We start from the raw sequence: 57,671 nt of genomic DNA on the forward strand, positions 1-57,671 counted from the left end.
CGAGATCAAGAGCTGGTCCGGGCGGCTGACCTCCAGCGGCTCGAACTGGCTGCTGCACGGCCCGAACGGCACGCGCACGTTCGACAACCCCCTGCACCTGGCCGACGCCAAGGCCAAGAAGCTCAAGTCGTTGTTGCAGGTCGCGGCGAGCCGCCGCCGAGGTCACCCGGTACGGATCCCGTTCGTGCAGGCGGCGGTGTTCCTGTCCAAGCCAGGGCTGACGATCGACCTGTCCGACCACCACCTGCACGGCATCTACGGTCCCGAACCGGCCGACGACCGTCAGTCGACCGGTGATCAGCGGCAGCGGAGGCTGGACCCGATCACGTCGTTGCTGCTCCGCCGTCCCGACGACGAGCGGCAGCGGGTCACCCGGGAGACCTCGGTGGCCCTACCCGATCTGCTGGCCGATGTCGGCATCGCCCGCAGCCGCCGGCACTATCAGGTCGGCGCCTGGGAGTTGGAGACCCGGCCGTTCGACGTGGGGCCGACCTGGCAGGACCACCGGGCCCGGCACCGGGATCTGGAACGCGAACGCCGCCGGGTGCGGATCTATCTGGTCGAGCGCAACGCGGCGCAGACCGAGCGGGCGAGCATCGAACGGGCCGCCCGGCGGGAGATGGAGGTGCTGCACGGGATCAGCCACCCCGGCATCGTTCAGGTCGACTCGATGGAGCAGCACGAGGCAGGCCCGGCGCTGATCTACCGACACGATCCCCGGACTGTTCGCCTCGACCACTACATGGCCCAGTACGGCGAACAACTCGACCCCCTGACCCGCCTCGCCCTGATCCGCCAGCTCGCGGAGACGGTGGCGTACGCCCACCGCCGCAAGCTGCACCACCGTGCCCTCTCGGCCCGCAGTGTGCTGGTCGCCCCGGGGCCGCGTCGGCGCGGCGGCGGCGAGCAGGAGGCGTGGCTGACCCCTCGCCTGCAGATCAGTGACTGGCAGACCGCCACCCGTGGCATCGAGAGCAGCGGCAGTGGCGACCTGGTCACGCCCTCCTCGCACGCTGCCGACCACATCGAGCGTTCGGCCGAGGCGTACCTCGCGCCGGAGTTGACCGCCCCGAAACCCGACCCGGTCGCGATGGACGTGTTCGGCCTCGGCGCGTTGACGTACCTGATCCTGACCGGGCAGCCCCCGGCGGCGCAGCGTCCGGAACTGTTGACCCGGCTGGCCCGCGACAACGGCCTGCGGGCCTCGGCGATCGCCGAGACGATCAGCACCTTCGCGGACGAGATGATCCAGGCGGCGACGGCACCGGTGCCCACCCAGCGGCTCACCACCGTCGCCGAGTTCATCGAGATGCTGCAGGAGGTGGAGGACGAGCTGACCGCTCCGCCTCCGGCCGCCACGCACTCGCCGGAGCCGGAACCGCCGCAGGTTGATCCGCTGGAGGCGCGCGGCGGTGACCGGGTCGGCGAATGGAAGATCGTCCGCAGCCTCGGCACCGGCTCGACCTGCCGGGCGTTCCTCGCCTTCAACGAGCGCACCCGCCGTAACGAGGTCCTCAAGGTCGCCCTCTCCGACGAGAAGGCCGCCCGGTTGGCCCACGAGGCCCGGGTCCTCGGCCCGCTGACCGACTCGCGGGTGATCCGGCTGGCCCGGCCGGAGCCGCTGCAGGTCGGCACCCGCACCCTCGTGGTGCTGGAGCACGCCGGCGACCGCACCCTGGCCCGGAAGCTGCGCGACGACGGTCGGCTCACCGTCGACGAGTTGGAGACCTACAGCGACTATCTGTTCGGCGCCCTGGACTACCTGGAGGGCGAGGGCGTCTACCACCGCGACATCAAACCGGACAACATCGCCATCCGGGTCCGACCGAACCGCACCCGTCAACTGGTGCTCTTCGACTTCTCCCTGGCCGGCGTCTCGGTCAAGGAACTCGCCGCCGGCACCCCGCGCTACCTCGACCCGTTCCTCGGCACCGCCGCCCGGCAGGTCTACGACAAGCATGCCGAGTGGTACGCCCTGGGCGTCACGCTGCACGAGATGGCTTCCGGTGAGCTGCCGCTGTGGGGCGACGGCGGCACCGAACCGCAGCTCACCGAGGGCCCGCCGGTGCTGGCCGCGGAGGCGTTCGACGCGGCGATCCGCGACGAGCTGGTGGAGTTCTTCCACCGGGCCCTGCACCGCGACCACCGTCGCCGGTTCGCCTCCCTGAAGGAGATGCGCGACGCCTGGCAGCAGGTGTTCCGCCGCTCCGACGCGAGCGCCCCGGTCGGTAGCGAGCATCCGGAGATCGAGACCGAGGAGCCGGACGAGAAGGCCGCCGAGAAGGCTCGGGAGGAGGCCGCCGGCAAGGCCACCCGCGCCACTGCGCTGGAGGCCGCCGGGCTCACCCCACGGGCGGTGTCCGCCGCGCACCGGGTGGAGGCCACCACCGTCGGCGAACTGCTCGCTGTCGGTAACAACACGTTCGCCACGCTGCCCGGTCTCGGTGCCCGCACGCGCCGGGAGTTGCAGCGCCGGGTCAAACAGTGGCGCACCCGGCTGGGGGAGCGGGAAACCATTCCCACCTCGGCCGCCGCCCGCAAGGCCGCCACCGCCGAGGTCGCCACCGAGACCACCGCCGCCGGCGGCGACACCGATCTGGTACGCGTCGGCCTCGACGCCATCGCCGCCCTGCTCGTACCGGCCAAGAACGGTCGCAACACCGCCGAAGTGGAAGCCACTCGGCTGCTGCTGAACCTGCCCGACGCCACCGGCGCGCTACCCGCCCTGCAACTGTGGCCGCAGCAGCCCCAGGTCGCCGCCGCCGTCGGCGTCACCCCCGGGCGGATCGCCCAGATCCTCGGCAAGCAGCGCAAACGCTGGCACGACATGCCGGTGGTGGGCAGCGTGCGTACCCAGATCATCGAGCTGTTGCGCGACGGCGGGCGGGTGATGGGGGTCGCCGAGCTGGCCGCGGCACTGCTGATCAGCCGCGGCTCGGTGCGCACCGGGGATGACCTGCGGCTCGCGGTGGCGGTCGCCGCCGTGCGGGCGGCCGTCGAGATCGACGCCATCGAGCAGGAGCCGCGCCTGCTGCTGCGGCGACATGCTCGCGGCGACATCGACGGCAAACCGAATCCACGCGGCGATCGGCTGCTGGTCGCCCTTGAGGCGGGCGAGGACGACGGTCCGGACGCCCCAGCCGCGCCGGCCCTGCTCGACTACGCCGACGCGCTCGGCAAGGCCGCCGACGAACTCGCCGCCAGCGAGGTGCTGCCCAGCGCGGCGACCGTGCTGCGTACCCTCGCGTCCGTCGTCCCGCCTGGCGGCGTGGCGGACACGATCGACGACCGGCGACGCGTGGTGCTCGCCGCCGTGGCCTCGGACCAGGCTGCCGCGACCGCCCGGCTGGAGCTGTACCCGCGCAACCTCGACCCGGTACGCGCGCTGCGACTCGCCCAGGCCGGCGTGGTGCCCCCGGCGACCACCCCCGAGGGGCGACGGGGCCTGACCCCGGAGCACGTAATCCAGCGGGTGACCGCCCGTTTCCCCGAGCTGACGGCACCCCTGCCGTCGCACCCGAAACTGGATCAGCTGCTGGCCGAGGCCGGTTTCGAGCTGCGCTGGGATCGGGACCGGTACCTCCCGCCACCGCCACGCGCCGGGTCATCCTCGATGTCGATCGTCCAGCGTCGCCCCTCGGCCACGAACGCGCCGAGCCGCTGGGAGGCCGAGTCCCCGGAACTGGCCGCGGCGGTGCGGGCCGAGGAACGGCTGACCGGTGCCAGGTCCGCCGGAGGCTTCCGCGCGTTGACCGTACGCCTCAACCGGTACGCACTGGCCCGCGCGGAACTGGCCCGACGCTTCGACGCCCGACCGGTCAACGTGGCCGCGGTGTTCCTGCGTGAGCTACGCGGCCTGGTCGACGCCCGACCGAAGCCCACCTGGGAGACGGTGCTGGGCGCGGACATCGCCGAGCCCGGCTCCCGGGCCGCCATCAAGCTCGGCGAGTACGTCGACCAGGCGTGGCAACTGGCGATGCCGTCGCTGCGGGCGCAGCTGCGCGTCGACGCCGGCCCGGTGCTGCTGCACGACGCGGCGGTGCTGGCCCGCTACCGGGCGATGGAACGTCTCCACGAGATGGCCGAAGCCGCCCGGGCCGGAGAGGGCGACGTCTGGCTCCTCTGCCCGATGGAGGACCCGGGAGTCCTGCCCAAACTGGACGGAGCCGTGGTGCGCGTCGGCGACAACGAATGGATCGCCCTCCCCGACGCCTGGGCCACCAACGCCCACCGCAGCGCCGCCCTAACCTGACCCCCCTCCCTCCCCTCTCTCCCACGTCCCCGGATCGTGGCAGTGTGGCTGCGCGACACGCCGACACCTGAACAGCCCCACTGCCACGTTCAGGGAGGCGTACCAGATGTGGACGGGCTTTGGGGGTTGTGCACAGTGGTTTTGTTGTCCACAGGGGGCGGGATCTGTGGCTGCGGGTGGGTGGGGCAGGGTGGCACGGTCGGCGGCGTGGATACGGTGTTGGCGGAGCTGGTGAGGCGAGGGAACGGGCTGGTGACCCGGTCGATCGTCGAGCAGGTCGTGCCGGACTGGATCCTGCAGCGGGCGTGCACCAACGGCGAACTCGTACGGGTGCTGCCCGAGGTGTTCGCGGCGGCACATCTGTTGAATGACGAGAGCGTTCCGCCGCTCAGCCGGATCGGCCCGGCCCTCGGCCGCCGTGCGGTAGCTGCCTGGGTACGCGGGCGCGGCGCGCTGAGTCACCTCACCGCCCTCGATGTGTGGGGACTGCGCCAACAGCTGTCCGGGGACCTGCTGTACGTGAGCGCACCGGCTGACAGCGGCCTGCGAGACTGGCCCGGAGTGCGGGTCCTTCGGCGTCGACATTTCACCCTCGCTCCACCATCGATGGTGGTACGACAGGGGATGCCGGTGACCACCATCGAGCGAGCCCTTGTCGACTCCTGGCCGATGCTTGCGCTGGACGAGCAGCGGACGCCGATGATCAGGGCGGTCAACGATCGGCTGACCACCTCCGGCCGCCTGCAAGCTGTGCTCGACGGCACGGCAAGGGTGGCCGGCCGGGTAGCGCTGCGTACGCTGCTGACCCGCCTTGCCGACGGCTGCCGCAGCCCGCTGGAGATATGGGGACACGAGCGCGTCTTCACCGGTCCCGGAATGCCGACGTTCCAGCGGCAGGTGCAGATCCGACTCGGCCTGCGCAACGTCTACCTGGATTTGTACGCCGAGCCGGAACGGGTCAACATCGAACTCGACGGGGCCACCACCCACGGCGACCCCCGGCAGCGTGAAGTCGACCTCCGTCGCGACGCCCGACTGGCAGCCCTCGGCATCCTGGTCGTCCGCTTCGCCCATCGTCGGCTCGTGCGCGAGCCGGAGACCGTACGCCGGGAAACCCTCGCCATCCTCGCCACCCGTCGACCCAGGTAGGCGCCCCCACGGGCCCGACGACGTACGCCACACCTGGCTCTACCCGCGCGTCACGGCTACCGTCTCGCCATGGTGGATTCCGCGCGGGAGCGCGTCGCGGCCTTCTGGGACGCTCATATCGAGGCATGGCTCGGCGGTGACGATCACCTGCCACTGCAGCTTGAGGAGTGGTTCGACCCCTATGTGGGCGTCGGCCCCGGTGAGGTGACCCGAGACGGCTTTCCCGAGCCGTACCATGGCGATCTTCTTGGTCTGGAGCACACGCCGCGGATGGTGGTGCTCGGCCTGAATCCTGGCGAGTTCCGTCCCCGCTTCCAGGCGCGGGATGGCATCTTCGCCGAGGAGCTCAAGCGGAGCGGCTCTTACAGCAGATGGGCGACCACCTGCCCCTACAACCGGGAGCCGTGGACGCTGCCCCACGAGATGGGTCGCAACCGCTACTACCTCGCCCGCCTGGAGTTCACCCGGCGATGGCTCCAGGACCCGGACGCCGACCACCGCGACCTTCTGATCTTCGAGTGCTATCCGTGGCACTCGAAGGCCGTCACCGCCCCGTTGAAGCCACCACAGGCGGGCATCGAGGAGTTCGTGTGGCAGCCGATCGCGGAGTTGCCGGTGCAGGACGTGTTCGCCTTCGGCCGACCATGGGATCACCTCGCCCAAGCGCTCGGGCTTCCCGAGTTGGGCAGGCTGGGCTCCGGTGGCAAGGGCTACGGGTCGGCCGTGCCCAGCCGGGCGGTGCGCCTGTATTCGCTGCCGTCCGGCCAACGGCTCGTGGTCGAGTTGCACGCCGGTGCGGCCGGGCCGCCGAGTGCGACGGAAACCGCCCTCCTGCGCTCGGCACTCAATTCGGATTTGCCGATGCGGTCGGCGGACACTCCTGCCTGATCGGTTGTTCTCCTCGGTAGCCCCGGCCGGTCACGATGTCCCTCCGATTCCTGTTTGTGGGACCGGTACTGAACGGGAAGGAGCGCGGGTGCGAATCGCCGGACGGGTGTCGTTGGACGAGGTAATGGGCGAGCTGCGGGCCGCGCGGAGCGTGTTCCATTCGGAGGCGGACTTCCAGCACGCCTTCGCCTGGGCGGTTCACCGGCTCGACGCAGCCATCGCGGTCCGATTGGAGGTACGACAGGACAAGGCCGAATACCTGGACCTTCTCTGCCGTAGCCCGGATGGCAGCACCGCGATCGAGTTCAAGTACTTCACGGCCCACTGGGTCGGTGTCGACCCCGTCACCGACGAAGAGTTCCACCTGCGTGGCCACGCCGCCACCGACCTGGCTCGGCGCAACTTCGTCTTCGACATCGCGAGGCTGGAGCGTTTCGGTAGCCCCGACACCACGCCCACCAACGGCCTCGCGCTCCTCCTCACCAACGACCGCAGGCTGTGGGACCCGTCGCCTCATCAGCGGATGACCAGGGACCAGGAGTTCCGGATCTACGACGGCAGGCGGCTTACCGGCACTCTTCGCTGGGGACGCGACGGCAGTCACTACGTGCGGAACCAACGCGACCTGACCGGTGACTATCTGCTCAGTTGGCGGGACTACGTGGACCTGCCCGGGGGCAACGGGCGGTTCCGGTGGCTGGCGGTGCCCGTCAAAGACCTCGACGCACTGTCGGTTTCCGCGCCTGTTGTGACGGGCTGAGCCCGATGGTCACGGACAAGGCGTCGCGCCTCGTCAGTGATCCGGCTACGACCGCTCACCGGATTGAGAAGCTCCGCCGCTACCTGACGGCGAACGTCCTCGCGCCATCAGGTGCCTGTGTATGTCGGAGTCTCGACCAGTGTCGGCGTAGCGCCCTTCGCCATCCGGCAGGCGCGCCACGGCCGAACGCCGCCTTCGCCGCAGGTCAGCTTTCCCACGTCGGTCATCACTATGACCTGCGAATCGGCGACCGCCCGCTGCGGATTCTGGTTATCGCGATGGAGACGGGACGCCCCCGGGAGAGCGTGAACCTGGACGAGCGACGCGCCGAGGTGATGGCTTCTGCCGCCCTCGCCTTCCCGTCCCGGAACCCGCACATGCGAGGTGTTGCCAGCGCGCTGCGGCTTGCGGTCGGCCGCAATCCCGGTCCGGATCGTGATGGCGAACTGTTGCGGCTACCCACCCCGCCCCGGTCCGTGCACCTGTTCGACGCATTCGCCATGGCCAACCTGCGGCTCTGCTCGGCCACCGTGGCCGGCAGCACCAAGTCGCTGGGAAACTCGACCATGAGTCGCAACTGCCTGCCACACCTGTCAGCGACCGTGCGGATCCTGGAGCCGACGTTGTGCATCGTGCAGGGAGCCGAGGTCTGCTCGTCCCTCACCGAAGTGATGAGAAATCGGCATCGGCTCGGATCCCACCTCGAACGGGCACGAATCGCTGGAGTGGACACGCTCGTTGCCGCGTTCACCCACCCATCGGCGATGCGCCTCATTCATCACTGGGGGCGGCTCACGTCAGCGCCCTACCTGCACGGGACGGTCGTGCCGACTCTCCGTGCGGCCTACCAGATCCACCGTGTCGGCTGACCTGGCGGGGCGCCGCCGGTTCCGAGGTGCGGCAGAGGCCGGCGAGTTGGACGTAGATTTCGCGTTTGGTGGTGGCGTTGCCGCGCCGGCTGAGCACGTAGCCGGTCAGCCAGATCCAGCCGTCGTACGCATGGCGGTCGCTGACCGAGACGACGCGCAGGGTCAGCGCCCGGTCCCCGGCGAACTGCACCGAAGCGCGCCCGTCGATCCGGAGCAGGTCGCCGGGGGAGGGACGCACAGTCACCAGTGACCGTCGTTTGCTGGTCGGCATTCGCGGGCGTGCATGGTCTGCCAGTCGCGCAGTGCCCGCTTGAGCCGCTCGTTCTCCTCAGCGAGGCTGCGGATCTGCCGGTGCAGGTCGGCCAGGTCATCGGCGACCCGGGCCTGGAACTGGCGTACCTGATCGGGGTCGACCCCACGGCGACGCGGGTCGAAGCTGCGGGTACGTACCTCGTGTGGGGTCATCCGGGCCGGCAGCCCGGTCCCGTAGAGCTGGCCGGATCGATACACCTGGGCCACGTCGGTCCTCTCCTGGGCGAGCGGGAGCGCGAAAGGTCGGTGCGGTGGGTCTGGAAGGGCGGGCCGTGCGTGGCCGGCGTCCGCACGGCCCGCCCGCTCGGCCGCCGCAGCCCAGTTCGGCGGTACGACGACAGAGCAGCCTGTCTGGGTCGGGACGGGCACGCGCACCCGCCCCGACCAGGGGGATGAGCCGTACTCGTTGCCACGCGAGGAGCGGCTCGGCATCAACATAACTAGGGAACACAGGGAAGCCAAAGCACATTGTGCAGCCATTTGAGTTGTGATCGAATTCGGGTTGCCACGCGAGGAGTGACATGCCCGAATCAGCCGAGTATCTCCGCATCGCGGATGACGTGATCGCCGACGTCAGGTCGGGGCGGCTCAAGCCCGGTGACCGACTGCCGTCGATCGCGCAGACCCGCTCCGACTACAACGTCAGCTACGGCACGGTGCAGTTGGCCTATGTTCGTCTCGAAGCACTCCGGGTCATCCGGCGGCAGCAGGGCAAGGGTGTCTTCGTGACCGATCCGAATACCTGGATGCGGGAGCCGTAGGTAGCGGGTTGGCGACGGATATGGGCCTTACGGGTGCCGTCGTCCGATAGGCGGGGCGACTAGAGTCGTCGCGTGGTTGACCGGAAGCTGCTCTTGTCGGACCTGCAGAAGCAGGTCAAGAACCTTGAGAAGGACCTGCGGGAGCAGGCTGAGACGGTCGAGGAGGTGCGCGCCAAGCTGCGCGGCGAGTACGACCACGCCTTCAAGGTCGGGCGTACCGCCGCCACCTGGACAGCCTGGCGCGACGAGCGGGTGACGCAGGTCGCCGTCGCCTGGGTGCTCGGCACCGTCTTCGTCCGCTTCTGCGAGGACAACGGCCTGCTGCCCGACCCCTACCTCGCCGGGCCGGGGGACCGCCTGGTGCTGGCCGAGGAAGCCGAGGCGCAGTTCTTCCGCGACCACCCCGACCGGACCCTGCGCGACTGGCTTCACCAGGGCTACGACGCCATCGCCAGCACCCAGGCAGGCAAGTCACTCTTCGACAAGCGGCACAACCCGCTCTACCAGATCCCGATCTCCCACGACGAGGCGAAGAACCTGATCGCCTTCTGGCGGCGACGTGGTGAGACCGGCGCCCTCGTGCACGACTTCACCGACCCGGAGTGGGACACCCGCTTCCTCGGTGACCTCTACCAGGACCTCTCCGAAGCGGCCCGCAAGACCTACGCGCTGTTGCAGACTCCGGAGTTCGTCGAGGAGTTCATCCTCGACCTGACGCTCACCCCGGCGATCGAAGAGTTCGGCCACGACGTGGTCAAAATGATCGACCCCACCTGCGGCTCCGGCCACTTCGTCCTCGGCGCGTTCCACCGCCTGCTGAAGGAGTGGGAACGCCACGCCCCCAACCGCGACCCCCACGAGCGGGTACGCCTAGCCCTCGACGCCGTCCACGGCGTAGACATCAACCCCTTCGCCGTAGCCATCGCCCGCTTCCGCCTCCTGGTAGCCGCCCTCCAGGCCAGCGACGTCAAAACCCTCGCCGACTCGGCTGGCTACACCTTCCCCATGCACCTCGCGGTCGGTGACTCTCTCATAAAGGCACGTCAACTGTTGCTTTTTGACGACCTTGAGTTGGCTGAGCTTGAGTACAGCACTGAGGACTTGCAAGATCATCCGGGAATCGTTGCTGATGGTCGGTACCACGTCGTCGTGGGCAACCCGCCCTACATCACCGTCAAGGACAAGGCGTTAAACGAGCGCTACCGCGAGATTTACAGCACCTGTTCTGGCACCTATGCACTGTCGGTGCCGTTCGCGCAGCGGTTTTTTCAACTCGCGAAGGCGGCTGACGACGCCGGCGGAGGTGCGGGGTACGTCGGACAGATCACGGCCAACTCCTTCGCGAAGCGGGAGTTCGGGAAGAAGCTGATCGAGACCTTTTTCGCGCATGAAGTCGACCTGACGCACGTGCTCGATACTTCTGGTGCCTATATCCCGGGTCATGGAACGCCAACGGTGATCCTGGTGGGCCGTCAACGCAGCCGAAACCGCGCCACTTCCGTGCGCGCCGTTCTGGGCATCCGTGGTGAGCCTAGTGCGCCGACGGATCCGAACCTGGGCCATGTATGGCGAGCGATTGTCGACCAGGTTGATCAGCCAGGGTCGGAAAGCGAGTGGGTGAGCGTTGATGACCTTGACCGGACTCGTCTAGAAGGTCATCCGTGGAGCATGGGAGGCGGTGGAGCCTCTGCCTTGACGGAAGCGATCCAGAGTGCCACTGGCGATGTGTTGAGCCGGGAGATTGAGGTCCCTGTCGGGCGAGCGATCCGGGCAGGAGCGGATGAAGCTTTCATGCGCCCGCTCAACAGGAATCTACGCACTGTGGCTGACCGCTCGGCGCTACGGCCGCTGATGGTCGGCGAAGCGCTACGTGACTGGGATGCCAGCCCGGAAGACGCCATCTGGTATCCCTACGAGCCGTCGCTCGGCAAGGTCGGCCTCGCCACCGAACTGTGGCAATGGCGGCATCTTCTTGAGGAGCGTCGGACCTTCCAGGGCAACATGGCGGATGCTGGGCTCCGATGGTGGGAGTACATGCAGCACACCTCCTCCGCATATCGGACGCCGTTGTCGATTGCGTTTGCGTTTGTAGCTACGCATAACCACTTCGTGTTGGATCGGGGTGGGAAGGTCTTCAAGCAGTCGGCTCCGGTGATCAAGTTGGGGGAGGGGGCGTCGGAGGACGATCATCTGCGGCTGCTCGGGGTGCTCAACAGCTCGACCGCCTGCTTCTGGCTCAAGCAGGTCAGCCACAACAAGGGCAATGCCACAGCATCGAGCGGGATGCCAGACCAGCCTTGGTCATGGAACTGGGAATTCACCGGCACCAAGCTGCAGGAGTTTCCGCTGCCGGCGGCGTACCCACTCGATCTGAGCAGGGAGATCGACGGCTTGGCGCAGCGGCTTGCCGCCTTGCGCCCGACGGCGGTGGCGGCTTCTAGCTTGCCCACCCTTGAACGCCTGGCTCGCGCGCGAGATGAGTGGCATTCGGTGCGGGCGCGGATGGTTGCCTTGCAGGAGGAGTTGGACTGGCAGGTCTACTCGCTCTATGGACTGCTCGACGAGCAGCTAACCGCTCCGGCCGGGTTGGTGCCAGAGTTGAGGCCGGGGGAGCGGGCCTTCGAAATTGTGCTCGCACGCGAGTTGGCTGCCGGTGATGCAAAGACAAAGTGGTTCAGCCACCACGGGCATGTGCCGATCACTGAGCTGCCGGCGCACTGGTCGGACGAGTACAAGGCGATCGTGCAGCGGCGGATCGCGGTCATTGAGGGTAACCGCAACATCGGGCTGATCGAGCGGCCGGAGTGCAAGCGGCGGTGGGCCACCGAGGGCTGGGACAAGATGCAGGCCAAGGCGCTGCGGGACTGGCTGTTGGACCGGTGTGAGGCGCGGGAGCTGTGGTACCACCACGTCGACGGGCTGGAGCAGCCGCGTCCGCTGACCACCGCCCAGCTCGCCGACGAGCTGCGCCGCGATGAGGATGTGCTCGCCGTCGCCGGGATCTACGCGCCCGGTCAGGATCTCGGCAAGGTGATCGCCGACCTGGTGGCCGACGAGCATGTGCCGCACCTGGCCGCGCTGCGCTACAAGGACTCCGGCCTGAGCAAGCGCGCCGACTGGGAGCAGGTGTGGGACCTGCAACGGGCAGAGGACGCGCTGCCCGACGAGGCGGCGAAGCGGGAGTTCCGCAAGCAGATCCCGGTGCCGCCGAAGTACACCTCGGCGGACTTCGCCAAGGCCAGCTACTGGAAGCACCGGGGCAAACTCGACGTACCCAAGGAACGGTTCGTGTCGTACCCGGGTGCCAGCCGCGACGGTGACCCGTCGCTGCTGGTCGGCTGGGCCGGCTGGGATCACCGCGAGCAGGCCCAGGCCCTGGCCACCCTGATCGTCGCCCGCGAGCAGGAAGACGGCTGGGCCGCCGACCGACTGTTGCCGCTGGTCGCGGGGCTACGCGAGATCCTCCCCTGGGTACGCCAGTGGCACGGCGAATTCGACCCGGAGTGGGGTGCCTCGCCGGCCGACATCTACGCCGGCTTCCTCGCCGAAACCACCAACCGCCTCCACCTCACCGACGAGGCCCTGACATCGTGGCGCCCCCCGAAGGCAACCCGTGGCAGAAAGGCGAAGGTTTGATCCCTCACCAAAAAGGCGCGGAAGGTCAGGCGCTTCCGCCCTACGAGGTGAGCAAGACCTACGAACCTCAGGGCGGCATGCAGCTGCACCGGCTTGCACTGATCCTGGACTTCACCTGTGCGCGCTGTAAGAGAGCCAAGAAGGCCAAGCTGGTTGCGGTCATCGACGGCGACTGGTCGAAGCTGACCTGCAACGGCTGCTACGGCCTGCTCGTTTCTCGGCGGCCATCCGCCATGCCGGTCCCTGCTACACAGCCGCAGGAAGCCAACCCTTTGCCGTTGACCACTGAAACAGCGGGCAAGGACGCGCAGGGCATGAGGCTCGGGACCGACGCGGGGCAGGCCGAGGAGCTTGCTGGCGAACTCCGCCAGGACCTCCATTCCATGGCCCGGCTACTACGCAGGCGGGCCGCAGGCAAAGCTCTGACGCGACCACAGCGGATGGCGCTCGACAAGTTGGCGTCATCGCCGGTGAGGGCGGGCGCTCTTCGCTATGCCGAGGTGCTGGTCGAGGGTGAGATACAAATCGCCGACCTGAGCGCTGAGCGGGGCGACAAGGCCGCATTGCAGGCCATCAAAGCCTCGCTCAGCGGCTCGAGTCGGGATCTTCTGAAGCGGTATCGGAATGTCCACGTGCAACCGACAGCGCAGGTGACCTCGACTGGCCGAAGCCGTGATCATCTCGATGCCCTAGTGTTGCGTCAGGTGGCTGGCGAGGATTTTGGCACCGCGCTCGCCGGGGTGACCGCTCTCCGAGGCCTTCGTGCCGATGTCGTCGACTCACCGAAGAAAGATCTGTGGGGCTGGCTCGAAGCCAACCAGCTGGACGGCATCCAACAAACCAGGGTGCCCACCGAAGTTCGGCGACTGCGCGAGCTTGACGGCAAGGCGTTCCTTGATCTGGTCATCACAGATGCCCGAGCAGGACAGCTCCGCGAGATGTTCACCCACAAGGCTCTCGTAGAGCGTTGGGCGGCACGGGCCCAGGTTGCCGAGGCGACGTTGCGAGGCCTGTGCCAAGCTGCCCATACAAGACTGGTCGGGGCCCCGGGAAGCAGTCTCAAGAATGATGAACTCGACCGCTACTGGGAATGCGTTCGCGCCTATGCCCACGTCTGCGCGCAGGGCCGGATAGCTGAGATCGGTGTCATGCAGTTGCGGGACCATATCGCCCGGCTCCGCCGCCGACCGTCCTATCGACAGCTACGAGGCGAGTGTCTCAACCGGGCGGCAGCAGACCTCGCGAAGGCGAACCCAACGCTGGCGGAGGAGGTGCTTAGCGCCTGCACGAAACACCGCGCGATCTGTAACCTGGCGCGGACCGGGCAGTCCTGTGAAGACTGCGTGCCAATTGTCGCAGCGGACGTGAACTGGCCTCGCCCTCCGGGTGCAACTGACGACGCCGCCGATGGCAGAGACGAGGTCTTTGTCTGCCCAGGCGTCCTTGACGAGACGCCTGCGGCTGTCGCGCATCTTGTGGCGGTAGCCGCTGCCGATTTCGAAGCGGCCTCCGGGGTTGTTGGTTACGCCTGGTTGACGGAGGAAGGCGAGCTGCGCACCGGTACGGATAGGGCTACGGGCGTGCACGACAGCAACGTTCATGCCATCTGCCGTGCCTCGCTCGATCTGCTCACCGGCGCCTCGAACGTACAGGTCACCTCCAGGGACGGGCGGGCCGTTGAACAGGTTCGCCACATCCTGCGTCTGGGACACGTACCGGAATCGCTGAATTTTTCGTGCGCAGCCCACACACGTCTGTTGCTGGCGCAAGTCGTCGAACATGGACGGCAACTAACGGTATCTCATGATCCGTGCGCCGAAATACACAGAGGGGCGCAAGCTGCCGCGCGTCTCGCCAGCCTCGCCTCCATGGCTGCTCAGGGACGAGAGTCGAGTGCTGTGGTGCAAGCGGTGGCCGACCGCGTCTCACAGGAGTTCGGCCAAGCTATGGGCGGTCGCCTGACAGCACCAGATGAAGAGGACGACCACGCCTGGTGGCTGGTGGAGCGGTCAAACGAAACCGACCTCGCTTGGCGGACCGCCCTTTACCGGATGCACATCGAGGGTGGTTGGTGTGTGTTGCCGGACGGCCAACTGCCGCTCAGTTATGACCAGCGACGTCTGCGACTGCGTCTCGAGCATCGCGGGCAGGGACCAGCGGTCGTTCAACCCGTTACTCTGCGTCACCGTGGTGGACAGTGGGAGATTGCCGGCATTCAGTGGCCAGCAAACCTCCTGCCAGGGACGATCCTCACCTTCACTTGGCGGTACGACGCATCGCACCTCAACGCCCGTACCGGACGGCTACCCAACCCCGAGCGGGTTGGCGGGCTCGAGTATCAGCATCGTTACGATCCGCAGGTCGTCACCAGGGAAACAGCGCCCGGTAGCGAGCAGGACCGAGAGGTACCGGATCTCTCTGATGCGAGTTGGGTGCTACGGACGCTCCGCAAGCTCGGTTACCTCAGTGCGGAGGGCGAAGCCATTCTCGCCGAGGACGCGTTGGTGCGGAACTGCCTGGAGGTTGGCCTGCCCCGGCATCGGGCCGACCGGATCGGTGCGGCAGTGGAGCAGCTTCTTCGTTCTGGCCGTCTTCATCGGGTGCAAGGCAGCATCGACTATGACGGTCGCCCTTGGTTCCCACCGAGACCAGGTCATGTTCGTACGCCGCTGCTGCGTTATGTGCCGCAAGTGCAAGCCTTGCCGAAACAGCGGGAAACCTCGGATGAGTGGCGGCGGCATCGCCGCGGTCACTGGGTGAGCGGATTCGTCCGGCGTCTGCCGCCCGGCGCGCAGGCTTCCGCCGAGCAGATAGAGGCCCACCGAGATGCCGTCCGCGCTCACGAGCTGGTAGCCCGGGATCTCCCAGAAGGCTTTACCTATGTCAGGCGTCACCGCCGCGCACGCCGCTGACCCACATTCAATCGGAGGTGTAGGTTGTCCGATCCGACGGAATCCAGTTCCGCTGCCCCTTGGTGGACTGCAGACGACGTGGCCGAAGTGGCCGAGGCTCTGGAGTCTCGACGCTCTCGGCTCTGGGGGACCGTCTCACCGACGGACCTGGCTTCCTGGATCTTCGCCGAACCGATCCCGGCACCACTTCACCCGCTGCCGGTCGAGAGTGACGACAAATGGGCGAACGGCTTGAAGGGGTCGGGAGAGATGGCCTGGGCGCTGGCCGGCTGGGTCGCCCGGATGGTAGTGCCGGCGCCAGCCACTACGGCAGAACGACACTGGCACCTGTCGCTTCTCGAGGACACCACGCCTGCCGTGCTGCGGTTGACGGTCGGGGTGCTGGAGATCATCGGCCTGTACGAGTCCGGTGAGGCCGTGTGGTTACGGCTACACGCCGGGCCTGTTGGTCTGGCCATCGAAGCAGGGGCGGTCAGCGAGAAGGAGTGGGAAGAACGCGGCATCGAGATCTTGGAGGACAGGACGAAGACCCTCGCCGAGGAGAAGCTTCTTTTGCGCTGCCCCGACCTGGCGACTGCGTTCTGGTTGTTGCGACAGCAGCCGGTCATCGCGGGGATGCGGTTGTTGAGTAGCTGGGTAGCTGCTGGGCCTTACTCCTTCGAGAGCAGCTACCGCCCTGAAGTAGTGGGACGTGCGTGGCTTGCATCTGCGTCGCTCGGTGGCGGCGTGGCCCGACGCGACTTGGGTGACCCGAACGCCAGAGGGGCATAAAGATGCGCCGTTCAGTTGAGCTGCGCTCTGTGAACTGACCGCCTGGGTCTTCGTTGCGGCAGCCTGCCGTTGCCTTGTTCGACTGCGATGCGGCACTCGCGCCGGCCACTTCGGACTGTTCTCTGGATGGTCCGCAGTGGCGAGGCCTCGTACCGTTGCCGCTCTATCATCACGAGGAGGCTGGGATGCCAAGGCTCAAGGGTGTCTTTTGTGTCGAGGGCGAGTGGCAGCGTGACCTGAGAAATCGCTGGTCAGTGCTGCCGACTCTGGAAATGCTGCAGCGATTGGACAGCCTGAAGTACATCCATAAAAGCGCTGTCACCCGGGATCAGCTGAAGCACTACCTCGATCAGTGGTCCATGCACAGGTACGCGTCATACGAGGTGGGCTTCTTCGCGCTACACGGAGCCCCCAGCGAACTGTGGCTGTCCGACTCGCAATCGACAAGTCTTGGGGAGGTCGCGGGCTGGGTGGCGGGCCGCTGGAAGGGCAAGCGCATCTACATAGGCGCGTGCTCGGTGCTGCGCGGATCTGACAGGCAACTGAGCGATTTCCTCAAGCGGACGGGCGCGTCGATGGTGTGTGGGTTCACCAGGCAGGTCGACTGGATCGAATCGGCAGCGTTCGAGATGATCATCCTGGAGCGGCTCGTCAACGGCCGGAGAGTCGACAGCGTAGAACAATTGGCTGCCTCGACGCGCTGGGCGCCGTTGGCTCAGCACCTTGGGTTCCGAGTGGTTTACTCCGCCGGCCACAGCTTCAAGATCCCCTCGATGCGATCCGAAGGGTCGGCGCTGACAGTCTGAGGTGGCGCGTCATGCGTCGACCGTGCGCATAGGCGAGCCGAGTCGATTCGGTGACGGGTTCCTGACTCTGTGGTCAGCGTGTGAGATCTCCTGACAGGGTAAGGTCACTCAGGGCATCGTTTCGATTGCGTGCTGTTGTCTAGTGGCGCATGGACCCCGGAGGTGCTGGGCATGGCAACGGCCAAGCGGTGGGCGGTTCTGATTGGCGTCAACGAAAGCAGCCCCAGCGCTGGTCTGCCAGCTCTGCAGTTCGCGGAGAACGACGCCAGGGAAATGGACGCAATCCTGCTGGACGAGCACATCGGCACGTTCGAAGACGGCGATGTGCACTGTTACGCCGGTGTGGCGGCTACGTGGCCAGCAATCAAGACGACGCTGCGGGAGATCGCCATCCAGGCGAGCCCGTCCGACGTGTTGCTGGTGTACTTCGCGGGCCACTCCTTCGTGCCAGAATGGAGCACACCATCTGACGCGTACCTGGTCACTGCGGATTTCGACCCGGAAGTGCTGGTCCGCGAGCCCGACCAGGGCCTACGGATGTCGTTTCTGCGGCACGACGTCTTCGAGGTGTTCGCCGGCACCTCCCTACTCGTGTTGGACTGCTGCCAGGCAGGCGACCACATCGATGTCGACCAGCGGCATACCGAGGTCATGCGCACCTACTACACGCGGGTCGACCGGCACAGTGCGCTACTCTCCTGCCAGAGCGGGGTGGCCGCCCGGGAGAGCACCGAGCACCAGCACGGGATGCTGACCCACCACATTCTGCGGGCGCTTCGCGGGGCGGCCCAGGATGAGCGGGGACAGGTTTCCTTTGCCAAGATGGCTGACTTTGTTGCTCAACAGGACATCGAGCCACCGCCGGTGCGGTTCATTCGGGCCTGGGGATCGGCTGGCGCGCTTACCCGGCCGCCGGTGTCGCGCCATGACAGAGGGCTGAACAAACCGGCGACCGCCGGTAGCACCTGGCTCTGTCGTAACCCGCTGGAGGATCAGCTCAACTCGATCCTTCAGTTTCTGGCCCGGATGTTTCCCCCGGAGCCATGGCAGATCGAAAGTGGCAAGCGTCTGGAGATCATCACAGCAGCTCTTGCTGCTGAGTCCGCTGCGATGGTCACCTTCACCCGCAATGGCTACGGCAACGGCAAGGGCAAGGGCAAGGTCAGCTGGACGGAGCGATTCGACGAGGATTATTTGCGCCCGCTGCTGGAGCTCGCCGCCATGGAGGCAATACGACACCGTACAGGTGTCCCGGGATATGGGGTTTCGAGTGGCGGCCACCGACTGTTCTGCGTGCCCGTATCAGTCGTAGGGGACGCCACCCTCGCGCTGGCCGTGGTCGACCCGCCGCTGAGTCAGCTCGACATGGGTGAACCGTTAGCCGTCATGCTGCGCGCCATCTGTGAAACTGACCCACTCGGTGACCCGGTGCTGGCGGAGATGCTCGCGCTGACGGCGCTGCGTAGCACCTTCGGGCGGTTGCCCCTGGCTCTCTACGAGCGGGCGTTCCGCCTCTACGAAGAACTGATCAACTCGATAGTCATGGTTTTTCAGCCTGTGGTGGAACTGGATCGGCGGCCCTCCGGCGTCAGTGTGCACAGCTACGAGGCGCTGGCCCGCAGAGGCGACCCAGAACGGGGAGCGCCGGTGAAGGCGTTGAACATGGCCCGCGTCTGGGGGGACCGCTTCATCATCGAACGGGACGTGGTGCTCGCACGCAAGGCCATCCACTCGTACGCAAAGGCCGACACGGAATCCGAGTGGCAGGGCACCAAGCCGCTGTCGATCAACGTCGCCGTTCGCTCGCTGCTCAGCGATTCCTATCTGCATCAGGTGACAAAGGCGCTAGACGAGGCGAATCTGAATCCACGGGTGCTCACCCTGGAGATATCCGAGCAGGATCCTATCGAGCCGGCCCCGGGCGAGCAGTGGCCGCACGACCCGCTGGTGTACTTCCACTCGCGGCTCACCAAGCTCACCAGTGACTTGGGGATTAGTTTTGCGATGGATGATTTCGGCGTCGGGCATGCCTCCCTGGCCCGCATGGCCGAACTGCATCTCACGCAAATCAAAGTAGATCGCGCGGTGCTGCAACATCCGATGGCGATCGAGGAACTGGAACTCGTCGTCCAGGTGGCCGGGTACGCCAGAACCCGAGGTCAGGCACCCAACCCCCGTGCGGTCATCCTTGAGGGCTTCGACGACGAGGCGCCGTTGACGCTCCAACAGGTCTACGAAGTCGGGATCCATCACGTTCAGGGTTACTTCTCCGGCCAACCTGGGTCGGCGACGCTGCGGCCACTCGACTCGACCGTGCAGAAAAGGATTGCTGCCCTGGTCAGCGGAGAACAATAACTGCTCTCCGCTGATCCGGCACGGGCTGCGTCCGACAGTCAGCCAGCGGCCGCGATCGGGTCGGCGGTCGCAGCGCTCGGAGATTCCGTTTTGAGGACGTGCAAGACTGCGGCGGCGAGCTGCTCGATGTAGTCGATCGTCTGCGTCGCCACAGCACCATCGATCGGGCGTTTGCGGGTGGCGTCGTCTGGATCCTCGTCGTACTCATGAGCGATCTTGTGTCGGCGCAGCACAATCTGTCGGAGCTGCTCCTGCACCTCCTTGCCGGTGAAAGTGACTCCATCCCCACTTTGCTCGGTGAGCACCCGTGCAACCCGGTCCCAGAAGCCCTTGACGTCGTGGACGAGACCGAAGCCGTCGCGGATCTTGTCTGGATTCTGGTAGACCAGGTGACCTTGTTCGCGGAGTTGCAGGTCGAGAGCTTCCACCAGAGTTTTGGTGCCGAGCTGGACCTGCTCGACCAGTCCAAGTGAGATCGTGAAGGATTTAAACCCTCGGGGCTTGGGCACGTCGGGCTGCGCGACCAACCGGAGCATCCGGGCTCGGATCTCCTGCCGAACCCAGTGATCGAGCGCCGCGACGCTCTGCACCCAGGCCGCCCGGTACACGTCCGACACCTCAAACGCTCCCACCTTGAGCAGGTCAAGGTGCTGCCCGGCAGTGGCGAGGCTACGGGCGTAGTCGAGGTTGCGGCGGAGGTTGACGAACGGTGTGGAGTCGTCGTCCTGAGGGAGGAGTTCTTCCGGGGCGGGCTCTGCCGGATGCTCCACCGCTGGCATCGGGTCGGCCTGCAGTAGGCGTTCGAGACGGGCGACGCTCTCGGCCTGGTTGATCCGGTAGACCGTGGTCAGCGAGGGCAGCGCCACCAACTCCCGCTCGACCGACGCCCGTGGCACGTCCGTCCGGGTCCAGGTCACGGACCTTGCGTGTCGGATGCCAGACGGGAGGTCCATCCGGTACTCGTAGGGCCCGGTGACCCGACCGATGGCCACATCAGGGCTGGTGCGCCGAAGGAACAGCACGACGTCGCCTGCGGACATCCGAGACCGGAACGCGATCAGTTGGATTGTGTAGCCCTCTACCGCGCGTTGCTCGATATCGGGGTAGGCGGCCCGGACCCGGTCCCGGATCTCGCCAGCGGAGGCGGCGTCGGTGAGGTCGCCAGCTGCCGACCAGCCGACCGCGATCAGGTTCTTGTCGAGGGCGAGTTCGTCGTAGCTGTCGTCCCGACCGGCTCGCACGATCCATGCTTTCGCCACTAGGCCACCTTCCGATGTGCAGGTCAGTCCGTGCTGGTGACAGAGAACTTGATGGGCTCACCGTCCCACCGTTTTGATTCGATCTGGGGGAGGGCCGACAGCGGCTGCGATGTGTCCAACTCCCGGTCGAACACAGTCCTCCACTCCTCCGGCGTCCCGGTGACCAGAAACGGGCCGATGGTGATCTGCAGAGAGTCTTCGATCATCTCGACGGGGACGGACTCACCGGCAATGGTCACGTCGCTGTCGATGCCAGCGATCCGAGCGGACTCGATGGCGCTGTCCAACTCGGCCATGTTGGCACACCCCGCCCAGGAAATGCCGTCTCCGGAGGCGGTGAAGACGATCCGACCGCCGTCGCGGAGACTGCCGAAGAGCGCGAGGTCCAGCGAAAGCCCGGCACTGGGGTCGGCGTTTTCCACAGGCACCTCGTCCAGGTACACGGGACGGAATCGGTCCAATAGTGCATTCATGGCTTCCGCGAGGAGTTGACGCCGAGCATCCAGGAAGCGGGGGTAGCCGTCCGGAGTGCGCAGCGTTTCGTCCAAGGGCACGAGGTGATTTCTAAGTTCTTCCTCGGACAGGCTGGGGAAATACTCGATCGGACTTCGGCCGTTGATCTTCTTGCTGGCCTGTGCGGAGATGAAGACCAGGTTGGCCAGGTCGTTGACCATGGCCTTGTCGAAGCGGGGCCCGTCGAGGGTCGATGGCGGATGAACGTGGTGGTGCTCCAGCTTGGATGCGTTCTCCGTGTCCGGAAGAATATCGGTGCCGTACCACCAGTCGCGGGCGCCGCTCGCCCTGGCCACGAGCAGGCTGAGAAAGAAGTAGGGGCTTTCCTTGGTCCGCCCTCGTAGCGCTCGTTCGGTGACCTCGGCACGGGAGCTCTCTACGCTGAGGCCCTCGAGGAGCGCCCGGATCGGGTCGGCCTGACGAGCAGCGCGAATGTCCTGGCTCAGCCTGGTGTCGGTGGAGCCGCTGTAGCGGGTCCGGATGGTGGCGAGCAAGAGCCAGTAGATGATTCCGTTCGAGGTCTCCCGGTCAACGGTGTCCTCGGCGCGCTCACCGAGGAGCACGACCAGTGGAATAAGGACGATCATCGAAGGCAGCGGGTCGGACCGATTCAGCTTCAGTTCGTGCTCCAGAAGCGGGATCAAGCGTCGCAGGCCACGCTTGACTACCTCCCAGCCGCGTTCGAGCTCGGCGTCGCCGGTCTGCCGCAGCTTGCTGTGGGACCACACTGACAGGCCACGACCCAGCACCACGCCGGCCAGGGCCCGGGACAGGAAGTTGACGTCGATGTGTCCGTAGCCGTGCGCCAGCCAATGTTGCGACTCGTCTTGAAGCCTGGTGAGGACGCCCTTCCAGCGGGTCGACAGAGTCGCCATCGCCAGATCGAGGGTGCCGAGTCGACGGCCACCGCTGTTGACCCGGACGAAGATCTCCGCGACCTCCTCGTATGGAGAACCCTTGAGCACCTCCATGACGAAGTGCCGGTTGCGCAACTGCTTGATCCGGCTGAGGCGGTCCTCAATCTCATGGTCTTCGAGTGCTGAGCCCGCATCGAGCAGCCGTTGCGTGAGGCGCAACATGCTGGCCTTCGGGTCCAGTACGTCTGCCACCTTGATCCACTTCGGGTCGCGCCGGGTCGCGGCACTCTGGTTCTGGAATTTCTGGTTTTCGACGTGAAAGACGACCTGTGCGTCGGGGTGGTCGGTGAACACCCGGTGCAGTGACGTCAGTCGCTGTTGGCCGTCGAGGAGGAACAGTGGAGGCTTGGATGGCGTCGGGTCAGGCCCGCTGACGGACATGTCGCGCGTCTCGGGCGCATCGTCGGTCTCCCAGAACAGCAGCGAGCCGAACGGGTAGCCCCGATAGATCGAGTCCATCAACTTGGCGACTTGTGTCGGCTTCCAGACATACTCGCGCTGGATTTCAGGGAGCAGGATCTCAGCGTTCGAGATCTCGTCGATCAGCTTTCCGATGGATCGTTCGATCCTGTCGACGTGCATCAGCCACCCTTTTCGTTGCGTGAGCTCTGTGAATGCCGAGGCTCACCCAGGCCATGGGTAAAGGGGGTTATCCCGCACCGGCAAGCCGGGCAGGCAACAGAAGGCAAGCCCGACTGATGTCCTACCCTGCCGCGTATCAGCCTGTCCAGCCCATGATCGGCTGTTCTGTGCCTGCCGAATACCGCCTGGGCGGCATGTCTGGCCGTGTCACATGAGCCGCAGGGTCGGATCTGCGGCGATTGCTGCGTCCATCCGGGCCTGTCTGGCGCCTGTCGGTACGGTATTCGGCATGTCTTCGCCCGCTGCCCCGCCGCTGCTCCGCGAGTTCATCGACATTCCGGAGCGTACGAGCACCAGCGACTTCGTGCTCAAGCTCGCCGACAGTGTCGCCGACGCCGACGCCACCTTGCGTGACTACGTCATCACGGATCGGCTGCTGGGGAACTTCGACGAGGCGCTCGGGTTGATCCGTTCCGCGGTGGAGGGTCAGGCGTCGAAGGCCGCCTACCTGCACGGTTCCTTCGGCTCCGGCAAGTCGCACTTCATGGCCGTGCTGCACGCGTTGCTGCGCGGCGAGCCGGCGGCTCGGGGGCGGGACGAGTTGGCGCCGCTGGTCGCCAAGCACAGCGTCTGGCTGGACGGGCGCAAGTTCCTGCTGGTGCCGTACCACCTGCTCGACGCCCGCTCGCTGGAGCAGCGGGTGCTCGGCGGCTACGTCGACCGGGTCCGGGCGCTGCACCCGCAGGCCCCGATCCCGGCGGTGCACCGCACGGACGCGCTGTTGGAGCAGGCCGCCTCGCTGCGGGAGAAGATTGGCGACGCACAGTTCATTGCCGAGCTACCCGGTGGTGATGCCGAGGATGAGTGGGGCGAGAGTGAGACGTTCTGGACGCCGGAGCGGCTGGACGCGGCGTTCGCCGGTGTGTACTCCGACGAACTGCGTCGCAAACTGGTCAACGACCTGCTGACCAGTTGGAACAAGGGGTTCTTCAGCAACGCCCGGGAGGACGCCGAGGCCTTCGTCTCGCTCGACCGGGGTCTGACCGAGATCAGTCGGCACGCCAAGGAACTCGGCTACCACGGGCTGATCCTCTTCCTCGACGAGCTGATCCTCTGGCTGGCCAACTCCATCGGTGACCAGAAGTTCGTCTCCCGGGAGATCCAGAAGATCACCAACTTCGTCGAAGGCGGCGACACCCGACGGCCCATCCCGATCGTCAGCTTCATCGCCCGGCAACGCGACCTGCGTGAACTCGTCGGCGAGGAGGTGGTCGGCGCCAACGAGCTGAGCTACCAGGACACCCTCAACCTGGCCAGCGGTCGCTTCGACGTGATCAAGCTGGAGGATCGCAACCTGCCGGAGATCGCCCGCCGTCGCCTGCTCAAGCCGCTCACCACCGAGGCCGGCGAGGCGATCGCGCGGGCCTTCGACGCCACCACGAAGGTACGCCGGGAGGTCTTCGACACCCTGCTCGGCACCGATTCGGGCAGCGGCGCCGACATCGACGCATTCCGGTCGACGTACCCGTTCAGTCCGGCGTTCATCTCGACCCTGGTGCACGTCTCCAGCGCGCTGCAACGCTCGCGTACCGCACTCAAGTTGATGCGCCAGCTCCTGGTCGACCGGCGCGACACCCTGCGCCTGGGCCAGCTCGTACCGCTGGGCGATCTCTATGACGTGATCAGCGGTGGCGGGGACCAACCCTTCACCGAGAAGCTCAAGGCCGAGTTCGAGATGGCCCAGAAGCTGTACGAACTGAAGCTGCGACCGCATCTGCTCGGTCAGTACGGCCTCACCGAGGACGACCTCGACGCGGCCCGGCGTGGCGATCAGCCGGTCGGCGAATCCGCCGGACGGCTGCGGGCCTTCACCGGCGACGACCGGCTGATCAAGACTCTGCTCCTCGCAGCCCTGGCCCCCAGCGTGCCGGCGTTGCGTAACCTGACCGCGCGGCGGCTGTCCGCCCTCAACCACGGCAGCATCACCAGCCCGATTCCTGGCGGCGAGGTGGCCCAGGTGTCGCGCAAGCTCGCCGACTGGGCCGGCCAGTTCGCCGAGATCCGCATCGGGGAGGGCGACGACCCGGTCGTGTCGCTGGAACTGGTCGGCGTGGACGTCGACAGCGTGCTCGCCACCGCCAAGCACTACGACAACGACGGTGCCCGCAAGCACATCGTCCACCGCCTGTTGTGGCAGCAGCTCGGCGTGCCGTGGAGCGACTCGTTCTTCGCCGAGGCCGGGTTGACCTGGCGGGGCAGCCGTCGTGCCATCGAGTTGGTATACGGCAACGTCCGCGACCCCCACGACATCCGCGACGAGGCGTTCCACCCCAGCGACCCGTCCGGCTGGCGCATGATCGTCGACTACCCGTTCGACGACGGCAGCCACGGGCCGGCCGACGACCGGCAGCGGGTGCAGGAGCTGACCAGCCGGATGCACGCTCGTACGATCTGCTGGATCCCCGCCGCGCTGACCGTGGAGCGGCGCAACGAGCTGGGCAAGCTCGTCATCATCGACAAGCTGCTCGAAGGGCAGCGCTTCGACAGTCACGCCGAACATCTCAACCCGGACGACCGGCGGCGGGCGCACGCTGCGCTGACCAACCAGCGCAGCGCGCTACTGGCCAAGATGCAGGGGGTGCTGCGTCAGGCGTACGGGCTGGCCGCCAAGCAGTCGACGGACGTGCAACTGGGCTTCGACGACCACCTCCAGTCGCTGACCAGGGCGCTGGAGCCGAAGCTGCCGATGGGGGCCACTTTCAACGACGCACTGCGCAGCATCGGCGATCAGATGCTCACCCACCAGTACCCGGCCCACCCCGACTTCGACCCGGACCGCAAGGGCGACCCGGTCCGGCTGCCGGACGTCAGGACCGTGTTCGGCTACGTCCAGGGGGCGGTCGAGTCACCCGAGGGGCGGGTCGAGGTGGACCGGGCCCACCGGCAGACCATGCGCCGGATCGCCAACCCGCTACGGCTCGGCACCATGCACGAGGCAGCGTTCGTCGTCGGCGGCGAGTGGGTCCAGCACTTTCAGCAGCGGGCCGCCAGCGAGGGCGTCACCGGCGAACTGCGGGTTGCCGATCTGCTGCGCTGGATCGACGAACCCAGGGCGCGTGGTCTCGACCCTGTCGTCGCCCAACTGGTCGTGGCGACCTTCGCGGAGCAGACCGACCGGGCCTTCTACCTCCATGGCAGCCGGTTGACCCCGGCACCGGAGCCGGGGCGGATCACCACCGATCACACCCTGCGCGACGAGAGCCTGCCCAGCGAGGACGACTGGGAGTCGGCCCGCGCCCGCGCGGCCGCGATCTTCGGCTTCCGGTCACTGAACCTGCGCCGAGGCCGACTGGTTGCGATGTTCGGCCGGGACCTGGCTGCTGCGGCGTCCCGCAATCGTGAGGCCGCCCGCCAGCTAGCCGGCCAGCTCGACACGCACGCGAGCCGACTGGGGTTGGACGGCACGTCCGGCCGGCTTGCCACCGCCCGTGCTGCCGCTGATCTGCTCGACGCGTTGAGCACCTCGGGCAGCACGGGGAAGGAACTGGTCGAGCGGCTGGCGCAGGCCGAACTGAACGGGCCGGCTGACCGGACCGGCAAGAGCATCAGCAGCGCCGCCGATGTGGCGGCGGCGCTGACCGCCGCTCCCTGGGACACCTTCGAGATCGTCGCCGGACTGCCGGAACCGCACGCCGCCCGGGGACGCGAGATCCTGGCCGAACTTCGGCGGATCGCGCAGGCCGACGAGCTGACCAGCCAGCTCGTCCCGGCGCTGCGACGGGCGCAGGCCGACGCCTTGGCGCTGCTGCGGGTGGTTACCGGCGGCGGCGGTGCCGGACCGGCTCCCAAGGGCGGGGCGGGGTCCGGCTCTGGCGGTGTGACGACCCCCGGGGGCGGTTCCACAACTGGCGGTGCGGGAACTCCCGGTGGAGGGACGACTTCCGGCGTCCGCAGTCGGCAGACCCGGCTGGAGGCGCTCGACGATGTGCTGGCCGAGCTGCGCAGGTTCGCCGCGGAACACCCCACGGACACCATCGAGGTGAGCTGGAAGGTCCTGCCGTGACACAGGCACCCGCCCCGGCGACGGCGCTGCGGATCCAACCGGCCGCACTCGCCCAGAAGGTGGCCCAGCAGCTCGACCGGCACCGCAACGGCGAGGCGTACCCGGTCATCGTCGTCGCCGCGGACCCGGTCTGGCCGTACGATCCGATGCTGGCGTTGCCCGGCGGGCAGCGAGCCCGGGTCGTGCCGTGCGTCTCGCCGCTGGCCATCTGGGAGCACCTGGTCGCAGACCGGGGCGACGAGGCGCTGGTGCTGCTCACCGACATTCCCGAAGCGAGTCTCGGACACGGGGTACGCAGTCGGATCCTGCGCCAGCAGGTCATCACCGTCGAACCGTGGGAGCTGGTCGTCGAAGCGTTCGGCGCACAGGTGCCCGACGCCGCACTGGAGCGCGAACGATGGGCCGGTCCGGCGCTGCTGGACGCGATGCCCCCGGCCGGGTGGCCACGGCTGGCCACCACCGTCCTGACCCGGGAGGTCGCCCTGCGCCACCTCGCCGCGGTGCGCCTCGGCCTGGACCGGCGCGGAGACGACCCCGACGACCTCGACGTGACGACCCTGCTGCGGTGGAGCGCCGAGCCCGGCGCGGTGGAGGCGTTCAACCTGCTCCGGGCGGAGGAACGCGATGGACTGGCACGCTGGCTGGTCGAGCGCTTTGGTCGGCCGGCCCGTGCCCTCTTCGCGCTCGTCGAGGCCGGCCGCGGGGCCGACGCGCTGCCGCTCGGCCTGGTCTGCGAGGCGCTCTGGAGTCTCGACACCCCGGAGGCGGTACGCGCGCAGGGGCGCATCGACCACTACTTCGGCGGCCTGAACGACGACGCCTCCGTACGAGGGCTCGCTGTCGCGGCGACCCAACTGGTGGGCATGATGCTGACCGACCGGGACACTGCGGTGCGGCGGCAGGGACATGCCCTGCTCGACCGGGCCGAGCAGCTGGTGACCCAGTTCGGTGCCGCCGACAGCGTCGGTCACAGCCTCATCCTGCGCAGCGGCTTCACCCGGCGGGTCAGCGCGGTGGCGCAAGCACTCCTGGCCGGTCTGGCGACCCCCGAATTGGACGCGGCCGTGGACGACCTCGCCGCGCATCAGCTGGCCAAGGCAGGTGCTGAGGCGGAGCGGCTGCGCCGCGTCCAGATGGCACAGCGACTCGTGCGCTGGCTCAGCACCGAGGTGGCATCGCCGGCCAGCGTCGCCGACGGGGTGCAGCGACAGATCGCCGACTGGGGCTGGGTCGACCGGGCGTTGAACCATGTCTGGGCGGGCGAGGACGCCCACCCGCAGTTGCAGAGCGCCTTCCAGGCCGTCTTTCAGCGGGCCCTGCAGCGTCGGCGGGAGCTGGACGCGGCCTTCGCCAACCGGCTGGCTGCCTGGGCCCCCGCCGGTCCCGCGAACGACGGTGATCTGCTGACCGTCGAGAACCTGCTTCCGCGCGTCGTCGAGCCGCTGATCCGGGCCAGACGACCGGTGCTGCTCGTCGTGCTCGACGGGATGAGCGCGGCGGTCGCCGTTGAACTGGCCGAGGAACTGTCCCAGCACTGGGTCGAGTACGACCCCCTGGCAGGTGGGGACGTCGGCCGTCGCCGCCCGATGGTGGCAGCCCTGCCCACCCTGACGTCGGTGTCCCGGACCTCACTGTTCGCCGGAGCGCTGCGGGCCGGCACACAGAGCACCGAAAAGCAGATGTTCGACCAGGGGCGTTGGGGTGCCGATGCACGGATCTTCCACAAGGGGCCGGCTCGGGGCGGAGCCGGCGAGGTCTTCGCCGGCGAACTGGCCGATGCGATGGCCGACCCGACGCGCCTGGTCGCCGTGGTGATCAACACGGTCGACGAGTCCCTGGCTCACGGTCGTGAAGGTGACGACGCCGGCTGGCAGCTCAACGACCTCGGGTTCCTGCGCAGCCTGCTCGACCTCGCCCGGTCCTCCGGCCGGGCGGTGCTCATCACCAGCGACCACGGCCACGTGCTCGAGCGCGGCGGCGAGCACGTCAAGGCGGCCGACGCCTCCTCGGCCCGGCACCGTACCGGTCCGGCACCAGCCGGGCCCGGTGAGGTGGAGCTGACCGGACCTCGGGTGGTCGCCGAGGGACAGCGCATCATTGCGCTCTGGGATCCGTCGCGTCGCTACCGTCCCATGAAGGCCGGCTACCACGGTGGCGCCTCCCTGGCCGAGGTCACCATCCCGCTGCTGGCCTACCTGGTGCCCAACGTGACCGACGTCCCGGCGGGCTGGGCACCGGTTGAGGACCGGCAGCCCGACTGGTGGGAGTCGACGCCACCCGCAGCGGCGCAACCCGACCTGGCGCCGCCGACGCCCCCGGCGAGGTCGCGGCGGAAGGCGCCCGTCGTCGTAGGCGAGGCGCTCTTTGACGTACCGCAGCCGGCGGCCGCTCCCGGCGTGGCGGCGAGCAGCGGTGACGATCTGGTGGCGATGCTGCTCGCCACCGAACTGTTCCGGACGCAGCACGCACTGACGCCCCGCAAGATCGAGCTGGGCAAGATTGAGGCGGCCATGCGGGCGCTGGTCGAGGCGAAGGGCGTGCTGTCGACCGCGGTGCTGGCGCAGCGGGCCGGGGAACTGCCTGCCCGCGCGGGCGGCTTCGTCACCATCCTGCAGCGAATCTTCAACGTGGACAATTACCCGGTGCTGTCGCAGGTCGACGACGGGCGTACCGTCCGGCTGGAGCTTGCGCTGTTGCGTACCCAGTTCGGGCTGCCGTCGGAGGCGGCATGAGCGGCGTCAGCCCGGCGCGACGCCGTGAGGTCATCGACGCACTACGCCGGGGTGCCGTCCCGGCGGCCGGTCTGGACCTCTTCGCCGTCGGGCTGGACCGCTTCGCGACCGCGGTGGGGGAGGACCTGGCCACCGTCGGCGCCGGCGGGTCGGTGTTCAAGGCGATCCGTGGCGAGTACGGTTCCGGCAAGACCTTCTTCAGCCGCTGGATCGCCGAGCAGGCGAAGCGTGCCAATCTCGCCACCGCCGAGGTGCAGATCTCTGAGAACGAGACGCCGCTGCACAAACTGGAGACCGTCTACCGGCGGCTCACCGAACGGCTGACCACGGCGACGTTTCCACCGAGTGCACTGCGGCCGGTCGTCGACGGCTGGTTCTACGCGCTCGAAGAGGACGTCCTCGCCACGGGCGAGATTCCCGCAGACGACGCCGGTGCCCTCGACAGGGCGGTCGACGCTCTGCTGGACCAGCGGCTGGCAACGGTGAGTCGTAGCGCGCCCGCGTTCGCCGCCGCGTTGCGCGGATACCGGGCTGCCACGCTGCGTGGGGATCCGGCGACGGCGGACGCCGTGCTCGCCTGGCTGGGTGGCCAACCGCACGTCGCGGCCGCCGCCCGCCGAGTCGCCGGCGTACGCGGAGACCTTGACCATTTCGCGGCGCTCAGCTTCCTGCAGGGCCTGCTCGCGGTGCTGCGCGACAGCGGTCACCCGGGTCTGCTGCTGGTGCTCGACGAGGTGGAGACGCTACAACGGGTCCGCTCCGACGCCCGGGACAAGGCACTCAACGCACTACGTCAGCTGATCGACGAGGTGTATTCCGGTCGATTCCCCGGCTTGTATCTGATCATCACCGGAACGCCGGCCTTCTACGACGGGCCGCAGGGAGCGCAGCGGCTCGCCCCGCTGGCGCAGCGACTCGCAGTTGACTTCACCACCGACCCGCGGTTCGACAATCCACGTGCGGTGCAGGTGCGGCTGGCCGGGTTCACGGTCGACTCCCTCGTCGAACTCGGGGGCCGGGTGCGGGACCTGTACGCCGACGGGTCCACGGAGCATGCCCGACTACGGACAGTGGTCGACGATGCCTACCTTCGCGACCTGGCGCAGGCCGTCGCGGGTGGACTGGGCGGCAAGATAGGTGTGGCGCCTCGCCTGTTCCTGAAGAAGTTGGTGGGAGAGGTGCTCGACCGAGTCGACCAGTTCGTCGATTTCGACCCGCGACAGCACTACGCCCTCACCCTGTCCGACGCCGAGTTGACCGACGTGGAACGCAACGCGACCAGGGCTGATGAGATTTCGCTCGACCTGTAGGAAGAATCAGATCATGAGCACCGAACTCGTCGCGACAGACGCCGCACGTTGATGAGTGGAGCGGAACTGCTGCATCCGGTCGTACTGCATCATGTGGTGAACTCGTTGCAGTGGCCGGCGCTTCGGCCGCTGCAGGAGGCCGCCGTACGGCCCCTGCTCGACGGGAATGACGCGCTGCTCCTGGCACCGACCGCCGGAGGTAAGACCGAGGCTGCCATGTTCCCGCTGCTCTCCCGGATGGCACAGGAGAACTGGTCCGGCACCTCCCTGCTCTACGTCTGCCCGCTGAAAGCTCTGCTCAACAACCTGCTGCCGCGAGTCGGCAACTACGCCGGCTGGTTGGGACGGCAGGCGGCGCTGTGGCACGGCGACGTGACCGCAGGACGACGTCGAGCAATTCTGCGCGAACGGCCCGATGTGCTGCTCACCACCCCGGAGTCGATCGAGTCGATGCTGGTGAGCGCCACCGTCAGCCACGAGGAGTTCTTCCGCCACCTGCGGGCGGTCGTGATCGACGAGGTGCACGCGTTCGCTGGTGACGACCGTGGATGGCACCTGTTGGCCCTACTGGAACGGCTCAGCCGGGTAGCTGGACGACCGATCCAGCGGGTGGGACTCTCCGCAACCGTCGGCAATCCCGACGACCTGCTGCGCTGGTTGCAGGGCTCGGGGCTGGGTGAGCGACCAGCCCAGGTGGTGGCACCGCACCTGGCCGCCGCCCCGGCCATGGCGGCGCCCCCTGCTGTTCAGGGCGAGGTCGAGTTGGACTACGTCGGCTCGGTGCACAATGCGGCCCGCGTCATCGCGGCCCTGCATCGGGGAGAGAAACGGCTGGTCTTCTGTGACTCCCGCGCGCTTGTGGAGGAACTCGGCCAGCGGCTGCGTGAACTCAGCGTCACGACGTTTCTCTCCCACGCTTCACTCGCCGCCGACGAGCGTCGACGGGCGGAAGAGGCGTTCGCACAGGAACGAGACTGTGTGATCGTTGCGACGAGCACCCTGGAACTGGGCATCGATGTCGGCGACCTCGACCGCGTCATTCAGATCGACGCACCGCGCAGCGTCGCCGCCTTCCTGCAACGGATCGGCCGGACCGGCCGTCGACCGGGCAGCACCCGGAACTGTCTCTTCCTCGCCCTGGACGGTGCAGGACTGCTACGCGCCAGTGGGCTTCTGCGACTGTGGCAGCAGGGTTGGGTGGAGGCGGTCGTGCCACCGCGCGAACCACGGCACATCGTCGCCCAGCAGATTCTCGCACTCGCCCTGCAACGACACCGGATCGGTGATCGGCTCTGGGCGCAGGAGTGGAACGGACTCGTGCCGTTCGACAAGAGCGCCGAGGTCATCCTGCGACACCTGACCGAGCACGGCTTCCTCGACTCGGACGCCGGAATGCTCTTCATCGGGCCGCAGGCCGAGCTGCGATTCGGCCGTCGACACTTCATGGACATGCTCGCGGTGTTCACCGCGCCACCGCAGTTCACCGTACTGTCCGGTCGTACCGAGATCGGCCGTACCGATCCGGCGTTGTTGACGGCGAGAGTCGAGGGTCCACGCCTGTTGCTGCTGGGCGGGCGAAGCTGGCGGGTCACGTACGTCGACTGGAAACGCCGTCGCTGTTTCGTGGAGCCGGCCGAGGGTGGCGGCAAGGCGCTCTGGATGACCGGTGGGATACCGCAGGGGCTGGCGTACGAGATGGTGCGAGCCACGCGCGACGTTCTGCTCGGAGCCGATCCACCGGTCGCGCTCACGCAGCGGGCCAGCAGTCGACTTGCCCAGTTACGGGACGAGGCGACCACCCAGGTGCACCCCGGTGGCAGTGTGATCGTCCGGGACCGGGAGGGGGAGGTGCGCTGGTGGACGTGGGCAGGCTTCCGGGCCAACGCCACCCTGGTCGCCACTCTCGGCGACCTTGCCGACCAGGCTCAGCGCTACGACGACGCGGCCATTCGACTGCGCCCGGACCTCGACCGTGACATGTGGCGGACGTTGACATCCGACACCGTCGACCGGATCTGTCTGCCGGAAGTAACCGAGAAGGCCCTCGCGGGCCTCAAGTTCAGTGCGGCCCTTCCCCCTCGGTTGGCGACCGCCACGCTCGCGGCACGGCTGGCCGATGTCGAGTCCGCGGCGACGGTGCTCCGGGAGCCGGTCAGGTTCGCCTATCTGTGAGGGTCGCGGATGCGGGCGGCCAGGTCGAGGGCGGCTCGGATCGGGTCGGCGTTCCAGTGGCTGGCGAAGGCGTCGTACAGGTGCCATCCGGCGCGGGTCAGGGTCCGTTGCCGCTCGACGTGGGCGGTCACGCCGTCGGGATGGACCCCGCAGATCACCCCGACCGCCTCGGTGTCCTCGCCGACACACAGGTCGATCTGCCAGCGGCCGACGGGGTAGTCGACCCGTACCGGCAGTCCCAGCTTTTCGAGTTCGAGGGCCAGGGCCCGGGCCCAGGGGTCCGAGGCGGAGGTGACCGGGCCGGTCGGGGGTGTCGGGGGTTGTTCGGCGTAGCGCAGGTAGTCGCCGATGATGCCCTCGGGGGAGCGCAGCGAGGTGACCACGGTCAGATGCTTCCTGGCCCTAGTGATCAGGACGTTGAGCAGGCCGGGCTCGGTCAGGAAGCGGTGCCGGGCCGGTGGGTCCTCGTCGACCAGCCCGAGTGAGGCGATCACCACGTCCGCCTCGCTGCCCTGGAAGGCGTGCACCGTCCCGGTACGCAGACCGAGCCGCTGGATCGCCTCGAGGTCGTACGCCGACAGCAGGGCCGCCTCCACCGCGTCCGCCTGGGCCCGGAACGGGCTGATCACCGCGATCCCGCCGGCCGGGGGATGGGTGGACAGGGCCCGGACCAGGTCCAGTACGGCGTCCACCTCGGCCTGGTTGACGCCGTCGACCACGGTCGCGCGGTCGACCCGCACCACGTCGATGGCGTCGGCCTGTTCGTTGCGCGGGTGCCGGGTGACCAGTTCCAGTCTGCCGTCGTAGAACCGTTCACCGGAGAACCCGATCAGGTGTGGCGCGGACCGGTAGTGCTCGGCCAGCCAGGTGACCCGGGCGGCACCGGCTGCCAGGTCGTAGACGCTGGACCGTCGGACGTCGAGCCGGTCGGCCAGCCGGTCCAGCCCGTGCCGGTGCAGGGTGGCGGTCACCTCGACATCGGCGACGAAGGAGACGAACCGCAGTTGCCGGGGGTCACCGGCGACCAGTGCGTTCCGGGCGCGGGCCAGCACCGGGGCGGCCCGTACCTGGTCGATGTGGGCGGCCTCGTCCAGCACCACCAGGTCGAACATGCCGGCCACCGGCGGCAGCAGATCCTCGACGTCGGTCACCGTGCCCACCCACAGGGGCAGGGCCCGCACCAGCGCCTCGGCGTCCAGCCCGGCGAGCAGTTCCCGGCGCCGGTTGCGCCCGGCCCGCAGGGCGGTACCCAGACCGTTGGCGGCCCGCCGGGCCTGCGGGGTCCACCGTCGGGCGCTGGTGGTGTGGTGCCGCAGGGCGGTGCCGACCGCCTCGGCCAGTACGGTGTCCGCCTCCGCCAAAGCCTGCCAGGCGGCGGAGAGTTCGGTGCCGCCCTGGGCGGGGAGTCGAGCCGCCGCCTGGACGGCCTCGGCTGCCTCCACCGCCGCGTCCAGCCGTTCCCGGGGCAGGCCGGGACCGGCTCCGGTCAGCTGTCGCAGCCGCCGTTGGGCGTACGACCGTCGCAGTCGCGGCCACCAGCCCGCGCCCTGGCGGCTGGTGTCCCTCAGGGCGTGCCGGATGGCGGTGAGGTCGGCGTCCGGGTCGAAGACCCGTGGCGCGTCCTGACTCAGCGCGGGCAGCAGGGGCTGCCAGCCCGGGAGCGTGGCGGCGCGGCGCTCCTGCTCCAGGGCGGCGGCGATTCCGGCTTGGATGGTGGTGACCCGGTGCCGGGCCGCCGCCACCGCTGCGGCGTCCTCGCGCAGTTGGTCGTCGCGCACCCCACCGGCGGCGCCGTCGGCCAGGTCGGCGGCGACCGCCTCGCGTCGCTCCGCGTCTCCGAAGAGCACCGGGGGTGGGCCGGGATGCCGGCGCAGCAGCGCGCCCAGGGCCTGCGCAGCCGCCACGGACTGGGTGGCCACCAGCACCGACTTACCCCGGTCGACCGCATCCAGCGCGGCGGCGACCAGGGCGTGACTCTTGCCGTTGCCGGGGGCTCCGGAGACCACCACCACCGCTTCGGTACGGGTGCGCCGGACCACCTCCAACTGGGTGCCGCTCAGCGGCAGCGGAGACAGCACCTCCTCGTTGTCCCGGCTGGCCGGGTCGGCGTGTTCGTCGGCGACGCCGAGGTAGAGCCGGCGCAGGGCGGTGTCCGCCAACCCGGGACGACCCGCCCAGTTCAGCAGGGTGTCGCGGAGTCGACCGGCGAACACGTCCCGGGTCACGAAGATCGCCGCCGCGGCGACCCCGGTGAGGCAGGTGTCGTCGAAGCGGCGCGGTGGCCGGGGCACGACCTGCTCCACCTTCAGACCGGCCGCCTCGGCCGCCGCGGTGATCCAGGCGGCCGTGCCGGGCGCGGTCAGCCAACCCGGCCCGGCCAGCCCCGGTGCGGCCTCCAACCGGGCGGCGAGATCCCGATCCTCGATCAGCGAGGTCATCTCCAGGTCACCGGCAGGGACCACCCGGTAGCCGCCTCGGCCACGCTCCAGCCGTACCGGTTGGGCCAGCAGCGGCAGCCGGATCCGCCGCCGTACCCCGTCGATGTCCGCCCCGCCGACCAGGAAGGCCAGGCCGCGGCGCAGGATGCGTTCGTCGCGGTGCAGGGCGTCCTGCGCCGCCAGTCGGTCCAGGTGGCCGTTGCGGGGGCCGCGGTGTGGCTCCGGCAACCAGACCAGCGGCCGGCTGCCTGCGGCCATGTCGAGGACCCGCTCGGCTCCGGCCGGAGCCAGGTCGGCGAGCGCGGTGAGGATGACGGCCGCGTCCATCGCCCGCACATTCTGCCGTACGCCCCCTACACCGCCGGCATGCCGCAACAACCCCCGGAACAACCCCCTCGGCCTGGGGCTCCTGGTGCCTCCCGCACCCCTTTGCTCTGCTTCAACCCGCGCAACGATCCGGCGGCGGAACCGCTGCGTGGGTTGAAGCAGAGCAAAGGGCGCTCAGGGGAATGAGGGTGGGGGCCGTCGTCATCGACGGCCCCCACCGGCTTGATGCTCAGGTGTCGGCGTGGCCGGCACGTCGGGTGTTATCCGGCGTACGTCTCGAACTCGGCGATTCGGGGGGTGCCGGAGGAGCCGGTGATGTCGAAGGTGATCTTCCGCAGCGAGGTGGCCGGGAAGGTGATCACGCCGGCCGTGCTGCCGGTGGCCAGGACCGCGCCGGTGTCGTGGTTGAGCAGCCGCCACGACCGGACGTTGCCGACGGCGCCGGAGGCCTCGCGGATGTTGACCCGGGAGACCCGGGTGGCGGTGTCCCACTTGATGGAGATCTGGCCGGTCGAGCCGGACGGCGACCAGGCGGTGCTCATGTTGCCGTCGCGGACGTCGCCGTAGCTGGTGCCGCTGGCCTTGCTGGAGCCGTCGGAACCGGCCCCGATGCTCAGGTTGGTGCCGCTGGGCTGGCTCGGCGTCGGGGTCGGGCTGGTCGGGCCCGGCGTCGGGGTGGTCGGGCCGGGGGTGGGCGTGGTCGGGTTGCTCGTCGGGTTCGTCGGCGTGCAGCTGCCGTTCGACGTACGGATGCCCTTGTTGGCGCCGGCGGTCTGGCGGACGATGTCCGGCACGCAGTTGGCCGGGTCGAGGCGGTACGAGTACGGGATGCTGACGCTGGTGTTGGAGGTCGGGTTGGGGCCGGCCGGGTTGGTGTCGCCGCTACGGCTGGACCAGGTCACGTTGTCGAAGATGTTGCCGCTGACCTGCCAGTAGCCGGCCGCGTCGGTGTAGAAGGTGCCCAGCACGTCCTTGGCGTTCTGGAAGTAGTTGTTCTCCACCTTGGCCTGGGCGCCGGCCCGGGAGTTGATGCCGGACTCGTTGATCCGGGAGAAGTGGCTGTTGAAGATGTGCGCGACACCGCCGCGCAGCAGGGGAGCGCGGGAGTCGATGTTCTCGTACAGGTTGTGGTGGAAGGTGACGAAACCGTTCGACAGGTCGCTCTCGCTGGAGCCGATCAGGCCACCGCGACCGGAGTTGCGCAGGATGCTGTAGGACAGCGTCACGTACTGCGTGTTGTTCTTCATGTCGAACAGCCCGTCGAAGCCCTGCGACTCGCCGCCCGAGGCCTCCAGGGTGACGTGGTCGACCCAGACGTTGCGGACGTTGGCCTCCATGCCGATGGCGTCGCCGCCGTTGGAGGTGGGGGAGCCCGACTTCTTGACGTTCCGGACGGTCACGTTCTGGATGATGATGTTGCTGGCCTCACGGATGTGGATGCCGATCTGGTCGAAAGTGGCGCCGTTGCCCACTCCGAGGATCGTGACGTTGCTGATCTGCTTGAGCTCGATCACGTCGGCGGCGGTGTTGCAGCTCGACCCCGACACCTTCGTGGTGTTGCCGTGGTTGATGGTCCCCTCGACCTGGATGGTGATCGGGGTGCTGCTGCTGGCCCGGTTGCACAGGGCCGCGTGGATCTGGGTGCCGGTGGTGGCGCGTACGGTCTGGCCGCCGGCCCCGCCGGTGGTGCCGCCGTTGCGGGTCGCGAAGCCGGTGGCGCTGCCGACGGCCGCCGACGCCTGTGGCGTCATGACGGCCATGCAGACGGCGGCTCCGGTGGCCGTGGTGGCCAGCGCCGCCAGGATTCGTAGCGCGACTGTGCGTCTCATCCTTGCCTCACCTTCCTTGGTGGTGGTGGTGGTGAAAGGAAGGGCCCCTTGTTAACGCCTCCGGTATAGGAAGGGCCCCCTTTTAACAGCGGTGTGTGCCGCTACAGCGGCAGCCGGTCGGCGCCGGCGAGCGGGCCGACGACCAGCGGCACCAGCGGTGCCGGCAGCACTGGGCCGTGCCGCATCGTCGGCGTCCATCCGGCGTCCGGGGACAGGTCCGGGTCGTGTCCGGCGTTGTACGCGGCCACCAGGTCGACCGGACGCGGCAGCCCGCCTGCCGGCGTGATCCAGTTGCCCCGGGTGGTGATGGCGGTGCCACCCCAGTCGTAGAGCAGGTCGGCGGCGGTGATGCCGGTGCCGAGGGTGAAGTGGTTGTTCTCCGCGTACACCGCGGACTGCACGCCCACGCCGATGGCGTACTCGAAGTCGTCGCCGGCGAGCCGGTAGGCGTTGTTGTAGAGGTCGACCTGGCCGAAGCGCACCCGGGGCAGCCGTTGCAGCGACCCGTCGAACAGGTTGTGGTGCAGGGTGACGTCGAGCCGCCCGACGTCCGGGCCGACCGTGTTGGACGAGCCGATCAGCATCAGCTTGTCCCGCCCGTCGAACCGGTTCCAGGCGGCGGTGACCAGGCTGGCGGTGTGCGTGATGTCCAGCGCGCCGTCGTGCACCTGGTACGGGCGGCCGAAGTGGACCGGTTGGGCGCTGTCCGGGTTGTCGCCGTCGGTGAAGGTGTTGTGTTCGATCCAGACGTTCTCGCTGCGGCGCACCGAGATCTGGTCGTACTGGGAGTTCCAGTTGCCGGTTTCGCCGTCGGTGGGGGACCAGGCGGGGAAGCAGTCCCGGGCGTCGTCGAAGGTGATGTTGCGGACGATCACGTTCGAGACCCGGTCGATCATCAGGGTGAGGCCGGCCAGCCGCGCCCCCCGCAGCCCGATGACCGTGGTGTTCGCGCCGACGTTGATCTGCGTGTGCCGGGTCTGGTTGGTCACCGACCGCACCCGGGCTTCTTCGACCGGCCCGCTCGGCGCCACCCGACCCCAGACCGCCGGGTCGTACGTGGCCAGGTACGCCTGGAGCGAGTAGCCGGGATCGGCCAGATCCGTGCAGTCCAGCAGTGTGCCGTCGCGGCCCTCGAACCCGTCGATGGTGCCCTTGACGTACACGATCTTTGGGGTGTTGTTCGTGGCGTTTGTGGCGTTGTCGCCGCCGAGCGCGGCGACCAGCTCGGCTCGGGTGGTGACCACGTGCACCTGGTCGGCGGTCGCGGTCGAGCCGCCGGTGGTGCCCGGCCCGGCGGACGCCCAGCCGTCACCGGCCGGCAGCGTCTGCCGCCCGAGCTGGCGAGCCAGCGGAGACAGGGCCAGCGGAGACAGGGCCGGTGCAGACCGGGCCGGTGCAGACCGGGCCGACGAGGACAGGGCAGCGGTGACGCTGGTCCCGGCCGGTGCGTGGGCGGCGGCGGGAGCGGGTGCGACGGTCAGGGTGAGTGTGATCAGTGCCGCGCTGGCGGCGATTCTGCGCATGGGGTGGGTCCGTTCCTTCGTTGTGTTTCTCGTATGTAACGAAGGCTACGGATAGAGTTTTATGAGGGTCAATATTATTGTTATGCAGGTTTGTTGCATTAATTGTGATCGGCCGGAATTGACCCGGCCTGTCCTGGTCGGGAAGTGCTGGTCAACGCATTGAGTCGATCCATTTCGGATCGTCGATTTGCAGTCCGGTTGCCGTTACCTCCTATTTCGGTGCGGTGACCCGCCACGGCGTGACAGCCCACGGCACGCCCGATTCCGACGGCAGTTCGCCACGCTCGGCGGCGCGACGCAACACCGCGTTGACGCCGCGGATGCGCAGCACCCGCTGGGCGCCCTCGCCGACCGGGTCGACCAGTTCCCCGCCGAGCAGCGTGGGCTCGGGTGCCTCCTGCAACGTGGTCAGCAACGAGGTGAAGGCGGCGGTCCTGGCCAGCGGCGCGATCAGCGGCACCCGGCGGTCGGCCCGATGCGCGAGCAGGTTCTCCAGCAGTCCCTGCCGGCCGGGCACCACCCGCGGACCCGCCTCGCCGGGCAACCACAGCCGGTCGGTCGGGTACTCCAGCACCGCCCGGCCACCGGTGCCGGTGACGATCACCTCGCCGGCGATGAAGTCCTCCCCGGCGAGGGTGACCGCGGCGACGATCGGCGGACCGACCACCTGTCGCAGCCGCAGCACCGCCGTGTCGTCGACCTCGATCGGCCGTACCCGGTACCGCTCCACCTCGACGGTGGCCGGCTCCACCGGCTGCCCGGTTACCGCCTCGGCGACCGCCAGGCACTGCATCACCGCGTGCGCGAGCGGGTTGGCCAGCGCGCCGTCGAGCACCGGCCGGCCGTCGAGCAGCCGCCGTCCGGCCCACGGGGCGCGGGCGTAGTACGCGTCCGGCCGTTGCCAGGCCGCGACCGTCGCGATGCCGGTGACCGTACCGAGCCGGCCGGTGCTCGCCGCGTCGGTCAGTGCGGTCAGCGCCGTCGAGCCGAGCGCCTGGAACCCGACCTGCGCCACCCGGCCGGTGGTCGCCAGGGCACCGGCCAACTCCTCGTGTTCCCCGCTGGTGAGCACCGGTGGCTTTTCCAGCAGCAGGTCGGCGCCGGCGGTCACCGCGTCCCGGGCGATCGGCAGATGGGTGTGCGGCGGGGTGCAGATCACCACCACCTCCGGGGCCACCTCGGCCAGCATCGCCCGATGGTCGGTGAAGATCCGGGTACCCGCCGGCACCGGCGCGGCCGGTTCCTCCTCGATCGGCCTCGGGTCGACCAGGGCGACCAGCCGCAGCCGCCCCGCGTCGTGCAGCGGGCCGATCACCCGCCGGTGCCAGCGACCATGCCCGTTCGCTCCGATCAGCGCGACCCGTGGCGCGTTAACCGCGACCCGTGGCGCGTTAACAGGGGGCCCTTCCTCTACACCAGGCGTTAACAAGGTGCCCTTCCTTTCCCTCAGGCGGCGGTGAGGGTGGTGCGGACGCCGTGGCGGGTGAGGTCGGTGAGCCAGGCGGTCACGTCGGCGCGTACCTGCGCGTCGGCGGCCACGTCGGGCGGGACGATCTCGTCGAGGGCGAGCACCGCGTCGACCGCCCCGGCCGGGGTCTGCGGCGCGTCGGCCAGGGCGGCCCGGATGCGGTCCGCGAGCGGATCGTCAAGCGGCAGCGTACGACAGTCGTCGGCGGTGCCCTGGGCGAACCGGATCCAGGCGGCGAGCACCAGTGTCGCCCAACGTGCCGACCGGCCCTGCGCCCGCAGGTCGGCGATGGTGTGCAGGATCCGCTGCGGCAGCTTCTGCGAGCCGTCCATCGCCACCTGAAGGGTGCGGTGCCGGATCGCCGGGTTGCCGAACCGGGCCAGCACCTGCTCGCCGTAGTCGACCACGTCGACGCCCTGCGGCGGAGTGAAGCTGGCGGCCACGTCCTCGGCGATCAGCCGGCGCAGCACCGTCGCCAGGTGCGGCAGCGCGAGCGCGTCCGCGATCGTCTCGCAGCCGGCCAACGCGCCGAGGTACGCGGCGGCCGAGTGCACCCCGTTGAGCGTACGCAGCTTCAACCGCTCCCACGGCCCGGCGTCGGCGCAGAGCACCGCGCCGGCCCGCTCCCAGGCCGGCCGCCCGGCGGGAAAGTCGTCCTCGATGACCCACTGGGTGTACGGCTCAGCTGCCACCGCCGCCAGATCCTCCACCCCGAGCGCCCGCCGCGCCGCCGCGAGGGTCTCCGCCGTACTCGCCGGCACGATCCGGTCCACCATCGTGCCGGGGAACCCGACCTGCGTACCGACCCAGTCGACAGCGTGTCGTGGTGCCTGCGCGTACGCCAGGGCCTGCTGGACCAGGCCGCGGAGCCGGCGGCCGTTGGCGGGCAGGTTGTCGCAGCTGACCAGCGCGATCGGCCCGGCGTCGGCGGCGGCCCGGGCCAGCAGCCCACGCACCAGCAGACCGGGCACGGTCACCGGCGGCCGGTCGCTTGCCAGGTCGGCCACCAGCGCCGGATCCGGGCGCAGCGTCCCACCGGCCGGATCGAGCTGGTACGCCTTCTCGGTCACCGTCAGCGTGACCACCCGGATCGCCGGGTCGGCCAGCAGCGCCACCACCGCGTGCGGATCGGCGGCCGCCAGCCGCACCCCGGTCAGCGCCCCGATCACCCGGGTGTGCCGGTCGTCGGCGGACAGCGTGCTGACGCTGAACAGGTTGTCCTGCGCGGTCAGTACCCGCACCAGGTCGGCGTTGCGCGGCGCCACCCCGACAATGCCCCAGTCACCACCGGCCGACGCCACCGCCTGTTCGGTGTAGACCGCCTGGTGGGCCCGGTGGAACGCGCCGAGCCCCAGGTGCAGTACCCCGGCCGGCACGGTGCCGGGCTGGACCAGCGGACGCGCGTCGGCGGGCAGTCGACGCAGCGCCCCCAGGTCGAGTCGGGACGCGCCCACGGTCACCGCCACGTCGGGCCGTCCGGGAAGCGGAAGGTGGCGATCGAGGACGGGTGCATGGTGGCGCTGTAGCCGGGTTCGGTCGGCAGCAGGTACCGCCCGTCGCGGGTACGTACCGGGTCGACGAAGTGTTCGTGCAGGTGGTCGACGTACTCGACCATCCGGCCGTCCAGGCTGGTGCCGACCCGCAGGTAGTCGAAGATCGCCAGGTGCTGGACGTACTCGCAGAGGCCGACCCCACCGGCGTGCGGGCAGATCGGCACCCCGAACTTGGCGGCCAGCAGGATCTCGGCGAGCACCTCGTTGACCCCGGCGACCCGGCAGGCGTCGATCTGCATCACACCGATCGCCTCGGCCTGCAACAACTGCTTGAAGATCACCTTGTTGGCGGCCACCTCGCCGGTGGCCACCCGGCACCGCCCGCCGGTCAGCTCGGCCATCGCCCGGGCGATGCGGGCATGGCCGAGGATGTCGTCGGCGTGCGTCGGCTCCTCGATCCAGTACGGGTCCACCTCGGCCAGCGCGGTCATGTTGGTGATCGCCTCGTCGACGTCCCACACCTGGTTGGCGTCCATCATCAGCAGCGCGTCCGGGCCGATCTCCGACCGGATGATCCGGGCCCGCCGCAGGTCGTCGGCGGGCGGTCCGCCGACCTTCATCTTCATCGCCCGCCACCCGGCCGCGTACGCCTCCCGGGTCAGGGCGCGCACCTTGTCGTCGGGGTAGCCCAGCCAGCCGACCGAGGTGGTGTACGACGGGAAACCGTCGCGCTCCAGCACAGCCAGCCGATCACCGAGCCCGTCACGGCCCTTGTCCAGGATGGCCGCGGCCTCGTCGGGAGTGAGCGCGTCGGTGATGTGGCCGAAGTCCACGTTGGCGACCAGCTCGTCGGTGGGCATCTCGGCCAGGTAACGCCACATCGGCTTGCCGGCGAGCTTGGCCCGCAGGTCCCACACCGCGTTGACGAGCGCCCCGGCGGCCATGTGGATGACCCCCTTCTCCGGGCCCAGCCAGCGCAACTGCACATCGGCGACCAGCGAGCGCCAGAACGCCACCGGCTCGGCGGTGATCTCCTGCACCGTCCGCCCCCGCACGTGATGGGCCAGGGCGTTCACCGCCGCGCAGGTGATCTCGTTGCCACGACCGTTGGTGAAGGTGAACCCGGCCCCGGTCGGCCCGTCGTCGGTGCTCAGCTCGACATAGGTGGCCGAGTAGTCACCCCGGTTGATGGCATCGGAGCCGTCGCCGCTGGCGGCGGTGGGAAACCGCACATCGTGCACAGTGACATCGGTGATGGTGGTCATTGTTGCCCCTCCCCGAATTTGTAGACCTGCTTCGGCAGCCGGTACGCCAGGTCGACGATGGTCTCGGCGGCCTCGTCCATGGGCAGCCGGTGCTCGGCGACCAGCCGGGCCAGGAAACCCGCGTCGATGCGGCGGGCCACGTCGTGGCGTACCGGGATGGAGCAGAAGGCACGGGTGTCGTCGACGAACCCGGCGGTGTTGTAGAAGCCCGCGGTCTCGGTGACGGTCTCCCGGAACCGGCGCAGCACCTCGGGGGAGTCCAGGAACCACCAGGGCGCACCGAGCAGCAGAGCGGCGTACCCGCCGGCCAGCGGCGCGAGTTCCCGGGTGAAGGTGTCCTCGTCGAGGGTGTAGAGCACCACCCGCAGCCGGGGGTCGTTGCCGTAGGCGTCCAACAGCGGGGCGAGCGCGTGCACGTACTCGGTGACCTGCGGGATGTCGCCGCCGACGTCGCGGCCGTGCCGGGCGTACAGCCAGCGGTTGTGGTTGCGGACCGCGCCGGGGTGCAGCTGCATGACCAGCCCGTCGTCGAGCGACATCCGGGCGAACTCCAGCAGCATGTGCGCAGCGAACGCCTCGGCGTCGCCGGGCTCGGCCCGGCCCCGCCGGGCCCGGTCGAACAGCGTCGCCGCGTCCGCGCCGAGGTCGAGGGTGCGGGCGGTGCGGTGACCGTGGTCGGACGAGGTGGCCCCGGCGTCGATGAACGCCACCCGGCGGGCCCGCAACGCCGCCAGATAACCGGCGTACGTGCCGGTGTCCTCGCCGGTGATCTCGCCGAGCCGGTCGACGTTCGCCGACCAGTCCTCGAATTCCAGGTCGACCACGTTGTCCGGGCGGAACGTGGTGACCACCCGGCCACCCGGCCCGCCCCAGCCGTCGGCGGCCAGTTTGGCGTGCCGACCCAGGTCGTCCAGGGGCGACTCGGTGGTGGCCAGCACCTCGATGTTGAACCGTTCGAACAGGGCCCGGGGTCGAAAGTCCGGCTCGGCGAGCTTGGCGGCGAGGGCGTCGTACACCTCGTCGGCGGTGGCCGGGGAGAGTCGGGTGTCGACGCCGAAGACCTCGGTGAAGGTCTGTTCCAGCCACAGCCGTGACGGGGTGCCCCGGAACAGGTGCCAGTGTTCGGCGAAGCGACGCCAGATCCGTCGCCCGTCGGTCTCCACCGGGGTGCCGTCGCGGCTGGGCACGCCCAGCTCGGACGGGGGTACGCCCTGGCTGAGCAGCATCCGGGTCAGGTAGTGGTCGGGCACGATGAGCAGCTGCGCCGGGTCACCGAACGGCTCATCCTCGGCCAGCAGCGCCGGGTCGACGTGCCCGTGCGGGGAGATGATCGGCAACCTTGCCACAAGCGCGTACAGCTCCCGGGCCAGTGCGCGTTGGCCCGGGTCGGCGGGGAGGAGCAGGTCTGGTCGGGTCGAGGTGGGCACGGGGTGCGACTCCTGGGGTAGAGGTCAGTCGAGGGTGAGCAGGTCGGCGACGCGTACCGGGGCGCCGGTGTCGAAGGACCGGTTGGCGGCCAACCCGGTGAGCAGGGCCAGCGCGCCGTCGCGGGCGCTTGCCGCGCGGTGCAGCGGGTCGGTCGCCCCGCCGAAGAGGACCTGGGTCATCCGGGCGTCCGCGCCACCGTGCCCGTGGCGGGTGTACCCGTCGACCTCGATGCGTTGCGGCGGGGACCAGAAGGGACGCAGGGTCAGCGTGGCCGCGCCACCCTCGGCGGCGGCCTGGTCGCCGTGCAGCGCCGCACCCTTGAGCGCGCCGGCCGCGGCCGGGCTGACGTAGTCGCTCTCGGTGACCTCCAGTTCGAGGCGGCCCCGGCTGCCGTTGACCATCACCCGGTAGCCCTCCCAGGGGGCGTACGCGGTGAGGTGGTAGGTCATGGTCGCGCCGGTGGAGTAGGTGGCCAGCACCGCCATGTCGTCCTCGATGCTCACCCCGGGGGCGAAGACGTTGCGGTCCCGGTGGTAGCCGTCGGATGCCTCGGCGTCGAGGTACAGCTCGCGGAGTCGGGGGTGCTCGGCCAGGCGCAGCGCGAACGGGTCGTCGTCGGCGGCGGGGCTGGCGTGTGCCCGGTCGTAGTCGCGGGCGTAGCCGTGCCGGCGGCCGTTCTCGCCGTAGAAGAACAGCCGTCCGGCCGCGTACACCTGCACGGGTGTGGCGTTCAGCCACCAGTTGACCAGGTCGAAGTGGTGGCTGGCCTTGTGCACCATCAGCCCGCCGGAGCTGGCCTTGTCGCGGTGCCAACGGCGGAAGTAGTCGGCGCCGTGGCGTACGTCGAGCAGCCACTCGAAGTGCACCGAGCCGATCTCGCCGACCGCACCCTCGGTGAGCAGCCGGCGCATCTGCTCGTGCAGCGGGTTGTAGCGGTAGTTGAAGGCGACGGTGACCCGCCGGCCGGTGCGGCGTACCGCGTCGAGGATGCGTTGGCAGCGCGGCGCGTCGGTGGTCATCGGCTTCTCGGTGACCACGTCGCAACCGGCCTCCACGGCGGCGACCACGTACTCGTCGTGGGTGACGTCCACGGAGGTGACCAGGACGACGTCGACGCGCTCCTTGGCCAGCATCGCGGTGAAGTCCCCGACGTGGTAGGTGGGCACCCGTGGGTGGCCGAGTTCGGTGAGCCAGCGGTTGTGGGCGTCCATCCGGGCCTGGTTGACGTCGGCGAAGGCGACCAGTTCGGCGGTGTCGGCGTGGTCGCGGACCAACGCGCGGACGAACATCTCGGCGCGGGCGCCGGTGCCGACCACGGCGTACCGGGCCCGCCTGCCGGAGTGCGGAGACACGAACTGATCCTCCTCGATCTCTCTGCAAACCTTTGCAGCGAAGTAATCATGCTCGATCCCTTGGCGTCAACGGTGCGTCAGCAATCAGCGGCCTTTGTGCTGATTCATGAGTATTGGAGGGCATGGCAAGTGCGGCTGTGAAACCTAGCTGTAATCATCGACCGTTGACACTGGCGCAACCGTTTGCATTAATTGGCGGCACCCGTGACCGCCGACACACGAAGGGGGCCGCAGTGCCTGTCACGATCCGGGACGTCGCGCGGGCCTCCGGGGTGCACATCTCCACCGTCTCCCGCACCTTCTCCGCACCCCACCTGGTCAACCCGGAGACGCGGGTACGGGTGCTCGCCTGCGCCGAGGACCTGGGCTACCGCCCCAACCGGGCCGCCCGTGCCCTGATCACCGGCCGTACGCACAACATCGGGCTGATCATCGCGGACATCGCGAACCCGTTCTTCCCGCCCCTGATCAAGGCGGCGGAGAGCCAGGCTCGACACCGCGACTACCACGTCTTCGTGGCCGACACCAATGAGGACGCCGCCGCCGAGGAAGAACTGGTCCACGCCCTGGCCAAGCAGGTCGACGGGGTGCTGCTGTGCAGCCCACGGATGAGCAACAGCCTGATCGAGCAGCTCAGCCGGGAGGTCCCGCTGGTGGTGGTCAACCGCCAGCTGGCCGGGCTGCCGTGCGTGCTGATGGACGTCGGTCAGGGCGCCCGGTCGGCCATCGAACACCTGGCCGGCCTCGGCCACCGGGAGATCGCCCTACTCGGTGGGCCGCGCGGTTCGTGGACCAGCCGGGAGATCCGCCGCGCGGCCGGCGCGGCGGCCCGGACGGCCGGCGCGGAGCTGACCGTGCTCGGCCCCAACCCACCCACCGAGCACGGTGGACTGGCCCAGGCGGAGCAGGTCCGCCGGGCCGGGGTCAGCGCCGTGCTCGCCTACAACGACCTGATGGCGATCGGCCTCCTGGAGGGGCTCGACGCACTGGGAGTGGCGGTGCCGCAGGAGGTGAGTGTCGTCGGGGTCGACGACATCTCACTGAGCCGGCTCACCCGCCCCAAGCTGACGACGGTGGCCACCCCGACCGCGGCCGCCGGCCGGACGGCCGTCGACATGTTGCTGCAACACGACACCGACCTTCCCCGCACCGGGCGGGCCGGCGGTGCCGGGACCACAGTCGGCGTCCGTCGCACCACCGCACAGGTAATGCTCCAGACCGAGTTGGTCATCCGCGACTCCACCGGACCGGGCCCGTATGCCGGCCGGGATCGTCCCGGTGCCACTGCCGAAGGCCCGGGCCCGCATCGCCGTGCGGACCCGGGCGGCCCGAGAGTGGCCGCCAGTGACGTCGTCGCCTCCTAACGCCAAGGAGTGAGCGCACATGCACCCCGCAACGCACCCCACCAGCGCGCCCGACGGGCGCACTTACCGTACCCCCCTGCTGCGTCGCCGACTGCTGCGCGGCCTGCTCGCCGCGGTCGTGGCCCTGCCCCTGGTCGGAGCTGCCGCGGCCTGCGGCGGCGACGACGCCTCCGACGGCAAGACCAAGGTCTCCATCTTCTGGTGGGGCGGTGACGCCCGCAACGAGCTGACCGTGCAGGCGCTGGACCTCTACACCAAGAAGAACCCGGACGTCGTCTTCGAGACCACCTGGCAGGCCAACCAGGGCTACTTCGACAAGCTGGCCACCCTCACCGCCGGCGGCAACCCGCCGGACATCTTCCAGATCGACGACAACTACCTGACCGAGTACGCGGCCCGCAACGCCACCCTGGACCTGAAGAAGTACCAGGACGCAGGCGACCTGGACACCAGCAAGTTCCCGCCCAGCCTGCTCCAGTACGGCGAGGTCGACGGCAAGCTCGCCGGTCTGGCCGCCGGGGAGAACACCCAGGGCCTGGTCTACAACAAGACCCTGCTGGACAAGAACGGGCTGCCCGAGCCGACCACCGGGATGAGCTGGGAGGAGCACATCGCCTGGGCCGAGCAGGTCAGCAAGAAGACCGGAGTGCCCGGCACCCAGGACCCCAGCGCCGACTACAAGGCCTTCTGGGTGTGGCTGCGCCAGCAGGGCAAGGACCTCTACTCCGGCAGCGACCTGGGCTTCACCGCCGAGGACGTGACCAGGTGGTTCGAGCTGTGGAAGGGGGCCCGGGACGCCGGCGCCACCCCGACCCCGGACGTCATCCACGAGGGCAACGCCACCGACATCACCAAGCAGCTCGTGGTCACCGGCAAGTCGGCCACCTCCTGGGTCTGGGTCAACCAGATGCCGGAGCTGAAGAAGAACACCGCCGACGAGCTGGGGGTCATCGCCTACCCCGGTGACCCGAGCGCCCAGTGGGCCCGCGCCTCGATGTACTGGTCGGTCTTCCGAGGCAGCAAGAACGCCGACATCGCGGTCGACGTGATCAACTTCCTGGTCAACGACCCGGAAGCGGTCAAGCTGCTCGGCACCGACCGGGGTCTGCCGTCCAACCTGGACCTGCGTCGGGTGGTCAGCGACGACACCACCGACCCGGCGATGAAGCAGTCCATCGAGGTGGAGACCAAGCTGGCCGAGACCTTCGGCGAGGCCCCGCAGGTGCCGATCAAGGGCCACAGCAAGGTACGCGCCGAGCTGACCAAGGCCGCCGAGAACGCCCAGTACGGCCGGGTCACCCCCGCCGAGGCCGCCGCCCAGTTCGTCGCGGCCTGCAAAGCGGCAATTGCCTCCTGACCGCACCGCGTCACCCGGAGAGGAGCAGTTCGTGGCTCTGACCACGGCGCCCGACCCGACTCGCCGCGGCACCGGATCCGTCCGACCCCCCGCCACCCGGCGCGGGACCGGACGGATCCGGCACGGGGAAGGTCTGGCCGGCTACGTCTTCCTGTCGCCCTGGCTCATCGGTCTGATGGGCATCACTGCGCTACCCATGCTGTTGTCGCTGTACCTCAGCTTCACCAACTACGACATCCTCACCCCGTGGTCCGAGGTGGAATGGGTCGGGCTGGCCAACTACGAACGGATGTTCACCGCCGACCCGTCGTGGTGGCACTCGGTGCGGGTCACGCTGCGCTTCGCGCTGATCGCCGTACCGCTGAAGCTGGCCGCGGCGCTCGGGGTGGCCCTGCTGCTCAACCGTGCCTGGCGCGGGGTCGGGTTGTTCCGTGGTCTGTTCTACCTGCCGTCGCTGCTCGGCGGCAGCGTGGCGCTGGCCATCGTCTGGGTGAACATGTTCAACCGCGATGGCGCGTTCAACTCCTTCCTCGCCCTGTTCGGCATCGAGGGCAAGCCCTGGGTCAACGACCCGGACTGGGCCCTGGAAACCCTGATGGTGCTGGCCATCTGGCAGTTCGGCGCCCCGATGGTGATCTTCCTGGCCGGGCTCAAGCAAGTGCCGACCGAGCTGTACGAGGCCGCCTCGGTGGACGGGGCCGGTAGGTTCCGGCAGTTCGTCAGCGTCACCCTGCCGATGCTCTCCCCGGTGATCTTCTTCAACCTGGTGCTGGAGACCATCAACGGCTTCCAGGGCTTCACCGCCGCGTTCGTGCTCAGCAACGGCACCGGCGGACCGATCGACTCGACCCTGATGTACACCCTCAACCTGTACATCGCCGGGTTCACCGACCTGGAGATGGGCTACGCCTCCGCGATGGCCTGGGTCTTCCTGATCGCCATCGCGCTCATCACCGCCGTCTTCTTCAGCACCGGCCGGTTCTGGGTGCACTACTCCGACGGGGAGGACCGCTGATGGTGGCGAACACCGTGGCCCCGCCCGTGGCGGCCCGCCCGGAGCGCTCGCGCAGCCGATCCTGGCTGCGGCTGATCATCCTGCTGGCCATCGTGGCGGTCGTGCTGTACCCGCTGATCTGGATGATCGGCACCTCGGTCAAGTCGCAGCAGGAGATCGTCAGCAACATCGGTCTGCTGCCCGAGCGCTTCACCCCGGGCAACTACACCGACGGGTGGAGCAACTTCGACGTCAGCTTCGGCCGGTTCTTCCTCAACAGCGCGATGGTCAGCCTGCTGACCGTCGTCGGCAACGCGGTGAGCTGCCTGCTGGCCGCGTACGCCTTCGCCCGGTTGAGGTTCCGGCTGCGGCGGCTGTGGTTCGCCATCATGATCGGCACCCTGCTGCTGCCGGCGCACGTGCTGATCGTGCCGCAGTACATCCTGTTCCGCACCCTCGGCCTGGTCGGCGGGGACTGGCCGTACCTGCCGCTGCTGATCCCGCAGTTCCTGGCCACGGAGGCGTTCTTCGTCTTCCTGATGGTGCAGTTCATGCGGGGCATCCCGCGCGAGCTGGACGAGGCCGCCCGGATCGACGGGGCCGGGGCCTTCGGCATCTTCCGGCACGTCATCCTGCCGCTGAGCCGACCCGCCCTGGTCACCACGGCGATCTTCTCGTTCATCTGGACCTGGAACGAGTTCTTCCGGCAACTGGTCTTCCTGTCCGAGCTGAGCGACTACACCGTGCCGGTGGCGTTGACCCTGTTCATCGACTCGACGAGCCAGAGCGCCATCGGCCCGATGTTCGCCATGGCGGTGCTGTCCCTGCTGCCGGTCTTCGTGTTCTTCGTCGCCTTCCAACGGATGCTCGTCGAGGGGATCAACACAAGTGGAATCAAGGGCTGAGCAGCCGCCGCGCCGCGACTGGCGGGACACCGTACGCGACGGGGCCGATCTGGCGCTGCTGGGCATCCTGACGGTGCTCGCCTCGGCCCCGGTGCTGACCGCCGGCGCGGCGATCGGCACCGCCAGCGCCGCGGTGCACGACTGGCTGGCCACCGGCAGCTGGCCCACCGCCCGGCAGATCATCTCCCGGTTCGGTCGGGGACTGCTGCCCGGCGTGCCGGCCACCCTGCTCGGGCTGGCCGCTGTCGGGCTGCTCGCCACAAACCTGACGGCACTGGCCACCGGCCGGGTGCCGGGCGGCGGCGTGGGGTTGGTCGCCACCGTCGTGGTGGCGGCGGCCCTGCTCGGGTACGCCGCCGCGATCGTGGTCGAGGTCGGCCGCACCGGCGGCACCGGGTGGGCCGCGGCGGTTCCCCGGGCCGCCCGCACCTGCCTCGACCACCCCGCGACCTGCGCCGCGCTGGCCGGCACCAGCCTCGTCGCCGTGCTGCTCGGGGTGCTTGTCACCCCGGTCGCGGTGCCGATCCTCGCCGGGTACGCGTTGGCCGCCGTGCACGCCGTCGCCCGCCGCCGCCCGCTCACCCGGGCGGAGCTGTCATGACCGCCGACGATCAGGAGTTGCTTGTCGACGGTACGCCGGTGGCCCGGTACGTGCTCGCCCCCGACCTGGACGCCACCCACGGCCCGCGGCCCTACCTGCACCCGGTGCGTACCCTGGCCGGCACCCGGGTCACCGACGCCCTCCCCGCCGACCACGTCTGGCACCTCGGAGCCTCCCTGGCGGTGCAGGACGTCAACGGCACCAACCTCTGGGGTGGGCGCACCTACGTCCGCGACCTCGGCTACACCTGGCGTGCCGACCACGGCCGGATCGTCCACACCGGATGGAACCACCGCTCGACGGACCGGCTCGACCACCTGCTGCACTGGTGCGACCCGACCGGCGCGGTCCTGCTCACCGAGCGGCGCACCCTGGCCGCGACAGCGGTACCGGAGCACGTCGATGTACCTGGTCCGGACAGCGCATGGAGTCCGGCGTCCGGGCGAGCCGGTGCCTGGCGGCTCGATGTCGACAGCGTGCTCACCGCTCCCGCCGACCGGGACGTCGTGCTGGGCAGCCCGGCCACCAACGGTCGGCCCGGTGGGGCCGGCTACGGCGGGTTCTTCTGGCGGGCGGTGGCCGGCGAACCACCCGAGGTGTTCACCGCCACCCGCGTCGGCGAGGAGACGGTCAACGGATGTGCCGATCCGTGGCTGGCGATGACCGGCCGGTCACCGGAGGGCGGCGCGTACACCCTGGTCTTCAGCGGTCTGGGTGCGGGCGACAGGTGGTTCGTCCGGACCACCATGTATCCCGGGGTGTGCGTCGCCTTCGCCTTCGCGCGGACCGCGACGATCCCGGCCGGCACCAGTCGCCGTAACCACCACCGGGTGGTGATAGCCGACGGCATCCTCACCGTCGACACCGCCGCCGCCCTCGCCGACCTGCGGTGAGCTGTGGCAGTGGAGCTGGTCGACACGCCGTCCATCCGCTTGTGCACTGCCACAGCCCGACAGTGCCGCCCAGTTCGACGGCGCGTCGTGGTCAGCCGGCGCCGAGGCAGACGAAAGCCGCCGCGGTGGCCGAGGCGGTGTGATCGCCGGTGGCCACGAAGGCCCGCTGGGCGGCGGCGAGGGCCTGCGCCGGTTCGGCACCGGCGTGCATCCGCAGGTGCAGGTCCACCATGAGTTCGGTGGTGGGTTCCGCCGGCACCGGCAGCACGGTGGCGATCAGGCATCGGGTGCCCAGCGCCAGCAGTACCGCCGCGAAACCGGTGATCTCGTCGCCGGGGCGTACCCCGGACAGGCCCGATTCGCAGGCGGAGAGCACCACGCAGCCGGGCGGCCGGGCGATGCGTTCCCACTCGTAGGCGAACAGCGGCCCGTCGGCCAACTCCAGGGTGGAGAACTGGGGGTTGTCGGCGCGGAACGTGCCGTGCGCGGCGATGTGCACCATCGGGGCGCCGTCCAGGGCGGCGGTCAGCGCCTCGGCGGTGGCGTTCGCCCCGGTGAGCAGGCGGGCGGTGGGCAGCACGTCGGCGAGCCGCTTGACCTCGACCGTCCCGGCGGGCAGTCGTGGGCCGCTGGCCAGCGTCGGCGTACCCGCCCAGGTCTGCTGCTGCGCGGCGGTGAGCCAGGCGGTCGCCGACGGTGCGACAGTCACCGCCCGGCCGGCGCAGGTGGGCAGCCCCGCCCAGCCGACCGCATGCAGGGCGCCGACCGGCACGATCACCAGCGGCCGGTCGGCCAGCCGCCGCCGCAGCGGGTCGAACAGTTGCCGGTCCAACGCCGTCGCGGCGTGCGCCGCGCCGGTTCGGGCGGCTGTCGAGTCCCCGGTGACGATCAGCCGACGTAGCCCGAAGCGGTGCCAGCGGGCCAGCCGGGTCGCCTCGGCCGACGGGCCGAGATCGTGCAGGCTGGCCCGTCCGTCGGCGACCACCACCGCCCCGAGCCGGTCACCGTGCACGAACAGTTCGACGAGCGCCCGGGGGCCGAGCCGGTCGGCCAGTTCACCCACCCGGGGCGGGGCCGGCGTGGTCGTCGCGCCGGTCGCCAGCCGGGTCAGGTCGCGGATGCGATGCTCCAGCCGGGCCTGCCGCCCGCGCAGCACGCGTACCGGCCGGCCGGTCAGCACCGCGTCCTCCAGCAGGCCACTGACCAGCCTGAGTTCGGCAAGCGCCGCGACGAGTTCGGCGTCGTCGGGTGGCAACGCCGGCCGGTTGCGCAGCGCGGTGGCGCGCCACCGCTCCGCCCAGGCCAGCACCCGCGCCGGTGCGCCGGCCCGCACGGCGATGTCCAGTCCCTCGGCCGCCAGTTCCTGCCCGTACGCCCCGCTGTTGGCCCGCAGTTCGGTGGCGCCGAGCGAGGTCCGGTGCCGGTCGAGGACGGCCAACCCGCGACGCAGGGCACGGGCGGCGGCGGATTCGTCGCCGCGCAGCCGGTGCCACAGCGCCTGGGCGTACCAGCCCTGGGCGCGCCGGGGCGCCGTACCCTGACCCCGCGTGCGGGCGACCGTGCCGAACAACTCCGCGGCGCGGTCGACGCGACCCAGCGCCGACGCCAGCAGGCCGGCGTCGATCAGGGTGAGCTGCGCGGGATCCGGCCAGCCGGTCGCGTCGAGTTGATCGGCGGTACGCACCATCGCGGTGAGCAGGGCGGCGGTGCGGGTTCCGCGACGGAACTCGGCACGCAACTCGACGTGTCGGGCGAAGGCGGTCCAGATGCGGCGACCCTGTCGGCGGAATCGGGTCCGTGCCGCGGCGGCGGCCTCGGTCGCGGTGTCCAGGTCACCGGCGAGCAGCGCGGCGCGTGCCTGGGCCAGCAGCGCCTCGGCGAGGTCGGAGGCCATGCCCCGACGCCGCAGTTCGTCGACCGCTGCGGCGGCGACCTCTGTCGCCTCGTCGACCAGGGGCACCGACAGCAGCAGTTCGAAACGGTCCAGCAGCAACGCCGGTCGAGGTACGGCGAGACGCTGGTACTCCTCGCCGACGGCGGCGAACCGGCGCAGGGCACCCACGATGTCGCCGCGCCGGCCGGCCGCGATGCCGCCGTTCCAGCGGGCGTCGGCGGCGGCGAGGTCCAGCCCGAGTTCACCGAAGATGGCCGCCGCCCGGGCGAGGTCGTCGACGTCGCCGTTGCCGCCCCGGTGGGCGTTGAGCAGTCCCCGGTTGTTGCGGGCCCGCGCCTCCAGCAGCAGATCGCCCGCACGCTGGGCGATGTCGATGGCCAACCCGTAGTCGCGGACCGCCTCGTCGTACCGGCCCCGGTAGTGCAGCACCACCCCGCGCTGCATCCGGGCCCGCCCGGCGTCGGCGCCGGTGAGTTCCGGCAGCGCGGCGGTCACCGCCCGCAGGGCCGCCGAGGTGCGGCCGGCGGTGGCCAGGACGTAGCCGAGGCTCATCCGGGCCAGCGCGCGGGTCCGGGCCGACTCGGCGGCGCGGACCGCCCGGCGCAGGTGGTGCAGCGCGCCGGTCAGGTCGTTGAGTTCCCGCAGCGCCAGGCCGATGGCCCGCTCCGCAGTGGAGCGTTCGTCGTCGTCGACGTGCCCGGTGGCGAGTACCCGCTGGGCGATTGTGATCGCCTCACGTGGGCGGCGCTGGACGGTGTCGAGCGCCAGCGCAGCGATGCCGGCACCGGCAGCGGTGCTGTCGGACATGAGAGAAGGCTTCACCAGCTATCGCCGTACTGTCAATGCCCGGGAATCGTCTCACGGGTGTGGCCGTATTGCGGTCACCCGGACGGGCCATTGACATACGCCGATTGCTTGGAAGAATTGGCGAGGCCTGCGGAATTCGACTTGCCCGCCACCAGTGACTTGCCGTTTCCTGGGCTATCTGGGAGGACTCTTGCTTCCTGACTATCCCCGAACGGGCAATTCCCATCGGCTGTCCCGACGGCGACTGCTGACCGCCTCCGCGCTGGCCACCGTGGCCACTCCACTGGGCATCGGGTCGACGGCGGCCGCATCGCGCGCCGAGCAGGACCCCGACGACACCGCATACCAACTCGCCTTCGCCCGGGTGCTGGACGCGGACCGCAATGTGCGGCGGCACATCGTCGCCGGACGGGAATTCCTTTACCGTCCCCGGCAACTGCTCGCCGCCGCCGCAGATGCCGGTCGGGTCGCCGCCTGGCTGAGAAGCCGCGGGCATTCGGTCACCATTGGCAACGGATTCGCCGGAGTCACCCGACTGCTGTTCGCCACGGAGACCGATATTCCCGCGATCGTGGGGATGCTGCGCGATCCTCGGCAGTGGTCCGGCCAACCCGTACCGCGGGTCCAACCCCACCACGTGCTGCTCGGCCTGGGCAACATCATGGGCAACCCGTCCGGGCCGCCTCGGGCGGTCGCCGCGCTGCCGCCGCCGGATCCGACCCGGCTCGCCGAGGGCGCGGGGGTGACGGTCGGAATCTGCGACACCGGCATCTGGCGGTACGCCGGTCAGCAGCACCCACACTGGCTCGACGGCGCCTACCTGCCCGAGCCCGACGACGAGGACCCGCTCTACGCGTACGCCGACGTGCTCGCACCGCAGGGCGGTCACGGCACGTTCGTCGCCGGGGTGGTGCGTCAGGCCGCACCCGGCGTACGTGTCGATCCCGAGACGGCCCTGGACCAGAGCGGCATCGGTGACGAGTCGATGGTGGTGGCCGCCCTGAGCCGGCTGTCGCCCGAGGTCAGCGTGATCAACCTGTCCCTGGGCGGCTACACCCTCGACGACCAGCCCTCACTGCCACTGGCCAACGCCCTGGCCGCGCTGCCGCCGACGACCGCGGTGGTGGCGGCGGCGGGCAACGCCGGCCTCCGCCGGCCACTGTGGCCGGCCGCGCTGGAGCGGGTGGTGGCGGTCGCGGCGGTCAGCCTGGGCCCGGCGGGACTGGTACCGGCCGACTACAGCGGGCACGGGGCGTGGGTGGACGCCTGCGCGCTCGGTCGACACGACAGCACCTACGTCGCGGGCACCCTGCCGTTGCCCGGACGACCGACCCGTGTGTTCCACCGCTACGCCAGTTGGGCCGGCACGTCGTTCGCCACCGCACACGTCAGCGGTCGCCTGGCCGCCCTGATGACCGCCGGCGGCCTGAGCGCCGACGCGGCCCGGCTGACGCTGCTCGCGCAACCCCGCTGGCACCCCGACTACGGAGTGCTGGTCGGGTGAACACCAGGGAGCTGGTCGCCGCCGCCGCGGACGGGGACGAGTCGGCCTGGGCGCAGCTGGTGCACCGGTACACCCCGCTCGTGTATTCGGTGATCCGCTCCCACGACCTGACCGGCGCCGACGCGGCCGACGTCAACCAGACCGTCTGGCTGCGGCTGGTGGAGCAACTCGGCCGGCTGCGCGACCCGGAGGCGTTGGCCGGATGGCTGGCCGTCACCACCCGGCGCGAGTGTTACCGGATGACGCGGCTGGGCCGGCGTACCCGACCCGTCGACCCGTCCGACGACGCGCTGGAGGGGTACCACGGGAGCTGGGCGAACGTAGCGGCGCCGGACGAGGACCTGTTGCGCGCGGAGCGTCGGCAGGCGTTGCGGGAGAGCTTCGCCCAGCTTCCGCCGCGCTGTCAGGAGCTGCTCGCGCTGTTGACGGCCGATCCGCCGCTGAGCTACCGGCAGATCGCCGACCGGCTGGGCGTACCGGTCGGCAGCATCGGGCCGACCCAGGCCCGTTGTCTGCGCAGGTTGCGCGACTGTCCGGCCCTCGCGCCGTACCTTGATCCTGGTCGGTCCGCATCGTCGAAGGCGGGTGAACGCGATGGAGCCGTGGCCGCCGGTCGATGACGACCGGTTGACTGTGGAGTTGGGCGCGGCGCTGTGGAACGCCGGGGGAGTGCCCGAGGAATATCTGACCGCGGCGCGGGCGGCATTCGCCTGGCGGACGGTCGACGCCGAGCTGACCCTCGCCGAGCTGACCTTCGACTCGGTATGTGAGCCGGCGGGGCAGACCCGGTCGGGTGCCTCCGTGCGGACCCTGTCCTTCCGGGGCGGACCGATCGTGTTGGAGATCGAGGTCAGCGACGCGGGAGTCGTCGGTCAGCTCTGCCCGGCCGAGGGCGGCCGGGTCAGTGCCCGAACCGCCGACGGCACCTACGACGAGACCTCCGTCGACGCCGTGGGCCTGTTCTCCCTCGGCGTCCCGCCGCCCGGTCCGGTGCAGTTGCTCGCCGAGGCCGGCGGTTTCACCGTCGCCACCGACTGGGTCTGCCTGCGCTGACGGGGGTTGCGGCCCGGTCGGGCCGCAACCCCCTCGCACTACCGCTTGACGGAGCTGATCAGGTACTGCACGCCGCCGAGGTCGGTCCGTTTGGCCCCGGAGGCGTCCGGGCCGAACTGGGTCACGTTGAACGCGATCTCCCGGTCCGACGCGGTCG

At 69.4% G+C, this 57,671-nt stretch carries 37 protein-coding genes (2 of these 37 cut by a window edge); 24 read left to right on the plus strand and 13 right to left on the minus strand.

The window, feature by feature from the left end; translation table 11 throughout:
* The 5 genes from pglW to C1A38_RS00535 form a co-directional block, all read left to right on the plus strand.
* Window positions 1-4,252 carry the 3' portion of a BREX system serine/threonine kinase PglW gene (pglW, locus tag C1A38_RS00515; protein WP_102655831.1) on the plus strand. It extends 194 nt beyond the left edge of the window, so only the last 4,252 of its 4,446 coding nucleotides appear in the window; the start codon falls outside the window, past its left edge; its stop codon occupies window positions 4,250-4,252.
* A 207-nt stretch (window positions 4,253-4,459) separates the two neighbouring features.
* On the plus strand, window positions 4,460-5,401 hold the full coding sequence (locus C1A38_RS00520; protein ID WP_102655893.1) for a DUF559 domain-containing protein: 942 nt from the start codon (window positions 4,460-4,462) through the stop codon (window positions 5,399-5,401).
* A 69-nt stretch (window positions 5,402-5,470) separates the two neighbouring features.
* Window positions 5,471-6,289 (plus strand): anti-phage DNA glycosylase Brig1, encoded by an 819-nt coding sequence (brig1, locus tag C1A38_RS00525; protein WP_102655832.1) that lies wholly within the window; start codon window positions 5,471-5,473, stop codon window positions 6,287-6,289.
* A gap of 88 nt (window positions 6,290-6,377) precedes the next feature.
* Window positions 6,378-7,049, plus strand: coding sequence for a hypothetical protein (locus C1A38_RS00530; RefSeq protein ID WP_199180029.1), 672 nt, complete (start codon window positions 6,378-6,380; stop codon window positions 7,047-7,049).
* A gap of 5 nt (window positions 7,050-7,054) precedes the next feature.
* The gene (locus C1A38_RS00535; protein ID WP_146017397.1) at window positions 7,055-7,918 is read left to right on the plus strand and encodes a hypothetical protein; all 864 of its coding nucleotides are present in this window, start codon (window positions 7,055-7,057) and stop codon (window positions 7,916-7,918) included.
* A gap of 240 nt (window positions 7,919-8,158) precedes the next feature.
* On the opposite strand, the gene C1A38_RS00545 is transcribed toward C1A38_RS00535, so the two are convergent.
* A complete protein-coding gene (locus C1A38_RS00545) occupies window positions 8,159-8,437 on the minus strand; it encodes a DivIVA domain-containing protein (RefSeq protein ID WP_233196543.1) in 279 nt (92 codons plus the stop codon).
* 314 nt (window positions 8,438-8,751) lie between these two features.
* On the opposite strand from C1A38_RS00545, the gene C1A38_RS00550 reads away from it, so the two are divergent.
* The 6 genes from C1A38_RS00550 to C1A38_RS00580 all read left to right on the plus strand — a co-directional run bounded on the left by C1A38_RS00550 (window position 8,752) and on the right by C1A38_RS00580 (window position 19,471).
* A complete protein-coding gene (locus C1A38_RS00550; RefSeq protein ID WP_102655834.1) occupies window positions 8,752-8,991 on the plus strand; it encodes a winged helix-turn-helix domain-containing protein in 240 nt (79 codons plus the stop codon).
* 72 nt (window positions 8,992-9,063) lie between these two features.
* Window positions 9,064-12,627 (plus strand): BREX-2 system adenine-specific DNA-methyltransferase PglX, encoded by a 3,564-nt coding sequence (gene pglX / locus C1A38_RS00555; RefSeq protein WP_102655835.1) that lies wholly within the window; start codon window positions 9,064-9,066, stop codon window positions 12,625-12,627.
* Window positions 12,582-15,539, plus strand: a complete 2,958-nt coding sequence (locus tag C1A38_RS30570; protein ID WP_146017398.1) for a hypothetical protein — start codon at window positions 12,582-12,584, stop codon at window positions 15,537-15,539. The genes pglX and C1A38_RS30570 overlap by 46 nt, the downstream gene beginning before the upstream one ends.
* 78 nt (window positions 15,540-15,617) lie before the next feature.
* Window positions 15,618-16,310 (plus strand): hypothetical protein, encoded by a 693-nt coding sequence (locus tag C1A38_RS00570; protein ID WP_146017399.1) that lies wholly within the window; start codon window positions 15,618-15,620, stop codon window positions 16,308-16,310.
* A 185-nt stretch (window positions 16,311-16,495) separates the two neighbouring features.
* Window positions 16,496-17,116, plus strand: a complete 621-nt coding sequence (locus tag C1A38_RS00575; protein ID WP_102655839.1) for a DUF6642 family protein — start codon at window positions 16,496-16,498, stop codon at window positions 17,114-17,116.
* 171 nt (window positions 17,117-17,287) lie between these two features.
* Window positions 17,288-19,471 carry an EAL domain-containing protein gene (locus C1A38_RS00580; protein ID WP_102655896.1) on the plus strand — a complete coding sequence of 728 codons (2,184 nt, stop codon included), beginning with the start codon at window positions 17,288-17,290 and terminating at the stop codon, window positions 19,469-19,471.
* Between the two features lie 38 nt (window positions 19,472-19,509).
* Here the strand turns inward: C1A38_RS00580 and C1A38_RS00585 are convergent, their stop codons facing one another.
* Together C1A38_RS00585 and C1A38_RS00590 are read right to left on the minus strand one after the other, a co-directional pair.
* Window positions 19,510-20,730: a restriction endonuclease gene (locus C1A38_RS00585; RefSeq protein ID WP_146017400.1), complete on the minus strand. Its 1,221-nt coding sequence runs from the start codon at window positions 20,728-20,730 to the stop codon at window positions 19,510-19,512.
* 23 nt (window positions 20,731-20,753) lie between these two features.
* On the minus strand, window positions 20,754-22,742 hold the full coding sequence (locus C1A38_RS00590) for a GmrSD restriction endonuclease domain-containing protein (protein ID WP_102655841.1): 1,989 nt from the start codon (window positions 22,740-22,742) through the stop codon (window positions 20,754-20,756).
* Between the two features lie 289 nt (window positions 22,743-23,031).
* Between C1A38_RS00590 and pglY the strand changes: the two genes are divergently transcribed.
* Genes pglY through C1A38_RS00610 form a run of 4 tightly spaced genes read left to right on the plus strand, consistent with a single transcriptional unit; the run spans window position 23,032 to window position 33,019 of the window.
* The gene (pglY, locus tag C1A38_RS00595) at window positions 23,032-26,805 is read left to right on the plus strand and encodes a BREX-2 system ATPase PglY (protein ID WP_102655842.1); all 3,774 of its coding nucleotides are present in this window, start codon (window positions 23,032-23,034) and stop codon (window positions 26,803-26,805) included.
* Window positions 26,802-29,537, plus strand: a complete 2,736-nt coding sequence (gene pglZ / locus C1A38_RS00600; protein ID WP_158244822.1) for a BREX-2 system phosphatase PglZ — start codon at window positions 26,802-26,804, stop codon at window positions 29,535-29,537. The genes pglY and pglZ overlap by 4 nt, the downstream gene beginning before the upstream one ends.
* The gene (gene brxD / locus C1A38_RS00605) at window positions 29,534-30,847 is read left to right on the plus strand and encodes a BREX system ATP-binding protein BrxD (RefSeq protein ID WP_102655844.1); all 1,314 of its coding nucleotides are present in this window, start codon (window positions 29,534-29,536) and stop codon (window positions 30,845-30,847) included. Before pglZ ends, brxD begins: the two co-directional genes overlap by 4 nt.
* 51 nt (window positions 30,848-30,898) lie before the next feature.
* Window positions 30,899-33,019 carry a DEAD/DEAH box helicase gene (locus tag C1A38_RS00610; RefSeq protein WP_102655845.1) on the plus strand — a complete coding sequence of 707 codons (2,121 nt, stop codon included), beginning with the start codon at window positions 30,899-30,901 and terminating at the stop codon, window positions 33,017-33,019.
* Here the strand turns inward: C1A38_RS00610 and C1A38_RS00615 are convergent.
* From C1A38_RS00615 to C1A38_RS00650, 8 genes are all read right to left on the minus strand, one after another.
* Complete coding sequence (locus C1A38_RS00615; protein ID WP_102655846.1) at window positions 33,010-35,784, minus strand: AAA domain-containing protein; 2,775 nt, start codon at window positions 35,782-35,784, stop codon at window positions 33,010-33,012. The genes C1A38_RS00610 and C1A38_RS00615 overlap by 10 nt on opposite strands.
* Before the next feature lie 260 nt (window positions 35,785-36,044).
* Window positions 36,045-37,613 (minus strand): pectate lyase family protein, encoded by a 1,569-nt coding sequence (locus C1A38_RS00620; RefSeq protein WP_102655847.1) that lies wholly within the window; start codon window positions 37,611-37,613, stop codon window positions 36,045-36,047.
* Window positions 37,614-37,714: 101 nt separating this feature from the next.
* Window positions 37,715-39,136 (minus strand): pectate lyase family protein, encoded by a 1,422-nt coding sequence (locus C1A38_RS00625; RefSeq protein WP_102655848.1) that lies wholly within the window; start codon window positions 39,134-39,136, stop codon window positions 37,715-37,717.
* 211 nt (window positions 39,137-39,347) lie between these two features.
* Entirely contained in the window at window positions 39,348-40,490 is a 1,143-nt protein-coding gene (locus C1A38_RS00630) for a Gfo/Idh/MocA family protein (protein ID WP_199180032.1), read from the minus strand.
* 92 nt (window positions 40,491-40,582) lie between these two features.
* Entirely contained in the window at window positions 40,583-42,070 is a 1,488-nt protein-coding gene (locus tag C1A38_RS00635) for a mannitol dehydrogenase family protein (protein ID WP_102655849.1), read from the minus strand.
* Window positions 42,061-43,362, minus strand: coding sequence for an enolase C-terminal domain-like protein (locus C1A38_RS00640; RefSeq protein WP_102655850.1), 1,302 nt, complete (start codon window positions 43,360-43,362; stop codon window positions 42,061-42,063). Before C1A38_RS00640 ends, C1A38_RS00635 begins: the two co-directional genes overlap by 10 nt.
* A complete protein-coding gene (gene uxaC, locus C1A38_RS00645) occupies window positions 43,359-44,789 on the minus strand; it encodes a glucuronate isomerase (protein WP_102655851.1) in 1,431 nt (476 codons plus the stop codon). The genes C1A38_RS00640 and uxaC overlap by 4 nt, the downstream gene beginning before the upstream one ends.
* Before the next feature lie 24 nt (window positions 44,790-44,813).
* The gene (locus tag C1A38_RS00650) at window positions 44,814-46,142 is read right to left on the minus strand and encodes a Gfo/Idh/MocA family protein (protein WP_102655852.1); all 1,329 of its coding nucleotides are present in this window, start codon (window positions 46,140-46,142) and stop codon (window positions 44,814-44,816) included.
* A 233-nt stretch (window positions 46,143-46,375) separates the two neighbouring features.
* Between C1A38_RS00650 and C1A38_RS00655 the strand changes: the two genes are divergently transcribed.
* The 6 genes from C1A38_RS00655 to C1A38_RS00680 are packed head-to-tail and all read left to right on the plus strand — an operon-like array spanning window position 46,376 to window position 52,256.
* Window positions 46,376-47,506: a LacI family DNA-binding transcriptional regulator gene (locus C1A38_RS00655; RefSeq protein ID WP_102655853.1), complete on the plus strand. Its 1,131-nt coding sequence runs from the start codon at window positions 46,376-46,378 to the stop codon at window positions 47,504-47,506.
* A gap of 19 nt (window positions 47,507-47,525) precedes the next feature.
* Entirely contained in the window at window positions 47,526-48,863 is a 1,338-nt protein-coding gene (locus C1A38_RS00660; protein WP_013734552.1) for an ABC transporter substrate-binding protein, read from the plus strand.
* A 31-nt stretch (window positions 48,864-48,894) separates the two neighbouring features.
* Window positions 48,895-49,878: a carbohydrate ABC transporter permease gene (locus C1A38_RS00665; protein WP_013734551.1), complete on the plus strand. Its 984-nt coding sequence runs from the start codon at window positions 48,895-48,897 to the stop codon at window positions 49,876-49,878.
* On the plus strand, window positions 49,878-50,762 hold the full coding sequence (locus C1A38_RS00670) for a carbohydrate ABC transporter permease (protein WP_102655854.1): 885 nt from the start codon (window positions 49,878-49,880) through the stop codon (window positions 50,760-50,762). Before C1A38_RS00665 ends, C1A38_RS00670 begins: the two co-directional genes overlap by 1 nt.
* On the plus strand, window positions 50,746-51,363 hold the full coding sequence (locus C1A38_RS30575) for a hypothetical protein (protein ID WP_013734549.1): 618 nt from the start codon (window positions 50,746-50,748) through the stop codon (window positions 51,361-51,363). Before C1A38_RS00670 ends, C1A38_RS30575 begins: the two co-directional genes overlap by 17 nt.
* A complete protein-coding gene (locus C1A38_RS00680; RefSeq protein WP_102655856.1) occupies window positions 51,360-52,256 on the plus strand; it encodes a DUF6807 domain-containing protein in 897 nt (298 codons plus the stop codon). Before C1A38_RS30575 ends, C1A38_RS00680 begins: the two co-directional genes overlap by 4 nt.
* Before the next feature lie 91 nt (window positions 52,257-52,347).
* Here C1A38_RS00680 and C1A38_RS00685 read toward each other — a convergent pair whose 3' ends face one another.
* A complete protein-coding gene (locus C1A38_RS00685; protein ID WP_102655857.1) occupies window positions 52,348-54,957 on the minus strand; it encodes a CHAT domain-containing protein in 2,610 nt (869 codons plus the stop codon).
* A gap of 190 nt (window positions 54,958-55,147) precedes the next feature.
* Between C1A38_RS00685 and C1A38_RS00690 the strand changes: the two genes are divergently transcribed.
* The 3 genes from C1A38_RS00690 to C1A38_RS00700 are packed head-to-tail and all read left to right on the plus strand — an operon-like array spanning window position 55,148 to window position 57,514.
* Entirely contained in the window at window positions 55,148-56,461 is a 1,314-nt protein-coding gene (locus C1A38_RS00690) for a S8 family peptidase (RefSeq protein ID WP_102655858.1), read from the plus strand.
* Window positions 56,458-57,081 carry an RNA polymerase sigma factor gene (locus C1A38_RS00695; RefSeq protein ID WP_102655859.1) on the plus strand — a complete coding sequence of 208 codons (624 nt, stop codon included), beginning with the start codon at window positions 56,458-56,460 and terminating at the stop codon, window positions 57,079-57,081. The genes C1A38_RS00690 and C1A38_RS00695 overlap by 4 nt, the downstream gene beginning before the upstream one ends.
* The gene (locus C1A38_RS00700) at window positions 57,056-57,514 is read left to right on the plus strand and encodes a hypothetical protein (protein ID WP_102655860.1); all 459 of its coding nucleotides are present in this window, start codon (window positions 57,056-57,058) and stop codon (window positions 57,512-57,514) included. The genes C1A38_RS00695 and C1A38_RS00700 overlap by 26 nt, the downstream gene beginning before the upstream one ends.
* A gap of 38 nt (window positions 57,515-57,552) precedes the next feature.
* Here C1A38_RS00700 and C1A38_RS00705 read toward each other — a convergent pair whose 3' ends face one another.
* Window positions 57,553-57,671 carry the end of a hypothetical protein gene (locus tag C1A38_RS00705; protein WP_102655861.1) on the minus strand. It continues 910 nt past the right edge of the window, so the window shows 119 of its 1,029 coding nt (coding positions 911-1,029); its start codon lies beyond the right edge, outside the window; its stop codon occupies window positions 57,553-57,555.

Source organism: Verrucosispora sp. ts21 (assembly GCF_002879555.1).
Taxonomy (GTDB): domain Bacteria; phylum Actinomycetota; class Actinomycetes; order Mycobacteriales; family Micromonosporaceae; genus Micromonospora; species Micromonospora gifhornensis.

Excerpts from the sequence above, each read along its gene's own strand:
- brig1 (WP_102655832.1), top strand. The coding sequence starts at position 5,471 with ATGGTGGATTCCGCGCGGGAGCGCGTCGCGGCCTTCTGGGACGCTCAT.
- C1A38_RS00535 (WP_146017397.1), top strand. The coding sequence starts at position 7,055 with ATGGTCACGGACAAGGCGTCGCGCCTCGTCAGTGATCCGGCTACGACC.
- C1A38_RS00550 (WP_102655834.1), top strand. The coding sequence starts at position 8,752 with ATGCCCGAATCAGCCGAGTATCTCCGCATCGCGGATGACGTGATCGCC.
- C1A38_RS00575 (WP_102655839.1), top strand. The coding sequence starts at position 16,496 with ATGCCAAGGCTCAAGGGTGTCTTTTGTGTCGAGGGCGAGTGGCAGCGT.
- C1A38_RS00580 (WP_102655896.1), top strand. The coding sequence starts at position 17,288 with ATGGCAACGGCCAAGCGGTGGGCGGTTCTGATTGGCGTCAACGAAAGC.
- C1A38_RS00590 (WP_102655841.1), bottom strand. The coding sequence starts at position 22,742 with ATGCACGTCGACAGGATCGAACGATCCATCGGAAAGCTGATCGACGAG.
- pglY (WP_102655842.1), top strand. The coding sequence starts at position 23,032 with ATGTCTTCGCCCGCTGCCCCGCCGCTGCTCCGCGAGTTCATCGACATT.
- brxD (WP_102655844.1), top strand. The coding sequence starts at position 29,534 with ATGAGCGGCGTCAGCCCGGCGCGACGCCGTGAGGTCATCGACGCACTA.
- C1A38_RS00610 (WP_102655845.1), top strand. The coding sequence starts at position 30,899 with ATGAGTGGAGCGGAACTGCTGCATCCGGTCGTACTGCATCATGTGGTG.
- C1A38_RS00615 (WP_102655846.1), bottom strand. The coding sequence starts at position 35,784 with ATGGACGCGGCCGTCATCCTCACCGCGCTCGCCGACCTGGCTCCGGCC.
- C1A38_RS00620 (WP_102655847.1), bottom strand. The coding sequence starts at position 37,613 with ATGAGACGCACAGTCGCGCTACGAATCCTGGCGGCGCTGGCCACCACG.
- C1A38_RS00625 (WP_102655848.1), bottom strand. The coding sequence starts at position 39,136 with ATGCGCAGAATCGCCGCCAGCGCGGCACTGATCACACTCACCCTGACC.
- C1A38_RS00640 (WP_102655850.1), bottom strand. The coding sequence starts at position 43,362 with ATGACCACCATCACCGATGTCACTGTGCACGATGTGCGGTTTCCCACC.
- C1A38_RS00660 (WP_013734552.1), top strand. The coding sequence starts at position 47,526 with ATGCACCCCGCAACGCACCCCACCAGCGCGCCCGACGGGCGCACTTAC.
- C1A38_RS00670 (WP_102655854.1), top strand. The coding sequence starts at position 49,878 with ATGGTGGCGAACACCGTGGCCCCGCCCGTGGCGGCCCGCCCGGAGCGC.
- C1A38_RS00680 (WP_102655856.1), top strand. The coding sequence starts at position 51,360 with ATGACCGCCGACGATCAGGAGTTGCTTGTCGACGGTACGCCGGTGGCC.
- C1A38_RS00685 (WP_102655857.1), bottom strand. The coding sequence starts at position 54,957 with ATGTCCGACAGCACCGCTGCCGGTGCCGGCATCGCTGCGCTGGCGCTC.
- C1A38_RS00700 (WP_102655860.1), top strand. The coding sequence starts at position 57,056 with ATGGAGCCGTGGCCGCCGGTCGATGACGACCGGTTGACTGTGGAGTTG.